General features: G+C 72.5%; 47 protein-coding genes and 3 tRNA genes (1 of these 50 only partly in view). 35 read left to right on the forward strand and 15 right to left on the reverse strand.

Annotation, left to right across the window (positions count from 1 at the left end):
- Positions 1-236: 236 nt before the first annotated feature.
- Together ACIGW2_RS04140 and ACIGW2_RS04145 are read left to right on the forward strand one after the other, a co-directional pair.
- Entirely contained in the window at positions 237-989 is a 753-nt protein-coding gene (locus tag ACIGW2_RS04140) for a DUF4232 domain-containing protein (RefSeq protein ID WP_391656281.1), read from the forward strand.
- Positions 990-1,044: 55 nt separating this feature from the next.
- Positions 1,045-1,527, forward strand: a complete 483-nt coding sequence (locus ACIGW2_RS04145) for a cupin domain-containing protein (protein WP_356073859.1) — start codon at positions 1,045-1,047, stop codon at positions 1,525-1,527.
- Here ACIGW2_RS04145 and ACIGW2_RS04150 read toward each other — a convergent pair.
- On the reverse strand, positions 1,512-2,636 hold the full coding sequence (locus ACIGW2_RS04150) for a threonine synthase (RefSeq protein WP_399840965.1): 1,125 nt from the start codon (positions 2,634-2,636) through the stop codon (positions 1,512-1,514). The two genes, ACIGW2_RS04145 and ACIGW2_RS04150, sit on opposite strands and share 16 nt — an antisense overlap.
- A 243-nt stretch (positions 2,637-2,879) precedes the next feature.
- Between ACIGW2_RS04150 and ACIGW2_RS04155 the strand changes: the two genes are divergently transcribed.
- Positions 2,880-4,460: a S8 family peptidase gene (locus ACIGW2_RS04155; protein ID WP_361590115.1), complete on the forward strand. Its 1,581-nt coding sequence runs from the start codon at positions 2,880-2,882 to the stop codon at positions 4,458-4,460.
- Between the two features lie 81 nt (positions 4,461-4,541).
- On the opposite strand, the gene ACIGW2_RS04160 is transcribed toward ACIGW2_RS04155, so the two are convergent.
- Positions 4,542-5,783, reverse strand: coding sequence for a serpin family protein (locus ACIGW2_RS04160; protein WP_399840968.1), 1,242 nt, complete (start codon positions 5,781-5,783; stop codon positions 4,542-4,544).
- A 337-nt stretch (positions 5,784-6,120) separates the two neighbouring features.
- On the opposite strand from ACIGW2_RS04160, the gene ACIGW2_RS04165 reads away from it, so the two are divergent.
- On the forward strand, positions 6,121-7,155 hold the full coding sequence (locus ACIGW2_RS04165; protein WP_399840970.1) for a DUF4190 domain-containing protein: 1,035 nt from the start codon (positions 6,121-6,123) through the stop codon (positions 7,153-7,155).
- 100 nt (positions 7,156-7,255) lie between these two features.
- Here ACIGW2_RS04165 and ACIGW2_RS04170 read toward each other — a convergent pair whose 3' ends face one another.
- Entirely contained in the window at positions 7,256-8,641 is a 1,386-nt protein-coding gene (locus ACIGW2_RS04170; protein WP_399840972.1) for a glycoside hydrolase family 18 protein, read from the reverse strand.
- Between the two features lie 186 nt (positions 8,642-8,827).
- Here ACIGW2_RS04170 and ACIGW2_RS04175 point away from each other — a divergent pair, with 186 nt between their 5' ends.
- From ACIGW2_RS04175 to ACIGW2_RS04200, 6 genes are all read left to right on the forward strand, one after another.
- Complete coding sequence (locus ACIGW2_RS04175) at positions 8,828-9,580, forward strand: GntR family transcriptional regulator (RefSeq protein ID WP_361590104.1); 753 nt, start codon at positions 8,828-8,830, stop codon at positions 9,578-9,580.
- A gap of 250 nt (positions 9,581-9,830) precedes the next feature.
- A complete protein-coding gene (locus ACIGW2_RS04180) occupies positions 9,831-11,537 on the forward strand; it encodes a purine-cytosine permease family protein (RefSeq protein WP_399840974.1) in 1,707 nt (568 codons plus the stop codon).
- Positions 11,538-11,811: 274 nt separating this feature from the next.
- The gene (locus ACIGW2_RS04185; protein WP_361590099.1) at positions 11,812-11,991 is read left to right on the forward strand and encodes an SPOR domain-containing protein; all 180 of its coding nucleotides are present in this window, start codon (positions 11,812-11,814) and stop codon (positions 11,989-11,991) included.
- A gap of 80 nt (positions 11,992-12,071) precedes the next feature.
- Positions 12,072-12,500, forward strand: a complete 429-nt coding sequence (locus ACIGW2_RS04190) for a (deoxy)nucleoside triphosphate pyrophosphohydrolase (protein ID WP_391656273.1) — start codon at positions 12,072-12,074, stop codon at positions 12,498-12,500.
- Between the two features lie 216 nt (positions 12,501-12,716).
- The gene (locus ACIGW2_RS04195) at positions 12,717-13,139 is read left to right on the forward strand and encodes an ATP-binding protein (protein WP_361590093.1); all 423 of its coding nucleotides are present in this window, start codon (positions 12,717-12,719) and stop codon (positions 13,137-13,139) included.
- 144 nt (positions 13,140-13,283) lie between these two features.
- Entirely contained in the window at positions 13,284-15,965 is a 2,682-nt protein-coding gene (locus ACIGW2_RS04200; RefSeq protein ID WP_399840978.1) for a SpoIIE family protein phosphatase, read from the forward strand.
- A 42-nt stretch (positions 15,966-16,007) separates the two neighbouring features.
- On the opposite strand, the gene ACIGW2_RS04205 is transcribed toward ACIGW2_RS04200, so the two are convergent.
- Together ACIGW2_RS04205 and ACIGW2_RS04210 are read right to left on the reverse strand one after the other, a co-directional pair.
- The gene (locus tag ACIGW2_RS04205) at positions 16,008-16,715 is read right to left on the reverse strand and encodes a PspA/IM30 family protein (RefSeq protein ID WP_391656271.1); all 708 of its coding nucleotides are present in this window, start codon (positions 16,713-16,715) and stop codon (positions 16,008-16,010) included.
- Positions 16,716-16,769: 54 nt separating this feature from the next.
- The gene (locus tag ACIGW2_RS04210; protein ID WP_399840980.1) at positions 16,770-18,878 is read right to left on the reverse strand and encodes a TPM domain-containing protein; all 2,109 of its coding nucleotides are present in this window, start codon (positions 18,876-18,878) and stop codon (positions 16,770-16,772) included.
- A gap of 214 nt (positions 18,879-19,092) precedes the next feature.
- On the opposite strand from ACIGW2_RS04210, the gene ACIGW2_RS04215 reads away from it, so the two are divergent.
- Entirely contained in the window at positions 19,093-20,118 is a 1,026-nt protein-coding gene (locus tag ACIGW2_RS04215) for a hypothetical protein (protein ID WP_391656269.1), read from the forward strand.
- A gap of 10 nt (positions 20,119-20,128) precedes the next feature.
- On the opposite strand, the gene ACIGW2_RS04220 is transcribed toward ACIGW2_RS04215, so the two are convergent.
- From ACIGW2_RS04220 to ACIGW2_RS04235, 4 genes are read right to left on the reverse strand one after another with little or no spacing between them, the layout of a single operon-like run.
- Positions 20,129-20,902: a succinate dehydrogenase/fumarate reductase iron-sulfur subunit gene (locus tag ACIGW2_RS04220; RefSeq protein WP_391656268.1), complete on the reverse strand. Its 774-nt coding sequence runs from the start codon at positions 20,900-20,902 to the stop codon at positions 20,129-20,131.
- The gene (locus ACIGW2_RS04225) at positions 20,899-22,824 is read right to left on the reverse strand and encodes a fumarate reductase/succinate dehydrogenase flavoprotein subunit (RefSeq protein WP_399840983.1); all 1,926 of its coding nucleotides are present in this window, start codon (positions 22,822-22,824) and stop codon (positions 20,899-20,901) included. Before ACIGW2_RS04225 ends, ACIGW2_RS04220 begins: the two co-directional genes overlap by 4 nt.
- Position 22,825: 1 nt before the next feature.
- A complete protein-coding gene (locus ACIGW2_RS04230; protein WP_399840984.1) occupies positions 22,826-23,647 on the reverse strand; it encodes a hypothetical protein in 822 nt (273 codons plus the stop codon).
- Positions 23,648-23,663: 16 nt separating this feature from the next.
- On the reverse strand, positions 23,664-23,891 hold the full coding sequence (locus ACIGW2_RS04235; RefSeq protein ID WP_361590070.1) for a hypothetical protein: 228 nt from the start codon (positions 23,889-23,891) through the stop codon (positions 23,664-23,666).
- A 249-nt stretch (positions 23,892-24,140) separates the two neighbouring features.
- Between ACIGW2_RS04235 and ACIGW2_RS04240 the strand changes: the two genes are divergently transcribed.
- The 13 genes from ACIGW2_RS04240 (at position 24,141) to ACIGW2_RS04300 (ending at position 42,353) form a co-directional block, all read left to right on the forward strand.
- On the forward strand, positions 24,141-26,564 hold the full coding sequence (locus ACIGW2_RS04240) for an ABC transporter substrate-binding protein (protein WP_399840986.1): 2,424 nt from the start codon (positions 24,141-24,143) through the stop codon (positions 26,562-26,564).
- A gap of 478 nt (positions 26,565-27,042) precedes the next feature.
- On the forward strand, positions 27,043-28,944 hold the full coding sequence (gene typA, locus ACIGW2_RS04245; protein WP_356073900.1) for a translational GTPase TypA: 1,902 nt from the start codon (positions 27,043-27,045) through the stop codon (positions 28,942-28,944).
- Positions 28,945-29,403: 459 nt separating this feature from the next.
- Entirely contained in the window at positions 29,404-31,044 is a 1,641-nt protein-coding gene (locus ACIGW2_RS04250; RefSeq protein ID WP_399840988.1) for an ABC transporter substrate-binding protein, read from the forward strand.
- A 178-nt stretch (positions 31,045-31,222) separates the two neighbouring features.
- The gene (locus ACIGW2_RS04255) at positions 31,223-32,155 is read left to right on the forward strand and encodes an ABC transporter permease (RefSeq protein ID WP_361590126.1); all 933 of its coding nucleotides are present in this window, start codon (positions 31,223-31,225) and stop codon (positions 32,153-32,155) included.
- Positions 32,148-33,104, forward strand: a complete 957-nt coding sequence (locus ACIGW2_RS04260; protein ID WP_391656262.1) for an ABC transporter permease — start codon at positions 32,148-32,150, stop codon at positions 33,102-33,104. Before ACIGW2_RS04255 ends, ACIGW2_RS04260 begins: the two co-directional genes overlap by 8 nt.
- Positions 33,105-33,117: 13 nt before the next feature.
- Entirely contained in the window at positions 33,118-34,176 is a 1,059-nt protein-coding gene (locus ACIGW2_RS04265) for an ABC transporter ATP-binding protein (protein WP_356077215.1), read from the forward strand.
- Positions 34,169-35,278 carry an ABC transporter ATP-binding protein gene (locus tag ACIGW2_RS04270; RefSeq protein WP_391656260.1) on the forward strand — a complete coding sequence of 370 codons (1,110 nt, stop codon included), beginning with the start codon at positions 34,169-34,171 and terminating at the stop codon, positions 35,276-35,278. The genes ACIGW2_RS04265 and ACIGW2_RS04270 overlap by 8 nt, the downstream gene beginning before the upstream one ends.
- A 222-nt stretch (positions 35,279-35,500) precedes the next feature.
- On the forward strand, positions 35,501-37,135 hold the full coding sequence (locus ACIGW2_RS04275) for an ABC transporter substrate-binding protein (RefSeq protein WP_399840991.1): 1,635 nt from the start codon (positions 35,501-35,503) through the stop codon (positions 37,133-37,135).
- A gap of 86 nt (positions 37,136-37,221) precedes the next feature.
- A complete protein-coding gene (locus ACIGW2_RS04280; protein ID WP_356076059.1) occupies positions 37,222-38,145 on the forward strand; it encodes an ABC transporter permease in 924 nt (307 codons plus the stop codon).
- Positions 38,138-39,127, forward strand: a complete 990-nt coding sequence (locus ACIGW2_RS04285; RefSeq protein WP_361590054.1) for an ABC transporter permease — start codon at positions 38,138-38,140, stop codon at positions 39,125-39,127. The genes ACIGW2_RS04280 and ACIGW2_RS04285 overlap by 8 nt, the downstream gene beginning before the upstream one ends.
- A gap of 5 nt (positions 39,128-39,132) precedes the next feature.
- Complete coding sequence (locus ACIGW2_RS04290) at positions 39,133-40,116, forward strand: ABC transporter ATP-binding protein (protein ID WP_361590051.1); 984 nt, start codon at positions 39,133-39,135, stop codon at positions 40,114-40,116.
- Positions 40,109-41,197, forward strand: coding sequence for an ABC transporter ATP-binding protein (locus ACIGW2_RS04295; protein ID WP_391656258.1), 1,089 nt, complete (start codon positions 40,109-40,111; stop codon positions 41,195-41,197). The genes ACIGW2_RS04290 and ACIGW2_RS04295 overlap by 8 nt, the downstream gene beginning before the upstream one ends.
- Positions 41,198-41,417: 220 nt before the next feature.
- On the forward strand, positions 41,418-42,353 hold the full coding sequence (locus tag ACIGW2_RS04300) for a hypothetical protein (protein WP_399840993.1): 936 nt from the start codon (positions 41,418-41,420) through the stop codon (positions 42,351-42,353).
- A gap of 31 nt (positions 42,354-42,384) precedes the next feature.
- Here the strand turns inward: ACIGW2_RS04300 and ACIGW2_RS04305 are convergent, their stop codons facing one another.
- The gene (locus tag ACIGW2_RS04305; protein ID WP_399840994.1) at positions 42,385-44,523 is read right to left on the reverse strand and encodes an alpha/beta fold hydrolase; all 2,139 of its coding nucleotides are present in this window, start codon (positions 44,521-44,523) and stop codon (positions 42,385-42,387) included.
- 156 nt (positions 44,524-44,679) lie between these two features.
- Between ACIGW2_RS04305 and ACIGW2_RS04310 the strand changes: the two genes are divergently transcribed.
- The 7 genes from ACIGW2_RS04310 to ACIGW2_RS04340 all read left to right on the forward strand — a co-directional run bounded on the left by ACIGW2_RS04310 (position 44,680) and on the right by ACIGW2_RS04340 (position 48,980).
- A complete protein-coding gene (locus tag ACIGW2_RS04310) occupies positions 44,680-44,874 on the forward strand; it encodes a hypothetical protein (RefSeq protein WP_345485825.1) in 195 nt (64 codons plus the stop codon).
- 41 nt (positions 44,875-44,915) lie between these two features.
- A complete protein-coding gene (gene mshB, locus ACIGW2_RS04315) occupies positions 44,916-45,875 on the forward strand; it encodes an N-acetyl-1-D-myo-inositol-2-amino-2-deoxy-alpha-D-glucopyranoside deacetylase (protein ID WP_399840996.1) in 960 nt (319 codons plus the stop codon).
- Positions 45,872-46,312, forward strand: a complete 441-nt coding sequence (locus ACIGW2_RS04320) for a DUF6113 family protein (protein WP_391656254.1) — start codon at positions 45,872-45,874, stop codon at positions 46,310-46,312. Before mshB ends, ACIGW2_RS04320 begins: the two co-directional genes overlap by 4 nt.
- Positions 46,313-47,062: 750 nt before the next feature.
- The gene (locus ACIGW2_RS04325) at positions 47,063-48,598 is read left to right on the forward strand and encodes a hypothetical protein (RefSeq protein ID WP_399841676.1); all 1,536 of its coding nucleotides are present in this window, start codon (positions 47,063-47,065) and stop codon (positions 48,596-48,598) included.
- Between the two features lie 99 nt (positions 48,599-48,697).
- A tRNA-Arg gene (locus ACIGW2_RS04330) sits at positions 48,698-48,771 on the forward strand.
- A gap of 29 nt (positions 48,772-48,800) precedes the next feature.
- Positions 48,801-48,875, forward strand: a tRNA-Arg gene (locus tag ACIGW2_RS04335).
- A 27-nt stretch (positions 48,876-48,902) separates the two neighbouring features.
- Positions 48,903-48,980: transfer RNA gene (locus ACIGW2_RS04340), tRNA-Arg, on the forward strand.
- Between the two features lie 435 nt (positions 48,981-49,415).
- On the opposite strand, the gene ACIGW2_RS04345 is transcribed toward ACIGW2_RS04340, so the two are convergent.
- Positions 49,416-50,264, reverse strand: a complete 849-nt coding sequence (locus ACIGW2_RS04345; protein ID WP_356076858.1) for a transglutaminase-like domain-containing protein — start codon at positions 50,262-50,264, stop codon at positions 49,416-49,418.
- Positions 50,249-51,250 (reverse strand): GNAT family N-acetyltransferase, encoded by a 1,002-nt coding sequence (locus ACIGW2_RS04350; RefSeq protein WP_399840998.1) that lies wholly within the window; start codon positions 51,248-51,250, stop codon positions 50,249-50,251. The genes ACIGW2_RS04345 and ACIGW2_RS04350 overlap by 16 nt, the downstream gene beginning before the upstream one ends.
- Positions 51,251-51,362: 112 nt before the next feature.
- Between ACIGW2_RS04350 and fdxA the strand changes: the two genes are divergently transcribed.
- Both fdxA and ACIGW2_RS04360 read left to right on the forward strand, forming a co-directional pair.
- On the forward strand, positions 51,363-51,683 hold the full coding sequence (gene fdxA, locus ACIGW2_RS04355; protein WP_010474859.1) for a ferredoxin: 321 nt from the start codon (positions 51,363-51,365) through the stop codon (positions 51,681-51,683).
- Between the two features lie 84 nt (positions 51,684-51,767).
- On the forward strand, positions 51,768-52,862 hold the full coding sequence (locus ACIGW2_RS04360) for a bifunctional succinyldiaminopimelate transaminase/glutamate-prephenate aminotransferase (RefSeq protein ID WP_399841000.1): 1,095 nt from the start codon (positions 51,768-51,770) through the stop codon (positions 52,860-52,862).
- Between the two features lie 74 nt (positions 52,863-52,936).
- Here the strand turns inward: ACIGW2_RS04360 and ACIGW2_RS04365 are convergent, their stop codons facing one another.
- Together ACIGW2_RS04365 and ACIGW2_RS04370 are read right to left on the reverse strand one after the other, a co-directional pair.
- Positions 52,937-53,308 (reverse strand): ATP-binding protein, encoded by a 372-nt coding sequence (locus ACIGW2_RS04365; protein WP_391656251.1) that lies wholly within the window; start codon positions 53,306-53,308, stop codon positions 52,937-52,939.
- Positions 53,309-53,611: 303 nt separating this feature from the next.
- Positions 53,612-54,547: a hypothetical protein gene (locus ACIGW2_RS04370; protein WP_399841002.1), complete on the reverse strand. Its 936-nt coding sequence runs from the start codon at positions 54,545-54,547 to the stop codon at positions 53,612-53,614.
- A 38-nt stretch (positions 54,548-54,585) separates the two neighbouring features.
- On the opposite strand from ACIGW2_RS04370, the gene dapE reads away from it, so the two are divergent.
- Positions 54,586-55,692 carry a succinyl-diaminopimelate desuccinylase gene (gene dapE / locus ACIGW2_RS04375; protein WP_399841004.1) on the forward strand — a complete coding sequence of 369 codons (1,107 nt, stop codon included), beginning with the start codon at positions 54,586-54,588 and terminating at the stop codon, positions 55,690-55,692.
- A gap of 98 nt (positions 55,693-55,790) precedes the next feature.
- Positions 55,791-56,540: a TIGR00730 family Rossman fold protein gene (locus ACIGW2_RS04380; protein ID WP_361590019.1), complete on the forward strand. Its 750-nt coding sequence runs from the start codon at positions 55,791-55,793 to the stop codon at positions 56,538-56,540.
- Between the two features lie 45 nt (positions 56,541-56,585).
- Here the strand turns inward: ACIGW2_RS04380 and folP are convergent, their stop codons facing one another.
- On the reverse strand, positions 56,586-57,135 hold the 3' portion of the coding sequence (gene folP, locus ACIGW2_RS04385) for a dihydropteroate synthase (RefSeq protein ID WP_356074849.1). Its footprint extends 311 nt past the window's final position; 550 of the gene's 861 nt are visible here — the last part of the coding sequence; the start codon falls outside the window, past its right edge — the gene reads right to left on this strand; the stop codon is at positions 56,586-56,588.

Below are 57,135 nucleotides of genomic sequence, written 5' to 3' on the forward strand. Positions count from 1 at the left end.
GGTACTGCAGGGGGGACCCTGTGGGAGAGTAGGACGCCGCCGAACAATCTTTGTGGGAAAGCCCCGCACCGTATGGTGCGGGGCTTTTCTGCGTTCACGGCCCGGCTCACGACCCCGGCTTGCGACAGCGGGGCGTTAGCGGGGCGACAGCAGGACGGCAGGGGTGGCGGGGAGAGTGGTGGTGTGGCGCCGAGTCCGGGCGCCGACCGACCACTTGCACGGGGGAGAAGACCACCATGCGCAACACGCGTACGCACCGTAGGAACACCGCCCTGGCCGTCGCGGCCGTCGCCGCCCTTTCGCTGGGGCTGACCGCCTGCGGCGGGGACGACAAGGGGACCAGGGACGAGGGCGCCGCCACGCACGCGTCGGCGCCGGCGGAGGCGGGCGCCTCGAGCGGGTCGGGCACGGGGGGTTCGACCACCGCGGGCGGCGACGCCTCCGCCGCGCCGGGCAAGGCGGGCGGCACCAGCGGCTCCGGCGGCGGCTCCGCCGGCGGTTCCGCGGGTGGCGGCACCGGCACCGGGGCCAAGACCGCCGCCGCGGGCGGTGGGAAGACGCCGTCCTGCACCTTCCAGGACGTGCGGGTCACCGCGGCCAAGGCCGACGAGACGCCCACCGAGCACATCGTGCTGACGGCCGTGAACAAGTCCTCCCGCGCCTGCCGGCTCGACGGCTACCCGCTGATCGCCTTCGGCCAGATCCAGACCGCCAAGGACATCCCGGCCGTCGCCAAGAGCAAGCCCGCCGCCCCGGTCGTGCTCCAGCCCGGCGCTCCGGCGTACGCCAACGTGCGGGTGGTCCTCGGTGGCGTCCACGAGGACAACAAGGTCGTCGACTCCTTCAACGTGAACCTCTTCACCGGCACCGCGCCCACCGAGGGCAGCATCGTGGTCAAGGCACCGGCCGGAGGGATCGCCGTCGACGAGGCGGTCGCCAAGACCGGTTACTGGACGCCGGAACTCCGCAACGGCGCCGACGAGTTCTAGCCGACGTAACGGCCGGCCCGGACCCGCCGGCCGCGCCTGACGATCGGAGCAGCCCATGTCGTACCCCGAAGTCCGCTACCGCGGCGAGACGGGCGAGGTCAGTGCTTCCTACCGGCCTGCCGACACGCCTCCGGAGCTGGTCTCCCCGGGCGGCACCCGCACCCACTATCTGGCCACCACGGCCTCCACGGGCGGGGAGTTCGGGCTCTACCGGGTCGACATGCCGGCCAAGGCGGGCGGGCCGTCGACGCACTTCCACCGGACGATCTCGGAGACCTTCTTCGTCCTCGACGGAACCGTGCGGCTGTACGACGGGGAGCGGTGGGTCGACGCCGAGAAGGGCGACTTCCTGTACGTGCCGACGGGCGGCCTGCACGCCTTCCGGAACGACTCCGACGACCCCGCCTCCATGCTCCTGCTGTTCGCGCCCGGGGCGCCCCGCGAGGAGTACTTCGAGAAGGTGTCCACGGTGGCCGGCATGACCGAGGAGGAGCGGGCCGAGTTCTTCCTCAAGCACGACACCTACTGGACGGACTGAGCGGCCGGTGCGGCCGGGCCGGTCTTCGCGCCGGCGCCGCAGAGCGGGACCACCGTGGTGCCCGGTGTCCGCGGCGCCGCCCGTACGGCGGCCCAACAGGCCACTCCCGTCGGCTCCACGAACAGGCCGCGGCGGGCCAGGTCGAGCTGGGCGGCGCGGATCTGGTCCTCCGTCACGGTGCGGAAGGTGCCGCCGGAGGCGCGTACGGCACGCAGGACCTGCGCGGCGCGGGGCGGGGCCGGGATCGCGATGCCCTCGGCGAGAGTGGGGCGGGCGGCGACCGGCGGGCCGGTGAGCTCGTCGGCGCCCGCGTGGAAGGCGGCGGCGAGCGGGGCGACCGCCTCGGCCTGGACGGCGACGAGCACGGGGCGGCGGTCGATCAGCCCGTGGCCGTACAGCTCCTCGACGGCGAGGGCCGTGCCGAGCAGCAGGGTGCCGTTGCCGACGGGCAGGACGAGGGTGTCGGGCAGCCGGCCGCCGAGGTCCTCCCAGAGTTCGTACGCGTAGGTCTTCGTGCCGTGCAGGAAGTGCGGGTTGTGGACGTGCGAGGCGTAGAAGACGCCGGGTCCGTCGGCCGCGGCGCGGGCGGCTCGCGCGGTGTCCTCGCGGTCGCCGGGGACGACGACGGTGCGGGCGCCGTGGGCGCGGATCTGCTCCAGCTTCTTGGCGGAGGTGCCCTCGGGCACGTAGACGTCGCAGGCGAGTCCGGCCCGCGCGCAGTAGGCGGCGATCGCGGTGCCGGCGTTGCCGCTGCTGTCGGCGAGCACCGAGCGGGGGCGGAGCCGGCGGGCGAGTTCGGCGAGCATCACGGCGCCCCGGTCCTTGAAGGACAGGGTGGGGGTGAGGAAGTCGAGTTTGGCCGAAACGGTGTCGGTGAGCGGGACGAGTGGGGTGCGGCCCTCGCCGAGCGTGATGTGGGGGTGTTCGGTGGCCAGCGGCAGTGCCTCGGCGTAACGCCACAATGAATTCACACGGGACGGGAGGGAGTCCCGGGGCACCGGAGCGCTCGTGAAATCGAGGTCCCAGGGGCCGCGGCAGCGGGGACAACACCAGGTGAGGGTGGATGCGGGGGAGCGGACGTCGCAGCGCTCGCACACGTAGGTGGTCATGATCCCCAGGATGGCAGTGGTGTGACGCGAGCGTGTCAAGGCGCTCGGGGCTCTTGTGGGATTCCTATGGATCGGTCAATCTTTCGCCTGGCAGCCCGAGATGACGAGCGGCGCGGAACCCCCGTGTCTTACTTGTCATGTCCCTGTCGTATTGGTCGTGTGTGCGTCAGCGCGCCGGCCACGCCAGGAGCCCGGCGCCACGACCCCCACAGCAACGCACCACCTATGAGGAGGACCCCTCACATGTCCGTGATGCGTGACTCGCGGCGCAGAATCGCCGCGGCCGGTGCCATAGCCGTTGCGGCCCTCGCGCTCGGCTCCCTCTCCGCCCTCCCGGCCCAGGCCGCCGGGACCAGCGCCGAAGGCGTCATCCTGAACGCCGGCGCGGAGGGGACCGTCGCCAACAGCTACATCGTCACCCTGCGCGAGTCCGTCGCCCAGGCGGAGACCGCCAAGGGCCGGGCGGTGGCGACGAAGTTCGGCGCGAAGATCAAGCGGACCTACACGGCCGCGCTCAACGGCTACTCGATCGAGCTCTCCGAGGCGCAGGCCAAGAAGCTGGCCGCCGACCCGGCCGTCGAGAAGGTCAGCCAGAACCGGGTCTTCCACGTCGACGGCACGCAGCCCTCCCCGCCGTCCTGGGGCCTCGACCGGCTGGACCAGAAGGCCCTGCCGCTCAACCAGAGCTACACGTACCCGGACAGTGCGGGCCAGGGCGTCACCGCGTACATCATCGACACCGGCGTCCGCATCACCCACAGCGACTTCGGCGGCCGGGCCTCGTACGGTTACGACGCGATCGACAACGACAACACCGCGCAGGACGGGCACGGCCACGGCACCCACGTCGCCGGCACCGTCGCGGGCAACGCGTACGGCGTCGCCAAGAAGGCGAAGATCGTCGGCGTCCGCGTGCTCGACAACTCCGGCTCCGGCACCACCGAGCAGGTCGTCGCCGGCATCGACTGGGTGACCCAGAACGCGGTCAAGCCGGCCGTCGCCAACATGAGCCTCGGCGGCGGGGCCGACTCCGTCCTCGACGACGCCGTGCGCCGCTCGATCGCCTCCGGCGTCACCTACGGCGTCGCCGCGGGCAACGACGGGGCCAACGCCTCCAACTACTCGCCGGCCCGGGTCGCCGAGGCCATCACCGTCGGCGCCACGACGTCCTCCGACGCCCGCGCCAGCTACTCGAACTACGGCAGCATCCTGGACATCTTCGCTCCGGGCTCCTCCATCACCTCGTCCTGGAACACCAGCGACACGGCGACGAACACCATCTCCGGCACGTCGATGGCCACCCCGCACGTGGTCGGCGCCGCCGCCCTCTACCTGGGCGCCAACCCGACGGCCACCCCGTCGCAGGTCTCCTCGGCGCTCACCACCGCCGCCACGCCGAACGTGGTGACCAGCCCCGGCACCGGCTCGCCGAACAAGCTGCTGTACGTCGGCGACGGCGGCACCACCCCGCCGCCCACCGGCTCGCGCTTCGAGAACACCACGGACTACGCGATCAACGACAACGCGACCGTGGAGTCCCCGATCACCGTCACCGGGGTCTCGGGCAACGCCCCCTCCGGCCTTCAGGTGCCGGTGAACATCGTCCACACCTACATCGGTGACCTCCAGGTCCAGCTGATCGCGCCCGACGGGACGGCGTACACGCTGAAGGCCTTCGGCACCGGCGGCAGCGCGGACAACATCAACACCACCTACACCGTCAACGCCTCCTCGGAGGTCGCCAACGGCACGTGGAAGCTGCGGGTCACGGACAACGCCAACTGGGACACCGGGCGGATCGACTCCTGGGCGCTGCAGTTCTGACGCCCCCTGAGCGCGGATTCACCCGGTGACGAGGGAGCGGCCGCCCACGCGGCCGCTCCCTTCTCCGTCCCCTCACCACCCCTACGGCGTCGGCTCGGCCACCCAGCCAGCCGACAGGACCAGCCGCGAGGAGCGGTGCACGGCCAGGAAGCCGAAGGGCCGGTCGAGGGCCAGGTCCACCGCCCGCACCCGGTACGTCAGACGCGGGCGGCCCGCGCCGGCGCGCGTGGCCACCGCCGCCACCGAGGCCGCCTCGAAGCCCTGCGCGCCGAACCGGGCGGCGGCCGCCTGGCGGGCCTGCTGGACGGCGAGCGGCGGGCGGTCGGCGATCCCCGGGAAGTGCCCGCGGCCGGCGTCCCGGGCCGTCGTGAGGCCGAACACCCCGTGCAGGTCGAGGAGATCGTGCTCGGCGGCCAACGAGAAGGGCGGGGTGCACACGCGCAGCCGGGGATCCGACGTGACGCTCGACTCCTGGGCGATCCGGAGCCCGGGGCCCGGTTCGCCGAGCGGCAGCACGTCTGCCGGTACGGCGGTGACGGCGCCGGCCAGCACGTCGAGACCGCCCCGCAGCACCGCCCCGGCGGACGCGTCCTCCGTCCCGAGCAGCAGGTGGACGTCGACACCGGTGTCCCCGAGCACCCGCAGGACCGTGAGCGGACCGGCGGCGGTCCCGGCCACCCCGACCCGGTCGAGCAGCGCGGTCGAGCGCCGCAGGGCGGTGAGCCGGCGTCCGGCCCAGGGGCCGCGTTCCGGGGTCGTCACGCTCTCCCAGAACGGGCGCAGCCACGTCGTGCGCACCGCCTGCGCGGCGGCCAGCACCAGAAGCGTGTCCTCGTCCACGGTGACCGGCAGCTCGCGGACCAGGCCGTCCGTGTGCTCCGCCGCCCAGGCGTCGAGCAGCTTCCGGCTGTCGTCGGTGCCGCTGCCGCCGGCCCCGAGCCGACCGAGGGAGCCGCCCGGCAGGCCCGTCGCCCAGGCCTCGCGCAGCGCCACCTCGGGCCGGACCCACAGGCCGATCGCCGCGCCTGCCCCCGGGATCCGGGCGAGGGCGGCGAGGAGTTCGCGGGCCGTCTCCGCCGCCGCCGAGGCCGGGACGCCGAGCGCGTCCGCCAGCTCCTCGCGGGCCGGACCGGCCGCGCCGTCCGCCAGGAAGGCGAGCAGCGGCCAGACGCCGCAGGCCGAGAAGACCGTGCCGGGGGCCGCATCCGCAGGGATGCCGGGTGCGGGTGCGGGCGAGGGCGCGGAGGAGGGCGCGGGGGTCGGGAGGGCGGCCGCCCAGCGGGCCGCGAGCCCGTTGACCGCCCGTACCGTCGAACCCCGCATGTCGCCCCCGTCCCCGGACCGCGTACGATGCGCGCGCCCGTTCGATTCCTTGAAGTCGAAGCCGTGAATCCGGTTCCCTGGAGCCCCGCCCTCGGTGTCCCGCGAGGATCGCCGCCGCCGAGAGCCCCGTCCCTTCCAGGAATCCCGCCCCAACAGGAGCACCGTACTCGTGGACCCCTTCCAGCCGCCTCAGGATTCGCCCTCCCCGGAGCAGCCCCCGACGCCGCCCGGTCAGGGGTTCGGCCCGCAGGCGCCGGGGCCCGTGCCCGGGCCGTACGCCGCGCCCGGGCCGTACACCTCGCCGCCCGTCGGACCGTACGGACCGTACGGACCCGGCATGCCCGGCCCGTACGGGATGCCGCGGCAGTCCACCAGTGGTCTGGCGGTGGCCTCGATGGTCTCCGGCATCGTCTGCTGTCTGCCGCCGCTCGGCCTGGTCCTCGGCCTCATAGCCCTGCCGCGGATCAGGAAGCAGCAGCAGAAGGGCACGGGCATGGCCGTCGCCGGCATCGTGCTCTCCTCGCTCGCCACCCTCCTCGTGGTCATCGGCCTGGTGACGGGTGGGGTCGGCGACTTCTGGCGGGACTTCAAGAAGGGCATGGACGAGGCCGCGGCGGAGCAGTCGACGCTCTCGCTGCACAAGGGCGACTGCTTCCGCATCAAGGGCAAGCTGGAGACGTACACCTCGGACGTCGACACCGTGCCCTGCACCACCCCGCACGAGGGCGAGGTCACCGGCAGCTTCAAGGTCGCCGGCTTCACCGAGTGGCCCGGCGAGGACGCCATCGACAAGCTCGCCGAGGGCCGCTGCGACCGCATGAACACCGCCTACGCGCTCGACACCTGGGCCGTGCCGGAGGAGGCGCTGGTCTACTACTACATCCCCAGCCGGCAGAGCTGGCGGATCGGCGACCGCACGGTGACCTGCGCCTTCGCGACCGAGGACGCGCCCTTCACGCGCTCCCTGCGCAGTGACGCCAGCACCCTCGACGCCCATCAGCTGCACTTCCTGCGCACCATGAACGCGATCGACGACGTCATCGCCGAGGAGCCCGACGAGGACGCGGACGCCGACCTCGCGGCCAACAAGGCCTGGGCCGCCAAGATGCACAAGGCGGTCACGTCGGCCGGTACCGGCCTGCGCGGCCACACCTGGTCCGGCGACTCCGCCGCGCCGGTCGCGAAGCTGGCCGACCAGCTCGACAAGGCCGCGAAGAAGTGGCAGCGGCTGGCCACGGCCGCCGACTCGGACGCCTACTGGACGGACTACGAGGACGCCTTCGACGCCCTGTCCACCGACTTCGAGTCGGAGTCGCGCTCCTCGCTCGGCCTGACCGGGACCCTGGAGGACAGCGGCGGCGAGAACGTCTGACGGGCGTCTCCGTACGCATCGGGGCCGGGTCTCACGAAGAGACCCGGCCCCGTGCCGTACGCGCGCGTGCGCCCGGCGGATCGGCCGGTCGGGCCGTGGCTCAGCGGCGGCCGCCGAGGACGCCGTGCACGGCCGTGATCAGCCGGCCGTCGGGGGTGTCCCCGTCGAGCGACCAGAACATCGCGCCGCCGAGGCCGCGGGCCCGGACGTACGCCGCCTTGGTGCGCAGCACCTGCGGGTCGTCGTAGGTCCACAGGGTGGTGCCGTCGAAGAGCCAGGCGTGGCCGCCCCGGCGGTCCCGGTGCACGGTGTACGCGCCGGAGTCGGCGAGCTTCCGCAGCGCCTCGTAGTCCTCCGAGCCCGCGGCCCAGGTGCCGGGCGCCGGGCCGGTGGCGGGCCGGCCGAGGCCCGTGCCGCCGCCGCTGACGCCGGTCCAGCCCTGTCCGTAGAAGGGCATGCCGACGACGAGCTTGCGGGCGGGCGCGCCGCGCCGCAGCCAGTCGTTCACCGTCTGGTCGACGCTGAAGTCGCCCTCGGGGGCGAAGAGCGCGGACTGCTGGGCGGTGGTGGACTCCCAGCTGCCGTGGAAGTCGTAGCCCTGGAGGTTGACGAAGTCGAAGTCGCGCATGATCTGCGCGACCTCGAAGCCGGCGTCGATCTTGGCGGGTGCGGTGGGCACGAACGCCGAGAGCTCGTAGTGCTTGCGCGGCTGCCCCTCGGGGGCCTGCTGCGTGCGCGCGTGGGCGTCGAGCTGGGTGCGGAACTCCCGTACCAGGGCGGTGAAGTTCTGCTTGTCCTCCGGGCGGAAGACGGTGTCCGCGTCGCCCGCCGAGCCCGGCCACTCCCAGTCGATGTCGATGCCGTCGAAGAGGCCCGCCGCCGCTCCGGCGCCACCCCGGGCGCCGTCCACGGGGAGGTTGCCCTTGATGTAGAGGTCGATGCAGGAGGAGACCAGGGCCTTGCGGGAGGCCGGGGTGCGGGCGGCGTCCGAGAAGTGGGTGGACCAGCTCCAGCCGCCCAGCGAGATCATCACCTTCAGGCCGGGGTGGCGGGCCTTGAGCTCGCGCAGCTGGTTGAAGTTGCCGGCCAGCGGCTGGTCGGCGGTGTCGGCGACGCCGTCGACGGATCCGGCGGCGTCGAGCGGGCGGACGTAGTCGGCCCAGGCGTCGGCCTCGCCGGGGACGTTTCCGGTGAAGCACCGACCGTCCGGACCCACGTTGCCGAAGGCGTAGTTGATGTGGGTCAGCTTGGCGGCGGTGCCGCTCGTCTCCAGGTCCTTGACCTGGAAGTTCCGTCCGTAGACGCCCCATTGGGTGAAGTAGCCGACGCGCTTGTGGGCGGGCTTGGCGGCGGACTGCGGGGCGTGCGCGGGAGCGGTGTCGTGGGCGGGCGCCGCGCCGGCGGCGGGCGCGAGGGTGCCGAGGAGGCCGAGCAGGCCGAGGGGGAGGGCGGCGAGGGACAGCCGGGAAAGGGTTCTTCGACGCATGAGCGCGAACGTATTGGTCTGGACCATTAACGTCAAGGATTCCGACGGGAGTTCGGTGGCTATACCTGCGAAAAGGGGCCGCGTAAAGGTAAGTCATCACATCGGGTGAAACTCTGGCCCATGCTTGCGGGCGTACACCCTCGGTTGTCAATCTGTAGCTGACAGTCAAGCTGAGGGGAGTGTCCAGTGACGTTCGGTGAGCAGCCCGCCTATCTGCGGGTGGCGAGCGATCTCCGCGAGAAGATCGCCAACGGCTCGCTTCCCCCGCACACCCGGCTCCCCTCGCAGGCGCGGATCCGGGAGGAGTACGGGGTCTCGGACACCGTCGCACTGGAGGCGCGCAAGGTCCTCATGGCCGAGGGACTGGTCGAGGGCCGCTCCGGCTCCGGGACCTATGTGCGCGAGCGCCCCGTGCCGCGCCGGATCGCCCGCTCCGGATACCGGCCGGCCGGCGGCGCCAGCCCCTTCCGCCAGGAGCACGCGGGCGAGGGAGTGCGCGGCACCTGGGAGTCGACGAGCGAGCAGGAGCCGGCGAGCGCCGAGGTCGCCGCGCGGCTCGGCATCGAGCCCGGCGAGCGCGTGATGCGCACCCGGTACGTGTTCCGGGACGGCGGCGAGCCGATGATGCTGTCCACCTCGTGGGAGCCGCTCGCGGTCACCGGCCGGAGCCCCGTGATGCTGCCCGAGGAGGGGCCGCTGGGCGGCTGCGGCGTCGTGGAGCGGATGGCCGCGATCGACGTGGTCGTGGACAACGTGGTGGAGGAGGTCGGCGCCCGGCCCGGGCTCGCGGAGGAACTGATGACCCTGGGCGGGGTGCCCGGCCACGTGGTGATGGTGATCGAGCGCACCTACTACGCCTCGGGGCGTGCCGTGGAGACCGCCGACGTGGTCGTCCCGGCCGACCGCTACAAGGTGGCGTACCACCTGCCGGTGCGCTGAGCCGGTGCGCTGAGCGCAGGGAGGGGCGGGGGCTCCGGCGAGGGGCCCCGGTCCATCGGGGGGCGGGGGAGGGGGCCCTCCCCTTCCGTCCGACCGCTGGGCGGTGCCCGCCGTCCGGGAGGGTTCACGCGGAGTTGACGCGGTGTCCGGTCCCGTAACCGCCGGGCAACGCCGTGCCGCGACGGTTCGTCACGCGCCGCTCCTACCTTCCCCGTCCGTACCCGCATCCCGGCCGGACGAGAGGGACCCCATGACGGACACGGTCGCCCGTGACACCTCGGCGGCGCAGGCGGCGCCACCGCCCCGCCGCCGCTACGCGAAGCTCGCCGCCGACGAGAGCCGCGAGGACTACTCGCTGCGCTACGCGCCGCACTCCTTCCGGCGCTGGTCGCCGGGCACCGTCGCGGGCACCGCGCTCGGCGGCATCGCCTACCTCGCCGACTTCGCCATCGGCGCGTCGATCGTCTTCACCTACGGCTTCACCAGCGGACTCGCCTCGATCCTGACCGCGGCCGTGATCATCTTCCTCACCGGCATCCCGATCGCCCGCGCCTGCGCCCGCCACGGCCTCGACATGGACCTCATCACCCGGGGCGCCGGCTTCGGCTACTTCGGCTCGACCCTCACCTCGCTCATCTACGCCTCCTTCACCTTCATCTTCTTCGCGCTCGAGGGCTCGATCATGGCCCAGGCCATGCACCAGGCCGTCGGGCTGCCGCTCCCGGCCGGATACCTGCTCACCACGCTGGTCGTGATCCCGATCGTCTTCCGCGGCATGGGCGCGCTCGCCAAGGTGCAGGCCTGGACCCAGCCGCTGTGGCTGATCGGCCTGGTGCTGCCCTTCCTCGTCCTCGCCTTCGAGGCGCCGGGGGCCTGGGGCGCCTTCACCTCCTTCGGCGGCACCGAGGGCGCGGGCGCCGGCTTCTCCTGGATCGGCTTCGGTCTCGGCACCGGCGTCGCCCTCTCGCTCATCGCCCAGATCGGCGAACAGGCCGACTACCTGCGCTTCATGCCGGCCAAGACGCCGGAGAACGCGCGCCGCTGGAACCTCGCGGTGCTCGCCGCCGGCCCCGGCTGGGTGGTGATCGGCGCGGCCAAGCAGCTCGGCGGCGCGTTCCTCGCCTTCGTCGCCCTGGAGGCCGTCGGCACGACCCACGCCCTGGAGCCGATCGCCCCGCAGATCGAGGCGCTGAAGCCCTGGCTCGGCTCCTTCGCGCTGCCCGCAGCCGCGCTCTTCGTGATCGTCTCCCAGATCAAGATCAACGTCACCAACGCCTACAGCGGCTCGCTGTCCTGGTCGAACTTCTTCTCCCGCGTCACCCACCGCCACCCGGGCCGGGTCTGGTACATCTTCCTCAACCTCGCCATCGCGCTGACGCTGATGGAGATGAACATGTTCGCCGCCCTGGGCAAGCTGCTCGGCTTCTACTCCAACGTCGGCATCGCCTGGATCGCGGCCGTCGCCGCCGACCTCGTCATCAACAAGCGGGCCGGGTGGAGCCCGCCGTACATCGAGTTCAAGCGGGCCTACCTGTACGCGGTGAACCCGGCCGGATTCGGCGCCATGGCCGTCGCCTCCGTGGTCTCGATCCTCGCCTTCTTCGGGGTCTTCGGCCGCTACGCGGAGGCCTTCTCCACCTTCCTCGCCGCCGGTCTCGCGCTGGTGCTCTGCCCGCTCATCGCCTGGGCGACGGAGGGGAGGTACTACCTGGCCCGGCCCAACCCGGTGGTGGGGCCCTCCGCCACGGGCGACGCCGACGAGACGGCCACCCTGGAGTGCGCGGTGTGCGAGACCGCGTACGAGCTGCCCGACATCGCCGACTGCCCCGCCCACTCCGGGCCGATCTGCTCGCTCTGCTGCTCGCTCGACGCCGGGTGCGGCGACCTCTGCCGCAAGGACCCGGCCGCCGCCGGACCGGTCCTGCTGCCGCTGCCCACCGTGCCCAAGGCCGGCTGAGCGCCCTCCCGCGACCGCTGAACCGCCGTCACCGGCGGGCCGGGCGCGGGGCGGGCGCGGGCCGGGTGCGGGGCGGGCGCGGCGTGGGCGTCGGGTCGCGAGCCCCGTGCCGTACCGGAGAACCTCCCTCCGCCGGTTGTTACTGGCCAGATACGTATCTCTTTGTGAAAACCCGTATCCGCTGCGTAAAGGTCAGGCGTAAGGTCAGGCATATGCGCATTGCGGTTTCCAGGAGATCGTGGGACATGGCCGGACCGGCGGAGGGAGCAGCGCGATGACCGACAGCGGTCCCGACCTTGCCTGGCTCGTCATACGGCAGGACGACAACGGCAACCGCTACCGCGTCGGCCGGTACGCGACCGAGGACGAGGCCCGGAAGGTCGCCGACAGCCTCGACGACCGCGGGCACAAGCAGCTCTACTGGGTCGAGCGCGTCGGACAGCCGGCGCTCTGAGCGACGGCCCCGGGGCGATCCGGGGTGATCCGGGGGTGACCCGGACGGCGCTTTCGGCCGCCCGGGTTACGCTCCGGCCCATGACCGAACACCGCACCACCGACCCCGTCGTGGTCGTCGCCGGCGCCCTGTACGACGGCGGCCGGCTGCTCGCCGCGCGCCGCAGCGCGCCCGCGGAGCTGGCCGGCCGCTGGGAGCTGCCCGGCGGCAAGCTGGAGCCGGGGGAGAGCCCCGAGGAGGCCCTGGTCAGGGAGTTGCGCGAGGAGCTCGGGGTGGAGACCGAGGCCGTCGAGCGGATTCCCGGCGAGTGGCCGCTCAAGCCCGGTTACGTCCTGCGGGTGTGGACCGCCCGGCTGCTCTCCGGCGCGCCCGAGCCGCTGGAGGACCACGACGAGCTGCGCTGGCTCGCGCGCCACGAACTCGACACCGTCGACTGGCTCGACCAGGACCGCCCCGCCGTCGCCGAGGCCGCCCTCCGGCTCCCGGCCGCGCCGCCCGAGGTCCCGTAGCCGAAGCGGGCGGGCGGCCCGCGGGCGCGGTGCGGGCCCGGGCGCCGGGGACGAAGCGGACGGTTCCGGGGAGGGGCGCGGGCCCGCGGAGGGCGCGCGGGGCGGGGGACCTACGCCGTTCGTGCCTCCGTGCGCCGACGGCTCCGTCCGGCGGGATATCCCGCTCAATATTTCGGGTATGTCGTGATTAACCCCCCGAAATAGGACGTGGGCCTCGTGATCGACACCGAAGGCGACTGCGCCGAGTGGCACTTTCCCGCGGAGGCCAACGCCGTGCGCACGGCCCGCCACGCGGTCCGTGACACCCTTCGGGCCTGGCGGCTCGACCACGTGATCGGCGACGTCACCGTCCTGCTCGTCAGCGAGCTCGTCACCAACTCGCTCCGTTACGCCTCCGGCCCCATCGGGGTCCGGCTGGTCCGCCTCGGCCCGGACGGGACCGGCCCCGGGCACGGTCCCGCGCTGCTCGTGGAAGTCTCCGATCCGCTTCCGGACAAGCCCACCGAACGCCCCGCCGGACCCGACGACGAGGGCGGCCGCGGACTCCAGCTCGTGGCCTGTTCCGCGCGCCGCTGGGGCACCCGCGCGGGGCACGACGGGAAAACCGTGTGGTTCGAGCTGGCCCTCCCTGGTGAGTAAAGAGGGTGGGACGACGATCAGCGGGACTCGGCCGGAAACGAACGAGACCACCCTGTGATCGTGAACGTCGTGCCGTCGGGGGCCGTGGTGCTTAATACTTCGGTCATGGCCGGTCCGGTGCGGTGAGCTGGAGGGGACGGTCGCGTGAGCGAGATACCTGAGACGCCGAGTGGTGTCCTGTGGCAGAGCAGCCCGCCCGGGTCGATCTACGACTACATCCGGGTCGCCTCCTTCTCGATCGGCCCCGACGGGCTGGTCGACCAGTGGAGCAGGCGTGCGGTCGAGCTGTTCGGCGTGACCGCCGAGGACGCCAGGGGCAAGGACCCGGTCGAGGCCTTCATGCCCGCCGACCTGCGCGATCGCGGCCACCGCAAGGTCCGGGAGATCCTCGACGGCAGGGAGTGGACGGGCCTCGTCCCGTTCCGGATCCCCGGGGACGGCCCGCGCGGCGCGCACGGGACGCCGGGGCCGCAGGGGACACCCGGGACGCACGGCATCGCCGAGATGTACGTGATGCCCAGCGAGACCCAGAGCGGTGAGCGGGCCGCCCTTTGCATCGTCGTGGACGTCCGGGCGCTGCGCCGGATCGAGACCGACCTCGCCGCCTCGCAGGCCATTTTCGGCCAATCCCCCTTCGGCTTTCTGCTCTTCGGCACCGACCTCACCGTCAAGCGCGCCAACCGCCGCTTCGCCACCGTCTTCGGGGGCAACGCCGACGACCACCGCGGCCGCACCGTCCACGACTACCTGCCCCGCCCCGAGGCCGACCGGATGACCGCCGCCCTCCGCAAGGTCCTGGACACCGGGGAGTCCGTCACCGACCTGGAGATCGTCGGCGCCGCCCCCGGTGCCAAGGACCGCCGCCACTGGTCCATCAACCTCTACCGGGTGCACAGCGGCTCCGGCCGCCCGATCGGCGTCGCCGGCCTCGGCATCGACGTCACCCGCCGCCACAACGCGGCCCGCGAGGCCGCCAGCGCCCGCCGCAACCTCGCCCTCCTCAACGAGGCCGGCGCCCGCATCGGCAACACGCTCGACCTGGAGGCCACCGCCCGCGAGCTGCTCGACGTCACCGTCCCCGGCTTCTGCGACCTCGCCGCCGTCGACCTCTACCAGGGCCTGCTGACCGGCGACGAGGCCCCGCCGGGCCGCTGGGGCAGCCCGCAGGACGTCGGTTACGGCTCCGGGAGCGCCGAACTGCGCCGGGTCGCCGTCGCCAGCACCGTACCCGACCACCCCGTACGCGTCGGCAAGCCCCGCACCAGCGGCGACGACGCCCCCGCCGGTCCGGGCACGCCGGCCGCCGGCCCGGCCGGCCCCGCCCCGCACACCGGCGGCGAGCTGTGCTGCGACGAACAGCCCATCCAGGTCGGCGCCGTCCACCGCTACCCCTTCAACTCGCCCTGCGCGGGCGCCCTGCGGACGGGCCGGGTGCGCACCGTCCCGGGCGCCGAGGGCAGCCTCGTGCAGTCCACCCTGGTCGTGCCGATGGTCGCGCACGACACCGTCGTCGGCCTGGTCCAGTTCTCCCGGGTCAAGGGCAGCGAGTCCTTCGGCGAGCGCGACCGCGCCCTGGCCGTCGAACTCGCCGCGCGCGCCGCCGTCTGCATCGACAACGCCCGCCTCTACCGGCGCGAGCACGAACGCGCCCTCATCCTCCAGCGCAGCCTGCTGCCGCCCGGCGACCCCGAGGCCGCCGGACTCGACATCGCCTGCCGCTATCTGCCCGGCACCGTCGGCTCCGAGGTCGGCGGCGACTGGTTCGACGTCATCGAACTCCCCGGCCACCGCACCGCCCTGGTCATCGGCGACGTCATGGGCCGCGGCCTGCGCGCCGCCGTCGCCATGGGCGAACTCCGCACCGCCGTGCGCACCCTCGCCCAGCTCGACCTCGAACCCGCCGAGGTGCTCTCCCACCTCGACGAGATCGCCCGCGGCCTCGGCGCCCCGGCCGGCGCCCAGCAGTCCGGCCGCGCCCACAAGGCCCGCGGACCCGAGCTCTCCGAGGTCTACCTCGCCACCTGCGTCTACGCCGTCTACGACCCGGTCACCCGGCGCTGCGCCTTCGCCAACGCCGGCCACCTGCCGCCGGTCCTCGTCGAACCCGACGGCCGGGCCCTGCTCCTCGACGTACCGCCGGGGATGCCGCTCGGCGTCGGCGGCGAGCCCTTCGAGGAGGTGCAGGTCGAGCTGCCCGAGGGCGCGCTGCTCGCGCTCTACACCGACGGGCTCGTGGAGTCCCGCGACCATCCGCTCGACGAGGGACTGAGCGCCTTCCGCAGCGCCCTCACCAACCGGGGCCGGCCGCTGGAGGACGTCTGCGACCACGTCCTGAACACCCTCGACACCCGGCACGGCGAGGACGACATCGCCCTGCTGATGGCCCGTATCCAGGGACTGCCCAGCGAGGCGGTCGGCGACTGGCGGCTGCCCAGGGAACCGCGCTCGGTCGGCCGGGCCCGCGAACTGGCCCGCGCGCAGCTCACCGCCTGGGAGCTCGAACCCCTGGTGGACACCGTCGAACTCCTCGTCAGCGAGCTGGTCACCAACGCCCTGCGCTACGGCGAGGGCGAGATCCGGCTGCGGCTGCTGCGCGACCGCACCCTGGTCTGCGAGGTGTGGGACGCGGGCCTGGTCCAGCCCCGGCGGCGCCGGGCCAAGGACACCGACGAGGGCGGGCGCGGACTCCAGCTCGTCGGTCTGCTCAGCGCCGCGTGGGGCTCGCGCCGCACGCCGCGGGGCAAGACCGTCTGGTTCGAGCTCCAGCTGCCGGACGGCGACGGCACCGCGGAGCCGACGGTCGACCAGCTGCTCAGCATGTTCTGAACGCCCCGCCGGCAGGCCGGGGCCCGGGCCCAGGGCCCCGGCTCAGCCCTTGAGGGCGGCGAGCCGGGCCTCGATCTCGGCCTGGTCGCCGAGCGCGTCCAGCTGCTCGAACTGCGCGTCCAGGGAGGAGGCGGCGAGCTCCTGCTTGCCCAGGGCCTTCGCCTCCTCGCGGCGCACCTTGTCCTCGAAGCGGCTCAGCTCGCTGGTCGGGTCGAGCACGTCGATGTTCTCGACCGCGTCCATCATCGTGTTCTGCGCCTGCGCGGACCTGGCCCGGGCGACCAGCTCGTCCCGCTTGGCCTGGAGCTCGCCGAGCTTCGCCTTCATCTGGTCGAGGCCGGCCTTGAGCCGGGCCACGACCTCCGTCTGGGCGGCGATGGTCGGCTCGGCGGTCCTCGCCTCCTTCTCCGACTGGAGCTGGCGGCCGAGCGCGACCTTGGCGAGGTTGTCGAAGCGGTCCGCCTCGGCCGTTTGCCCGCCGGCCCGCAGCTCGTCGCCCTTGCGGCTCGCGGCCAGCGCCTTCTCGCCCCACTCCTTCGCCGCGGCCACGTCCTCGGCGTGGTCCTGCTCCATCAGGCGCAGATTGCCGATGGTCGCGGCCACGGCCTCCTCCGCCTCCGCGATGTTGTTCGCGTAGTCGCGGATCAGCTGGTCCAGCATCTTCTGCGGGTCCTCGGCCTGGTCGAGGAGGGCGTTGATGTTGGCCTTCGCGAGCTGGGTGACCCTGCCGAGGATGGTCTGCTTGCTCATGTCGTTCATCTCCTTGCGGGGTGCGGGGTGCGGGGGAGGGGTGGGGGTACGGGGTCAGAAGCGGCCGCCACCGCCCAGCCGGCCGCGGGTGCCCCCGCCGCCGAAACTGCCGGGGCCGCCGCCGAAACCGCCCCCGATGCCGCCCGAGCCTCCGGAGCCGCCGCGGTACGGGCCTCCGCCGCCTCCGCCGCCGAACAGGCCGCCCAGGATGATGCCGCCGAGCACCGCGCCGCCGAGGCCGCCGCTCCCGGAGCCCGCGACGCCGCCGGTGGCACCGCCGAGGCCGTTGGGGTTGCCGTACCGGCGCACGTCCTGCTCGGCGAGGTCCTGGGCGCGCCGGGCGAGGGCGTCGGCCTGCTGGGCCTCGGTCAGGGCGACGGCCGGGTCCCGCGGGGCCAGCTCCTCGGCGCGGGCGAGGCGGCGCTGTGCCTCGGCCAGTCGGGTGCGGGCCTCGGCGCCGACCGCGCCGCGGTGCGTGGTCACGTAGTCGGCGGCGGCGCCGATCGCCGAACGGGCCGTCAGCAGGGTCTGGTCGAGCAGAGCGCGGGCCCGCCGGTCGCCCGACTCGCGCTCCCGGGCGCCGGCCAGGGCCTCGTCGAGCGCGGTGTCGGCCTCCTCGACCCGGCGCAGCGCGTCGATCGGGTCGTAGCGGCCGGACTCCATCGCCGTGCGCACCGCGGTGAGGACCGACTCCGCGCGCCCGATCCGGCCGCGGAGGTCCGCCGTCGGCACGCCTTCCGCGGTGCCCTCCAGGAGGCCGCGGGCGTCGGCGAGGTCGGCCTCGGTCTCGGTGAGGGCGCCGGAGAGCCTGCCCACCGCCTCGGCGAGTTCCTGGGCGCGCCGGTCGACCGCCTCGATCAGCCGGGCCGCCTGGTCGACGGCGCCCTCGGCGGCCCGGATCTGCACGGCGGCGCCGCCGTTGTCGCCGCCGTCGAGCAGCTGCCGGGCCCGGTTGACGGTGGTGGTGGCGAAGACCAGGCGGTCCTTGGCCTGTTCGACGTCGTCGGAGACGGGGGCGGCGGCGGAGTCGGTGTAGCGCTCGCGCATCGCGGTCAGCGCCGCCTCCGCGCTGCCCACCCGGCCGGTCTGCTCGCGGAACGCGGCCTCCACGGCGGCGAGCGCCTCGGGGGCGGTGCGCTCCAGGTCGCGCAGCCGGTCGAAGGCGGCCGACTCGGTGTCGAGGCGCTCGTTGGCGTCGGCGCAGCGCCGCAGGATCTCGTCCAGCATGGCGCGGCGGGTCGCGTCGTCCTCGGGGAAGGCGTCGTCGAGCTGCTGGCGCAGCCGGAACGCGGCCGTCAGCTCGTCCTGCGCGAAGGCCACCGCCGCCGTGAAGGGCTGGACGGCCTCGTCGCCGAACTGGGCGGTCGCGAAGCCGAGTTCCTCCTGGCTGGTGCGGACGGCGTCGTCGGTGGCGACCAGTTCGGTGCGGGCCCGGCGGTCCAGCTCGTCGAGGGAGGGCTGCCCGGGGGCCGGGGCCGGGCCCCAGCCCTGGGTGGCGGCGGGGGTGGTGCGGGTCCGGGCGCGGCGGCGGCGCTTGGTGTACGCGTAGGCGGCGACGGCTCCCGCGCCGCCGACCAGGACCACGGGCAGGACGAGGTCGGAGGCGGAGGTGGAGTCGTCGGAGGAGCCGCCGCCGGGGTCGGCCGGGCCGGGGGTGAGGGCGGGGGTGGGCACGGGCCGGCCGGCGAGCACGGCGGTGTAGCCGTGGGCGGCGCCGATGGCCGCACCGGCCCAGTCGTTCCGCCGCAGGGCGGGCTCGATCGCGGTGCGGGCGACCTCGTCCAGCTGGGCCTGTGTGAAGCGGGAGCCGGGGTCGGCCGAGTAGCCGTACTGGCGGTCGTGGGTGGCGACCGCGAGCAGGACGTCGTCCTGGCCGAGGCCGTTGCGTTCGGCGGTGGCGTCGGCCCAGTCCTGGGCGGCGCGGCCGGAGAAGCCGCGTACGTAGACGACGAAGAGCTGGACGCGGCGGGCGTCGTAGAGGCCGTCGAGGGCCCGGACCACCTCGGGACGCCGGTCGCCGAGCGCGTCGACCCGGTCGGTGATCTGGCCCTCGCGGGACAGCACGACGGGGTCGTCGGCGTGGGCGCCGGGCAGGGCGGGCACGACCAGCCACCACGTCGCCACCAGGATCGAGAGCAGGGCTCGGGCGGCTCTTCGCGTCACATGAGGGAGGTTATGTCCCGCTTTGCGGGGCCGCGACCGGGGGAGCGGTGGGGGAGCGACGAGGGGACGACGGGGTTGGGGCGGTGGGGTTGGGGCGGTGGGGCGGGGCTTGGGCGAAACCATTCTCCACAGGCTTGCGTCACTGTCAGTAATCGTCGCTACGGTGGTGGCAGTGAAGGAAAGAGGACGACGTGACGACTCTCGGGGGGACCGGGTGACCGGACGGTGGAAGCGGGTGTGGCGGCGGGGCCGCTGGTGGGTCCTCGGACTCGTCCTGGTGCTCGTCGTGCCGGTGCTCGTGGCGGGCACGGCGCTGCGCCTCACCTACGCGGGCGAGCCGCGCCAGGACGCGAAGAGCCGCGGCAAGGACGCGATATGGCTCGGGCACGCCTGGGTGGACGGGCGCAAGAAGGACGCCGACCTGGCCGCCTTCGCCGCCCGGATCAAGGGCACCGGCATCCGCGACCTGTACGTGCACGCCGGACCGCTCGAACACGACGGCACGCTCCCGGCCGCCCGCCACCCGCGGGCCCGCTGGCTGGTCGACGGGGTGCACCGCACCATGCCCGGCATACGGGTGCACGCCTGGCTCGGGGACGTCCTCGCCACCGAGGGCCCCGACGGGCTGCGCCTTGAGGACGCCCGCACCCGGGCGGCCGTGGTGACCTCGGCCCGGCAGGTCCTCGACGCCGGCTTCGAGGGCGTGCACTTCGACCTGGAGCCGCTGCACTCCGACGACGCCGACTACCTCTCCCTGCTCGACGACCTGCGCGGGCTCACCCGCCCGCGCAAGGCACCGCTGTCGGTCGCCGCGCACCAGATAGACCCGCTGCCCGCCGCGCACGCGGTGCTCGGCGCGCTCTCACCGGACGGCAGCGAGAAGTGGTGGTCGCAGGAGTTCTTCGGGCAGGTCGCCCGCCGGGTGGACCAGATAGCGGTGATGTCCTACGACACCTGGATGCCGCTGGAGGGGCTGTACGGCGGCTATGTCGCCCAGCAGACCGCGCTCGCCCTGGAGGTCACCCCGGAGGACACCGATCTGCTCATGGGGCTGCCCTTCTTCCACGAGGACGACCTCGGGCACCACGAGTCGGCCGAGACCGTCGCCGCGGCGGTGCGCGGCGCGCGGCTCGGCCTGGGGCGCACCGACCCGGACCGGGAGCGCTTCGGCCTCGCGCTGTACGTGGACTTCGCCGCGGAGGAGGGGGACTGGCGGGCCTACCGGGAGGGCTGGCACTGACCGGCGGCGGTCAGGAGCCGCCCCGGCGCCGGATGCGGTCGCCCAGCCACACGACCGGGTCGTACCTGCGGTCGACCACCCGCTCCTTCATCGGGATCAGGGCGTTGTCCGTGATCCTGATGCCCTCGGGGCAGACCTCGGTGCAGCACTTGGTGATGTTGCAGTAGCCGAGGCCGTGTTCCTCCTGGGCGGTGCGGCGGCGGTCGAGGCCGGACTCCGCGGCGGCGTCGAGGGGGTGCATGTCGAGTTCGGCGATGCGCATCAGGAAGCGGGGGCCGGCGAAGACGGCCTTGTTCTCCTCGTGGTCGCGGACCACGTGACAGGTGTCCTGGCACAGGAAGCACTCGATGCACTTCCGGAACTCCTGCGAGCGGTCCACGTCCTGCTGCGCCATCCGGTACTCGCCCGGGGCGAGTCCGGCCGGCGGCACGAAGGCCGGGATCTCCCGCGCCTTGGCGTAGTTGAAGGAGACGTCCGTGACCAGGTCGCGGACGACCGGGAAGGCCCGCAGGGGGGTGAGGGTGACGGTCTCGTCCCGGTCGAAGACCGACATCCGGGTCATGCACATCAGGCGCGGACGCCCGTTGATCTCGGCCGAGCAGGAGCCGCACTTGCCGGCCTTGCAGTTCCAGCGGACGGCCAGGTCGGGGGCCTGGGTGGCCTGGAGGCGGTGGACGATGTCGAGGACCACCTCGCCGTCGTGCACCTCCACCGTGTAGTCGGTCAGCTCGCCGGAGCCGGCGTCGCCGCGCCAGATCCGGAACCTCGCGTCGTACGTCGTCATGACCCCAGCTCCTCCTCGGCGAGGTACTTGGCCAGCTCCTCCTTGTCGAACAGGGCGAGCAGGTCGGGCCGGATGGGCTCCGTCCGGACCCGTTCCAGGGCGATGCCCTCGCCCTCGGTGCGGCAGAGCAGGTTGACCGGGCGCCAGGAGCGGTCCATGCCCGGGCGGTCCTCGCGGGTGTGGCCGCCGCGGGACTCGGTGCGCTCCAGGGCGGCACGGGCCACGCACTCGCCGACCAGCAGCATGTTGCGCAGGTCGAGGGCGAGGTGCCAGCCCGGGTTGAACTGCCGGTGGCCCTCCACGGAGACCCGCCGGGCCCGCTCGCGCAGGGCGGCGATCCGTTCGAGGGCCTCGGTCATCTCGGACTCCCGGCGGATGATGCCGACCAGGTCGTTCATGGTCTGCTGGAGCTCCTGGTGCAGGGTGTACGGGTTCTCCCGGGGCTCCCCGCCGGCGGTGCCGTCCCCGTCCCCGCCCCCGCTCCCGTCGCGGAACGGGGCCAGCGCCTCCGCGCGGGCCGCCGCCACCGCCTCCTCGGCGGCCTCGGGGGCGCCGGACTCCGCCGTGCACCGGGCCGCGTACTCGGCCGCGTGCAGCCCGGCCCGGCGGCCGAAGACCAGCAGGTCGGAGAGGGAGTTGCCGCCGAGCCGGTTGGAGCCGTGCATGCCGCCGGCGACCTCGCCGGCCGCGAAGAGACCGGGCACGCCGACCGCGGCGGCGGACTCCGAGTCGACGGCGACGCCGCCCATGACGTAGTGGCAGGTCGGCCCGACCTCCATCGCCTCGGCGGTGATGTCGACGTCCGCGAGCTCCTTGAACTGGTGGTACATCGAGGGCAGCCGGCGCCGGATCACCTCGGCGGGCATCCGGGTCGACACGTCCAGGAACACCCCGCCGTGCGGGGAGCCGCGGCCCGCCTTCACCTCGGCGTTGATCGCCCGGGCCACCTCGTCGCGGGGCAGCAGCTCGGGCGGCCGGCGGTTGTGGTCCGGGTCCTCGTACCAGCGGTCGCCCTCCTCCTCCGACTGCGCGTACTTCTCCTTGAAGACCTCGGGCACGTAGTCGAACATGAACCGCCGGCCCTCGGAGTTGCGCAGCACCCCGCCGTCGCCGCGCACCGACTCCGTGACGAGGATCCCCTTCACCGACGGCGGCCAGACCATCCCGGTCGGGTGGAACTGCACGAACTCCATGTTCACCAGCGGCGCCCCGGCGAGCAGGGCGAGGGCGTGCCCGTCGCCGGTGTACTCCCAGGAGTTGGAGGTCACCTTGAAGGACTTGCCGATGCCGCCGGTCGCGAGGACGACCGCGGGCGCCTGGAGGACGAAGAAGCGGCCGGTCTCCCGCTCGTAGCAGAAGACCCCGGCGACCCGGCCCGTGGCGTCCTGGAGGATCCGGGTGACCGTGCACTCCTGGAAGACCTTCAGCCGGCCCTCGTGGTCGCCGGTCTCCCGGAAGTCCTCCTGCTGGAGGGCGACGGTCTTCTGCTGGAGGGTGCGGATCAGCTCCAGGCCGGTGCGGTCGCCGACGTGCGCGAGCCGCGGGTACTCGTGGCCGCCGAAGTTGCGCTGGGAGATCCGCCCGTCCGCCGTGCGGTCGAAGAGCGCGCCCCAGGTCTCCAGCTCCCAGACCCGGTCGGGGGCCTCCTGGGCGTGCAGCTCGGCCATCCGCCACTGGTTGAGGAACTTCCCGCCGCGCATGGTGTCGCGGAAGTGGGTCTGCCAGGAGTCGTGCGGATGGGCGTTGGCCATGGCGGCGGCGATGCCGCCCTCCGCCATCACCGTGTGGGCCTTGCCGAAGAGGGACTTGCAGATCACGGCCGTCCGGGCGCCCCGCTGCCGGGCCTCGATCGCCGCGCGGAGGCCGGCGCCGCCGGCGCCGACCACGATCACGTCCCACCGCTGGCGTTCCACAGGAGTCATGTCAGAAGAACCTCGGGTCGTCGAAGGCGCCGGTGGCGAGCAGGTACACGTACAGGTCGCACAGGGCGACGCTGAGGAGCGAGGCCCAGGCGAGCCGCATGTGATGGCGGTTCAGCCGGCCGACCCAGGTCCAGAGCCGGTAGCGGACGGGATGCTTCGAGAAGTGCCTGAGCCGGCCGCCGACGACGTGCCGGCAGGAGTGGCAGGACAGGGTGTACGCCCAGATGAGGACGATGTTGACGAGGAAGACCAGGGTGCCGAGGCCGGCGTGGCCCCAGGCGTAGTGCTCGTCGCGGAAGGTCAGCACGGTGTCGTAGGTGAGGATCCCGGCGACCGGCAGGGCGAGGTAGAAGAAGTAGCGGTGGAGGTTCTGCAGGATCAGCGGGAAGCGGGTCTCGCCGCTGTACGTGCGGTGCGGTTCGGCCACCGCGCAGGCCGGGGGAGAGGCCCAGAAGCCCCGGTAGTAGGCCTTCCGGTAGTAGTAGCAGGTCAGCCGGAAGCCGAGCGGGAAGACCAGGATCAGCAGCGCGGGCGACAGGCCCCACCAGCTGCCGAAGAGCTCCCAGTTGGGCCCGCCGCGCATCGGGACGCAGTTCTCGGCGAGGCAGGGCGAGTAGAAGGGGGAGACGTAGGGGGCGGCGTAGTAGTGGTCTCCGGCGAAGGCCCGCCAGGTCGAGTACGCGACGAAGGCGAGCAGTCCGGCGACGGTGGCGGCGGGCGCCAGCCACCAGCGGTCGGTGCGCAGATGGCGGGCGGAGAGGGAGGCGCGCCCGGGCGAGCGCACCCCCGTCGCCGCCGCGGGGGGTTCGGTACCTGTGGCCAACAGGGCCTCCTCGGCTCTACGGCGCGTGGCGGTCGCGTGCTCCCAGGCCCTCGTCGTCGGTGTCCGTCCACTTCTGGGAGTCGTACGGGGCGTCGGGGATCGTCACCATGCTCTGGGCGCGGCTCCCGGTCGGCGCGCTGCGCGAGGTCCGCTCGGTCCCGACGCGGCGTTCCAGTTCCTCGACCGTGTGTTCCAGGTCCTGCAGGCGGCGCTTGACGGCCGCCAGGTCGTCCTGAACGGACATGGTTGCCCTCACTTCCGCGAGCGCGGGTACGTGCGAGTGTCGCGCGGCACATCCCGCTTGTGAAGCCGTGTGCACCTGATTCCACTCGTCCGGAGCGCCCCGGCGGGCGGGCGATTGGGCCGCACGGGTGGGGTTTCCCGGCCGTGCCGCCGTGTCGTCGGCGCCGGATCCGCTCCGTCCTTTTCAGTGTATGAGCAATAGGTGTGATCATCGCCAAATGGCATGAAACTGGACGAAGGGGTACAAGTCATGTCCCAGGTCGGCGCCCCTCGCGGAAGGACATGCTCCAGGAGCCCCCGCTCCCGCACGCTCCGCTCCGTCGCCTCCTTTGGCAGCGCGGTCCTCGCCCTGGCCGTGCTCGCCGGATGCAGCTCCGGTGACGGCGGCGACGAGCCGCCCGCAGCCGCCCAGGACAACGCGCCGGCCGCGCGCGACAAGGTCGCGGACGGCGGGACCGTCCGCTGGGCCGTGGACGCGCTGCCCACCACCCTCAACGCCTTCCAGGCCGACGCCGACGCCGCCACCGCGCGCATCGCCGGCGCCGTGCTGCCCGCCCTGCACACCCTCGACGAGCGCGGCCGGCCGCAGCTCAACCCCGACTTCCTGGAGTCCGCGCAGGTCGTCGAGACCGAGCCCAAGCAGGTCGTCCTCTACAAGCTCAACCAGCAGGCCGAGTGGAGCAACGGGCGCGAGATCGGCGCCCCCGACTTCGTCGCCCAGTGGCGCGCGCTGAGCGGCCGCGACACCGCCTACTGGACCGCGCGCAACGCCGGCTACGAGCGGATCGAGAAGATCGAGCGCGGCAAGAACGACCTGGAGGTGCGGGTCACCTTCGCCAAGCCCTACGCCGACTGGCGGGCGCTGTTCACCCCGCTCTACCCCAAGGAGGTGATGGGCACCCCGAACACCTTCAACGACGGCGCCCGCACCGCCCTGAAGGCCACCGCAGGACCGTTCCTGCTCAAGAACGTCGACCGCAAGGCCGGCAGCGTCACCCTCACCCGCAACCCCCGCTGGTGGGGCCAGGCCGCCAAGCTGGACAGCCTCGTCCTCACCGCCGTGCCCCGCGCCGACCGGGCCGCCGCGCTCGCCGCCGGCAAGCTGGACCTCGCCGAGATCGACCGGTCCGTCGCCGAGCGGATCGCCCTCGCGGTACGGGACGCCCGGGCCGGGCAGAGCGGCGCCCGGGCCGCGCTCGCCCACGGCCCCGGCGCCGGCATCACCCCGGCCGCCGCCCTCCGCTCCTGGGCGCTCGCGCACGGCTCCGACGAGGAGAAGGCCGAAGAGGTGCGGGCCGCCCGCGAGCAGAACCGCAAGGCGGTCGCCGCCTACGCCGCCGAGCAGAACGGCCTCGCGCGCTTCGTGGTCCGCAAGTCCCTGGAGCCCGCCTACACCCAGCTCTCCCTCAACGGGGAGTCCGGCCCGCTCGCCGACGAGCGGGTGCGCCGCGCGGTGGCCCGGGCGATCGACCGGCAGGAGCTCGCCGAGACCGTCCTCAAGCCGCTCGGCCTGCCGGCCCGCCCGCCGGGCAGCCACCTGGCGCTCGCCGGCCAGCCCGCCTACGCCGACAGCAGCGACGCGCTCGGCGACCAGGACACCAAGGAGGCGGCCGCGCTGCTCGCCGACGCCGGCTGGGTGCCGGGCGGCGCCCTGAAGAAGCCCGCGACGGCGGCCGGCACCAAGGCCGACGCCGAGAAGAAGACGGGCGCCGAGAAGAAGGCGGACCCCGACAAGAAGACGGATCGGGCCGCCGAGGAGGCGTCCGGGGAGAAGACCGCGGACGAGCGGAAGGCCGAGGAGAAGAAGGCCGCCGACGAGAAGGCCCGGGCCAAGGACCCCGACGCCGCCTCCGACGACGGGCTCTACATCGTCGGCGACGACAAGCCGGGCGAGCGCCGCACCAGCCCGCTGATCGGCGCCGCCGGCCCCGAGAACGGCACCAACGTCCTGGCGCCCGCCCCCGTCGCCGCCTTCCAGGGCGCCGCCCTGCTCCGCCAGGCCGAGTCGCTCGACACCGGCAGCAAGCCGGTGGCCGGCGCCTACGCCCCGCGCGGTACCGCCGCCCCGGCGGCCCCGGCCGCCGCCGACGCGGCCGCCGCCAAGGCCCTCGGCAAGGACGGCAAGGCGCTCAGCCTCCGCTTCGTCCTGCCCTCCGGGCCCGGCTCGGAGTCGCTGCGCGCGGTCGGCGACCGCATCGTGCGCATGCTCGACGCGGTCGGCATCCGCACCGAGGTGACCAAGGTCCCCGACGAGAGCTTCTTCAAGGACCACATCGCCTCCGGCGACTACGACCTGGCGCTCTACTCCTGGCCCGCCACCGCCTTCCCGGCCACCGACGCCCGGCCGATCTACGCCAAGCCGGAGCCGGCCTCCGACGGCTCGCTGCTCGTCGAGCAGAACTACGCCCGGGTCGGCACCGACCGCATCGACCAGCTCTTCGACCAGGCGGCGGCCACCCTCGACGAGGAGGAGTCCCGCGACCTGGTCCGCCAGGCCGACGCCCGGATCTGGGCCGCAGCCGGCTCCATCCCGCTCTACCAGCGCCCCCAGCTGGTCGCGGTCAAGCCGGAGCTGCTGAACGCCGGCGCCTGGGGCTTCGCCGCCCCGCGCTACCAGGACATCGGCTACAAGAAGCCGCACTCCGCCCAGGGCGCGGAGCGCAACAAGCGCTGAGCCGCCGCGAACGGCACGACACCCCGAGGGCCCGGCCGGGCAGCCGCACCGGCCGGGCCCTCGCCGTACCCGGGCCCTCGCGCCGCCCGTACCCGGGCCTCGCGCCGTACCCCGCGCCGGCCCCGTACGCCGCCCGTACCCGGGCCTCGCGCCGTATCCCGTGCCGGCCCCGTACGCCGCCTCCGCAAACCGCCCCATTACCCGAAAGCGGCCGAAAGTCCAAGTCGCAAGCTCAGAAGCAGCTCAATTTCCTTGCCCGCCGGCGGCCCGGGCGGGCACGATCGGCTCGGCCCCTTGACCCGGCCCGCGTGACCCTCCCCACACCCTGAAACCTCCCAGTAGACCCTCTCGGATCGATCCGGGGAAGCCCCTTGCACGGCGGCCCCGTACCATAGGACATAGCCGTGGCGCGTCCGCCCGGCGGGCGTAAGAGGAACTGACGCCGATTCCCACGATCCGAGAGAAGCGCAAGCCACCCATGCCCACGCGCCACGACATCCGTAACGTCGCCATCGTCGCCCACGTCGACCACGGCAAGACGACCATCGTCGACGCCATGCTCAAGCAGGCCGGTGCCTTCGCCGCCCACCAGCAGGTCGACGACCGAGTCATGGACTCGAACGACCTGGAGCGTGAGAAGGGCATCACGATCCTCGCCAAGAACACGGCGGTGAAGTACCACCCCAAGGACGGCGGGGCCCCGATCACGATCAACATCATCGACACCCCCGGCCACGCCGACTTCGGTGGCGAGGTCGAGCGCGGTCTGTCGATGGTCGACGCCGTCGTCCTCCTGGTCGACGCCTCCGAGGGCCCGCTCCCGCAGACCCGCTTCGTGCTGCGCAAGGCCCTCCAGGCCCGGATGCCCGTCATCCTCTGCATCAACAAGACGGACCGCCCGGACTCCCGGATCGACGAGGTCGTCAACGAGACCTACGACCTGTTCCTCGACCTGGACGCCGACGAGGACCAGATCGAGTTCCCGATCGTCTACGCCTGCGGCCGCGACGGCATCGCCTCGCTGACCAAGCCGGAGGACGGCACCGTCCCGGCGGACTCCACCAACCTGGAGCCCTTCTTCTCCACGATCCTGGAGCACGTCCCGGCCCCGACGTACGAGGAGGACGCGCCGCTCCAGGCCCACGTCACCAACCTCGACGCCGACAACTTCCTCGGCCGCATCGCGCTGCTCCGCGTCGAGCAGGGCGAGCTGCGCAAGGGCCAGACGGTCGCGTGGATCAAGCGTGACGGCTCGATCCAGAACGTGCGCATCACCGAGCTGATGATGACCGAGGCGCTCACCCGCAAGCCGGCCGAGGTGGCCGGCCCCGGTGACATCTGCGCCGTCGCCGGCATCCCCGACATCATGATCGGCGAGACCCTGGCCGACCCGGAGAACCCGGTCGCGCTGCCGCTGATCACGGTCGACGAGCCCGCCATCTCCATGGTCATCGGCACCAACACCTCCCCGCTGGTCGGCCGCGGCGGCACCGGCAAGGGCGCCGACGCCAAGGCCGCGGTGAAGGACCGCAAGGTCACCGCCCGCCAGGTGAAGGACCGCCTGGACCGCGAGCTCATCGGCAACGTCTCGCTCCGCGTCCTCGACACCGAGCGCCCGGACGCCTGGGAGGTGCAGGGCCGCGGTGAGCTGGCGCTCGCCATCCTGGTCGAGCAGATGCGCCGCGAGGGCTTCGAGCTCACCATCGGCAAGCCGCAGGTCGTCACCAAGGAGGTCGACGGCAAGGTCCACGAGCCGGTCGAGCGCATGACGATCGACGTGCCCGAGGAGCACATGGGCGCCGTCACCCAGCTCATGGGCGTCCGCAAGGGCCGCATGGACAACATGTCGAACCACGGCTCCGGCTGGGTGCGCATGGAGTTCGTCGTCCCGTCCCGCGGCCTCATCGGCTTCCGTACGGAGTTCCTGACCCAGACCCGCGGCACCGGCATCGCGCACTCGATCCACGAGGGCCACGAGCCGTGGTTCGGCCCGCTGCAGACCCGTAACAACGGCTCCCTGGTCGCCGACCGCGCCGGTTCGGTCACCGCCTTCGCCATGACCAACCTCCAGGAGCGCGGCGTCCTCTTCGTGGACCCGGGCACCGAGGTCTACGAGGGCATGATCGTCGGTGAGAACTCGCGCTCCGACGACATGGACGTGAACATCACCAAGGAGAAGAAGCTCACCAACATGCGCTCCTCCTCGGCCGACTCCTTCGAGGCGATCGTCCCGCCGCGCAAGCTCTCCCTGGAGCAGTCCCTGGAGTTCTGCCGCGACGACGAGTGCGTCGAGGTCACCCCGGAGGCCGTGCGCATCCGCAAGGTGAACCTGGACCAGCGCGAGCGCGCCCGCGCCGCCTCGCGCGCCAAGAACGGCTGACGGAGCCAAGAACGGCTGACGCCGTCCGCTCCTGAGCGGAAGATCACATTCAGGGCCCGGCCCCCCGTATCACATGCGGGGGGCCGGGCCCTTCGTCGCAGGATCCTCAACGTTTCGTCAACCTCATTTCGGAAGTGCGACGTCCGGATATCGGTCGTCGCTCTCCGGAACGTGTGTTAACGGTCCGTTTCGTCGGTGTCTGTCTGTGCTCGCTTTGTCCGGATTTCGGTCTTCCTGGCGGCGGTGATGTTGTCAAACCGAGACCGCTTAAGTGTGGTTTACAGCCCGGACGTACTTAATAGTTGGCTCCATTGAGCTCGGGTCAATGGGTCACGCACTGTGGGGAGTGCCGACTCACGAGCACACTCGGGGTACCGGGGTGAAACGCCGTCAGGGGTGTCGGCATCACCCGAAGTGCCCCTCTTGTAGTGACAAGTGGACTCATGAGGAGGAACTCCCATGCGCGGTGCCAAGAGCGCCAAGTGGGTAGCGGGCGCGATCGTTGTCGCCCTGGCAGCGACCGCCTGTGGCGGGGGCAAGAGCGACGAGGGCAAGGCCGGCGCTGGCGCCGTCGACCCCAACGGCATCTTCTCGATGGACCTCGGTGAGCCGGAGAAGCCGCTGCTCACCGGTGACACGATGGAGTCCAACGGCGCGTCCGTCATGGCCGGCCTGTTCTCCACGCTGGTGGACTACAAGTCCGACGGCTCGCTCGAGATGATCAACGCCGAGTCGGTCACCACGACGGACTCGAAGACCTGGACCGTCAAGCTCAAGCCGGGCTGGACCTTCCACGACGGCACCCCGGTGACCGCCAAGTCCTACGTGGACGCGTGGAACTGGAACGCCAACATCGCCAACGCCCAGGGCCTCGCGTCCTGGTTCGCGGACATCAAGGGCTTCGACAAGGTCCACCCCGAGGCCGAGGGCGCCAAGGCGACCGCGGACAAGCTCGAGGGCCTGAAGGTCGTCGACGACAACACCCTCACCATCGAGCTGACGAAGTCGGTCCCGTACTTCGCCCACAAGCTCGCCTACATCGTCTTCGCGCCGCTGCCGGAGTCCTTCTTCAAGGACCCGAAGGCCGCGGGCCAGGCTCCGGTCGGCAACGGTCCCTACAAGTTCAAGAGCTGGGACCACAAGAAGCAGATCGAGATCACCCGCTTCGACGGCTACAAGGGCCCGAACAAGGCGAAGAACGGCGGTGTGCTCTTCAAGAACTACACCACCGTCGAGGCCGCGTACGAGGACCTGAAGTCCGGCAACCTGGACGTCATCCGTCAGGTCGGCCCGAAGGACCTGCCGGTGTACCGCCAGGACCTCGGCGACCGCGCCGTGGACCAGCCGTACTCCGCGATCCAGACGATCGCCGTCGCGTTCTACGCCGACCAGTGGAGCAAGCCGAAGCCGGTCGACCCGAAGGTCATCCAGGGTCTGTCCATGGCGATCGACCGCGCCACCATCACCAAGACGGTGCTGAACGGCACCCGTGAGCCCGCGACGGGCTGGGTGGCCAAGGGCGTCCTGGGCTTCCAGGAGAACGCCGCGGGCGACGTCACCAAGTTCGACCCGGCCAAGGCCAAGGAGCTCATCAAGGCCGGCGGCGGCGTCCCGGGCAACAAGATCTTCATCCAGTACAACGCCGACTCCGGTCACAAGGAGTGGGTGGAGGCCGTCTGCAACTCCATCCAGCAGGCGACCAGCGTCCAGTGCGTGGGCGACGGCAAGCCCGACTTCCAGGCCGACCTGACCGCTCGTAAGAACAAGCAGGTCAAGTCGTTCTACCGGTCCGGCTGGGTGCTCGACTACCCGGTGAACGCCAACTTCATCTCGGACCTGTTCCGTACGGGTGCGGGCGGCAACCAGGGTGGCTTCTCGAACAAGGAGCTGGACGCCAAGATCGCGGCGGCCGACTCGGCCAAGACGCTCGACGAGTCCATCAAGGCCTACCAGGGCATCGAGAAGGAGCTCGTCAACTACATGCCGTCGATCCCGCTCTGGTACTACAAGGTCAACGCGGGCTACTCGGAGAAGGTGACCGGCGTGCAGTTCGGCCAGGACGGTGACCCGATCCTGACCGGCGTCGAGGTCCACAAGTAAACCCAGACGTAGTCCGCATGCCGTGAAGGGAGCCGGCCGTCCATCGGCGGCCCGGCTCCCCCCGGCGCCTTGAGCAGTGGCTGGGGGGCCCTTCCGCGACATCGTCGTGCCCGGATCCGGGTGCGCACGTCGAGGAGGGGCCCGTCCGCTGCTGCTGTGACATCTCAACGGAGGCATGATGGGGCGTTATGTCGCACGACGACTGCTCCAGATGATCCCGGTTTTCTTCGGGACAACCCTGCTGATCTTCCTGATGGTCTACAGCCTGCCCGGCGACCCCGTGGCGGGTCTGTTCGGCGACAAGGGCGTGGACCCCGCGACCCTCGCGAGGATCAAGCACGAACTCGGGCTCGACAAGCCGATTCTCCAGCAGTACTGGGACTACATGTCGGGCATCATTCTCCACTTCGACTTCGGCACCCAGATCCGCAACGGGCGCCCGGTCACCGAAGTGCTGGGTGACGCCTTCCCGGTGACGCTCCAGCTGGCCGCCCTGGCCTTCGCCTTCGAGTTGGTCTTCGGCGTCACGCTCGGCATCATCGCCGGCCTCAAGGCCGGCCGTCTCGCCGACAACGCCATCCTGATCTTCACGCTGCTGATCATCTCGGTGCCGGTCTTCGTCCTCGGCTTCATCATCAAGCTGGTCTTCGCCTTCCAGCTCGGCTGGATCGAACCGAACGTCAGCAACGACCAGTTGTTCTCCGAGCTGATCGCCCCGGCGATCGTCCTCGGCGGACTCTCCCTCGCGTACGTGGCGCGACTGACCCGTACGTCCATGGCCGAGAACCTGCGCGCCGACTACATGCGCACCGCGGTCGCCAAGGGCCTGCCCAAGAGCCGGGTCATCGGCGTCCACCTGATGCGCAACTCGATGATCCCGGTCGTCACGTTCCTCGGCACCGACATCGGTTCGCTCATGGGTGGTGCGGTCGTCACCGAGGGCATCTTCAACATCAAGGGTGTCGGTGGCCTCATCTACGAGTCCATCTCCCGTCGTGAGGGCAGCACCCTCGTCGGACTCGTCACCATCCTGGTGATCGTCTACCTCGTCACCAGCCTGCTCATCGACCTGCTGTACGCGGTCCTGGACCCGAGGATCCGTTATGCCTGACGTGACCAAGACCGCCGCTCCGGCAGACGACTCCGTCGACACCCCCTCCGTCGTCCAGGACGCCGCCTCCGCGCCGAAGCAGGACAAGGCCCGCTCCCTGTGGGGCGACGCCTGGCGGGACCTGCGCCGCAACCCGTACTTCATCGTGTCGTCGGTGCTGATCTTCTTCCTGCTGCTGATCGCCGCGTTCCCGACGCTGTTCACCAGCGCCTCGCCGACCGCCGGTGACCTCGTCAAGCACTACGTGGGCAAGCCGGAGCTCGGCAACATCGGCTCCGAGGGCTGGCTGGGATACGACATCCAGGGCCGCTCCGTCTACGCCCGCCTGATCCACGGCACCCGCGCCTCGATCATCGTCGGCATCGCGGTCACCGCGATCGTCACCGTCGTCGGCAGCATCATGGGCATGATCGCCGGCTACTTCGGCGGCATCATCGACGCCGTGCTGTCCCGGATCACCGACATCTTCTTCGGCATCCCGTTCCTGCTCGGCGCCATGGTCGTCCTGCAGTCCTTCACCGACCGCACCATCTGGGTCGTCGTCTTCGCCCTGGCCTTCCTCGGCTGGACGCAGATCACCCGCGTCATGCGCGGTGCCGTGATCACGGTGAAGCAGGCCGACTACGTGCACGCCGCCAAGGCGCTCGGCGCCGGCACGACCCGGATCCTGTTCCGGCACATCCTGCCGAACGCCATGGCTCCGGTGATCGTCGTCGCGACCATCGCGCTCGGCGGCTACATCTCTGCCGAGGCCACCCTGTCGTACCTCGGCCTGGGCCTCGCGGCCCCGACCGTCTCGTGGGGTGTCGACATCTCCGCGGGTGTTCAGGCGATCCGTACCTCGCCGCACATCCTGCTGTACCCGTCGATCATGGTGAGCCTCACCGTCCTGGCGTTCATCATGCTCGGCGAAGCCGTCCGCAACGCCCTCGACCCCAAGCTGCGCTGAGGAGGGCGTACACGTGAGCACCATCGACAAGACGACGACCGTCCCCGCGCCGCGCGACGGCGACGACTACAACGGTCCCCTGCTCGAAGTCCGCGACCTGCACGTCGAGTTCCACACCCGTGACGGTGTGGCCAAGGCGGTCAACGGCGTCAACTACTCGGTCAGCGCCGGCGAGACGCTCGCCGTGCTCGGCGAGTCCGGTTCCGGCAAGTCCGTGACCGCGCAGGCCATCATGGGCATCCTCGACATGCCGCCCGGCAAGATCCCGCAGGGCGAGATCCTGTTCCGCGGCCAGGACATGCTGAAGATGTCCAACGAGGAGCGCCGGAAGATCCGCGGTCGCCGCATCGCGATGATCTTCCAGGACGCGCTGTCCTCGCTGAACCCGGTCCTCACCGTCGGCTACCAGCTCGGCGAGATGTTCCGGGTCCACCACGGCCTGTCCAAGAAGGACGCCAAGGTCAAGGCCATCGAGCTGATGGACAAGGTCAAGATCCCGGCCGCCAAGGCCCGGGTCGGCGACTACCCCCACCAGTTCTCCGGCGGTATGCGCCAGCGCATCATGATCGCCATGGCGCTGGCCCTGGAGCCGGACCTGATCATCGCCGACGAGCCGACCACGGCCCTCGACGTGACGGTCCAGGCCCAGGTCATGGACCTGCTCGCGGAGCTCCAGCGCGAGTACAACATGGGCCTGATCCTGATCACCCACGACCTCGGCGTCGTCGCCGACGTCGCGGACAAGATCGCGGTCATGTACGCCGGCCGGATCGTCGAGCAGGCGCCGGTGCACGAGCTGTACAAGCGCCCGGCCCACCCGTACACCCGGGGTCTGCTGGACTCCATCCCGCGCCTGGACCAGAAGGGCCAGGAGCTCTACGCGATCAAGGGCCTGCCGCCCAACCTGCTGGCGATCCCGTCGGGCTGCGCCTTCAACCCGCGCTGCCCCAAGGCGAGCGACCTCTGCCACACCGAGGTGCCGGCCCTGGTGCCGGTCACCGAGCAGGACGGCGTCGAGATGCCGGGCCGCAAGAGCGCCTGCCACTTCTGGAAGGAGACGATCCATGGCTGAGCTCAGCAAGAACGACAAGGCCGAGGGCGTGTCCGAGGCGGAGGCCGTAGCCGCCATCGAGGCTCCGATCGAGCGCGGTGAGCCGATCCTCCAGGTGCGCAACCTGGAGAAGCACTTCCCGCTCACCCAGGGCATCCTCTTCAAGAAGAAGATCGGTGCCGTCAAGGCCGTGGACGGGGTCTCCTTCGACCTCTTCCAGGGCGAGACGCTGGGCATCGTCGGCGAGTCCGGCTGTGGCAAGTCCACCGTCGCCAAGCTCCTGATGAACCTGGAGCGGGCCACCGCGGGCGAGATCTTCTACAAGGGCCAGGACATCACCAAGCTGTCCGGCCGCGCGCTGAAGGCCGTGCGCCGGAACATCCAGATGGTGTTCCAGGACCCGTACACCTCGCTCAACCCGCGCATGACGGTCGGCGACATCATCGGCGAGCCCTTCGACATCCACCCCGAGGTGGCCCCGAAGGGCGACCGGCGCCGCAAGGTGCAGGAGCTGCTCGACGTCGTCGGTCTGAACCCCGAGTACATCAACCGCTACCCGCACCAGTTCTCCGGCGGTCAGCGCCAGCGCATCGGCATCGCCCGCGGCCTCGCGCTCAACCCGGAGATCATCATCTGCGACGAGCCGGTCTCGGCCCTGGACGTCTCCGTCCAGGCCCAGGTCGTCAACCTGATGGAGAAGCTCCAGGACGAGTTCAACCTGTCCTACATCTTCATCGCGCACGACCTGTCGATCGTCCGGCACATCTCGGACCGCGTCGGCGTCATGTACCTGGGCAAGATGGCCGAGATCGGCACGGACGTGCAGATCTACGACCACCCGACCCACCCGTACACCCAGGCGCTGCTCTCCGCGGTGCCGGTGCCGGACCCGGAGGCCCGCGCGCACCGCGAGCGGATCATCCTCACCGGTGACGTGCCCTCGCCGGCGAACCCGCCGTCGGGCTGCCGCTTCCGCACCCGCTGCTGGAAGGCGCAGGACAAGTGCGCCACCGAGGTGCCGCTCCTCGCGGTCCCGGAGCGCTTCCGCGGCCAGGACACCCCGGCGGCACACGAGTCCGCGTGCCACTTCGCCGAGGAGAAGGACGTCGTCGGCGCGAGCTGACGGCGTGCGGTGACCTCGAAGGCCCCCGGCACCTCCCCTTCGTGGGGGTGCCGGGGGCCTTCGCGTGCCCGGGACCTCCCGCCCTCTCCTTCCGCCCGTTCCTCCCGCCCGTTCCTCCCGCCCTTTCCGGTGGCGTTCATACGGACGCCGTAGAAATGCACTCTTCGGACGAAGGGGTGATATTGGGGCCTAAGTAACACCGAGGACATCGGGAGGCACTCCATGCGCGGAGCCACGCACGCCAAGTGGGCCGCTCTGGCCACCGCCGTCGCCCTTGCGGCGACCGCCTGTGGCGGTGGTGACGACGGCGGTGGCGGCGGCGGTGGCGCCGAAGGGATCGTCAGCTCCTCCTGGGGCGACCCGCAGAACCCGCTGGAGCCGGCCAACACCAACGAGGTGCAGGGCGGCAAGGTGCTGTCCATGATCTTCCGCGGGCTCAAGCAGTACGACCCGAAGACCGGCGAGGCCAAGGACATGCTCGCCGAGAAGATCGAGACCACCGACTCGACCAACTTCACCATCACCATCAAGGACGGCTGGACCTTCTCCAACGGCGAGAAGGTGACCGCCAAGTCCTTCGTGGACGCCTGGAACTACGGCGCCAACCTCAAGAACAACCAGCGCAACGCCTTCTTCTTCGGCCAGATCCAGGGCTACGACGAGGTGCACCCCGAGTCCGGCGAACCCAAGGCCCAGACGATGTCCGGCCTCAAGGTCGTCGACGACAAGACCTTCACGGTCAAGCTGACCCAGAAGTTCTCCACCTGGCCCTCCACCCTCGGCTACGCGGCCTTCTCGCCGCTGCCCCAGGCCTTCTTCACGGACCACGCCGCCTGGGTCTCCAAGCCGGTCGGCAACGGCCCGTACACCATCCAGTCGTACGCCAAGGGCTCCCAGATGGAGCTGCGGAAGTGGGCCGACTACCCGGGCCCGGACAAGGCGCAGAACGGCGGCGTCACCCTCAAGGTGTACACCGACAACAACACCGCCTACACCGACCTGACGGCCGGCAACCTCGACCTCGTCGACGACGTGCCCGCCTCGCAGCTGAAGAACGTCAAGGCCGACCTCGGCGACCGCTACATCAACCAGCCCGCCGGCATCATCCAGACCCTCGCCTTCCCGTTCTACGACCCGGCCTGGAACAAGCCGGGCCAGGAGAAGCTGCGCACCGGCCTGTCGATGGCGATCGACCGCAAGCAGATCACCGAGACGATCTTCCAGAACACCCGCACCCCGGCCACCGACTGGACCTCCCCGGTCCTCGGCGAGGCCGGCGGCTTCAGCTCCTCGCTGTGCGGCGACGCCTGCATGTACGACGCGGCCCAGGCGAAGAAGCTGGTCGCCGAGGGCGGCGGCATCCCCGGCGGCACCATGAAGATCTCGTACAACGCCGACACCGGCTCCCACAAGGAGTGGGTGGACGCGGTGTGCAACTCCATCAACCGGGCCCTCGGCAACACCAAGGCCTGCGTCGGCAACCCCATCGGCACCTTCGCCGACTTCCGCAACCAGATCACCCAGTCCAAGATGCCGGGGCCGTTCCGGGCCGGCTGGCAGATGGACTACCCGCTGATCCAGAACTTCCTCCAGCCGCTGTACTACACCGGCGCCTCGTCGAACGACGGCAAGTGGAGCAACCCCCAGTTCGACAAGCTGATCGACCAGGCCAACGCGGAGACCGACCAGGCCAAGGCCGTGAAGACCTTCCAGCAGGCCGAGGAGGTGCTGCGGGACCAGATGGGCGCCATCCCGCTCTGGTACCAGAACGGCAGCGCCGGCTACTCGGAGCGGGTCTCCAACGTGACCCTTAACCCGTTCAGCGTGCCCGTCTACGAGCAGATCAAGGTCAGCTGACGCCGTAGCAGGTCGGCGGAGTACGGCCCGGCCGGCGGACCTCCCGCGCCGGGCCGTACGCCTTCCCTCAACCCCCGGAGCCCCCCATGGGTCGTTATGTGATCCGGCGTCTGCTGCAGATGATCCCGGTCTTCTTCGGCGCCACGCTGCTGATCTTCCTGATGGTGAACGTGATGGGCGACCCCATCGCCGGCCTGTGCGGCGACCGGGCCTGCGACCCGTCCACCGCCGCCCAGCTGCGCAAGGAGTTCGGCCTCGACAAGCCGGTCTGGCAGCAATACCTGACCTACATGGGCAACGTCTTCACCGGCGACTTCGGCACCGCCTTCAACGGGCAGCCGGTCACCGAGCTGATGTCCACGGCCTTCCCCGTCACCATCCGGCTCACCATCGTCGCCATCCTCTTCGAGATCGTCATCGGCATCACCCTCGGCGTCCTCACCGGCCTCAAGCGCGGTCACCCCGTCGACACCTCGGTGCTGCTGCTCACCCTGGTCGTGCTCTCCGTCCCGACCTTCGTCACCGGCCTGCTGATCCAGCTGCTGCTCGGCGTCGAATGGGGCTGGATCAAGCCGGCCGTCTCGCCCGAGGCCCCCTTCTCCGAGCTGATCGTCCCGGGTCTCGTGCTCGCCTCCGTGTCGCTGGCCTACGTCACCCGGCTCACCCGCACCTCGATCGCCGAGAACAAGCGCGCCGACTACGTGCGCACCGCGGTCGCCAAGGGCCTGCCGCGCCGCCGGGTCATCACCCGGCACCTGCTCCGCAACAGCCTCATCCCCGTGGTGACCTTCATCGGCGCCGACGTCGGCGCCCTGATGGGCGGCGCCATCGTCACCGAACGGATCTTCAACATCCACGGCGTCGGCTACCAGCTCTACCAGGGCATCGTGCGCCAGAACACCCAGACCGTGGTCGGCTTCGTGACCGTCCTCGTCCTGGTGTTCCTGATCGCCAACCTCCTGGTCGACCTCCTGTACGCCGTCCTTGACCCGAGGATTCGCTATGCCTGAGCCGATCGACCCGTTCCACGACGACGATGCCGCCATCGCCGCCACCGGCGCCGGCGGAGCGACCGACCTCGCGCTGGACGAGGGCGAGACGCTGGAGCGGACCCCCGGCGGGCCGCAGGGCACCGGCCCCGACAAGAAGCCCCGCTCCCTGTGGTCCGACGCCTGGCACGACCTGCGCCGCAACCCGGTCTTCATCGTCTCCGCCCTCGTCATCCTCTTCCTGGTCGTCATCTCCATCTGGCCGTCCCTGATCGCCTCCGGAGACCCCCTCGACTGCGACCTGTCCAAGGCCCAGGAAGGCTCCCAGCCCGGCCACCCCTTCGGCTTCAACGGCCAGGGCTGCGACGTCTACACCCGCACCGTCTACGGCGCCCGCACCTCCGTCACCGTCGGCGTCCTCGCCACCCTCGGCGTGGCCGTCCTCGGCAGCATCCTCGGCGGCCTCGCCGGCTTCTTCGGCGGCGCCTGGGACGGCTTCCTGTCCCGGATCACCGACATCTTCTTCGCCATCCCCGTCGTCCTCGGCGGCCTCGTCCTGCTGTCCGTGGTGACCAGCTCCACCGTCTGGCCCGTCATCGGCTTCATGGTGCTGCTCGGCTGGCCGCAGATCTCCCGGATCGCCCGCGGCTCCGTGATCACCGCCAAGCAGAACGACTACGTGCAGGCCGCCCGGGCCCTCGGCGCCTCCAACTCCCGCATGCTGCTGCGCCACATCGCGCCCAACGCGGTCGCCCCCGTGATCGTCGTCGCGACCATCGCGCTCGGCACCTACATCGCCCTGGAGGCGACCCTGTCGTACCTCGGCGTCGGCCTGAAGCCGCCCACCGTCTCCTGGGGCATCGACATCTCCTCGGCCTCGCAGTACATCCGCAACGCCCCCCACATGCTGCTCTGGCCGGCCGGCGCGCTCGCCATCACGGTGCTCGCCTTCATCATGCTCGGCGACGCGGTGCGCGACGCCCTCGACCCCAAGCTGAGGTAGGGCCCATGCTGCTCGAAGTGCGCGACCTGCACGTGGAGTTCCACACCCGCGACGGGATCGCCAAGGCCGTCAACGGCGTCAACTACTCGGTGGACGCGGGGGAGACCCTGGCCGTGCTCGGCGAGTCCGGCTCCGGCAAGTCCGTCACCGCCCAGGCCGTCATGGGCATCCTCGACATGCCCCCCGGGAAGATCACCGGCGGCGAGATCCGCTTCCAGGGCCAGGACCTGCTGAAGCTCAAGGAGGACGAACGCCGCAAGGTCCGCGGGGCCAAGATGGCGATGATCTTCCAGGACGCGCTGTCCTCCCTCAACCCCGTCCTCAGCGTCGGCGAACAGCTCGGCGAGATGTTCGTGGTCCACCGGGGCCTGTCGAAGAAGGACGCCCGCGCCCGGGCCGTCGAACTGATGGACCGGGTCCGCATCCCCGCCGCCAAGGAACGCGTCGGCCAGTACCCGCACCAGTTCTCCGGCGGCATGCGCCAGCGCATCATGATCGCCATGGCGCTGGCCCTCGAACCCGAGCTGATCATCGCCGACGAGCCCACCACCGCCCTCGACGTCACCGTCCAGGCCCAGGTCATGGACCTGCTCGCCGAGCTCCAGCGCGAGCTCAACATGGGCCTCATCCTCATCACCCACGACCTCGGCGTCGTCGCCGACGTCGCCGACAAGATCGCGGTCATGTACGCCGGCCGGATCGTCGAACAGGCCCCCGTCCACGAGATCTACAAGGCGCCCGCCCACCCCTACACCCGCGGCCTGCTCGACTCCATCCCGCGCCTGGACCAGAAGGGCCAGGAGCTCTACGCGATCAAGGGCCTGCCGCCCAACCTGCTCGCCATCCCGCCCGGCTGCGCCTTCAACCCGCGCTGCCCGCTCGCCCAGGACGTGTGCCGGACCGACGAGCCGCCGCTGTACGACGTCACCGAATCGCCCGTGCCGCGCACCAGCGCCTGCCACTTCTGGAAGGAGTGCCTCCATGGCTGAGGCGATTCTCCAGGTCCGCGACCTGCACAAGCACTACCCGCTGACCCGGGGCATCCTCTTCAAGAAGCAGATCGGCGCCGTCCGGGCGGTCGACGGCGTGGACTTCGAGCTGACCGCGGGCGAGACCCTCGGCATCGTCGGCGAGTCCGGCTGCGGCAAGTCCACCGTCGCCAAGATGCTGGTCAACCTGGAGCGCCCGACCTCCGGCACCATCCTCTACAAGGGCGAGGACATCACCAAGCTCTCCCCTCGCGCCCTCAAGTCGGTCCGCCGCAACATCCAGATGGTGTTCCAGGACCCGTACACCTCGCTCAACCCGCGCATGACGGTCGGCGACATCATCGGCGAGCCGTACGAGATCCACCCCGAGGTCGCGCCCAAGGGGGACCGGCGCCGCAAGGTGCAGGAGCTGCTCGACGTCGTCGGCCTCAACCCCGAGTACATCAACCGCTACCCGCACCAGTTCTCCGGCGGTCAGCGCCAGCGCATCGGCATCGCCCGCGGCCTCGCCCTCCAGCCCGAGATCATCGTCGCCGACGAGCCCGTCTCCGCCCTCGACGTCTCCGTCCAGGCCCAGGTCGTCAACCTGCTCGAACGCCTGCAGGACGAGTTCGACCTCAGCTACGTCTTCATCGCGCACGACCTCTCCATCGTCCGGCACATCTCGGACCGGGTCGGCGTCATGTACCTGGGCCGGATCGTCGAGATCGGCACCGACGCCGAGATCTACGACCACCCCACCCACCCCTACACCCAGGCGCTGCTCTCCGCCGTGCCCGTGCCGGACCCCGAGGCGCGCGAGCACCGCGAACGCATCCTGCTCGCCGGCGACGTGCCCTCCCCGGCCAACATCCCCTCCGGCTGCCGCTTCCGCACCCGCTGCTGGAAGGCCCAGAAGCGCTGCGAAATGGAGGTCCCGCTGCTCGCCGTCCCGGCCGTCTTCCGCGACACCGACACCCCGGCCCGGCACGACTCGGCCTGCCACTTCGCCGAGGAGAAGCAGGTGGTGCCGCCGGAGGACGTCACCCAGGGCCCACCCGGGGGACCGCCCGGCGAACCCCCCGCCCCCAAGAGCCTCTGACCGCACCGCACGATCCTTAACAGCCCCGCAACACCCGTGAATCCGCTCCGATATACGGACGCGGCACGCTGCTGAACGTACGGCCGTGCGGGTGCCGTAGGCCGGCCGGGGAGCGTCACGCCCCCCGGCCGGCCGCACCGGCGACCGGACTTGACGCACCCGCCCCGCGCATATGCGGAAGCGCTTGTTTCGGCCGCTGACGACCGTGAGTATCGGCCCCGTGACAGTGACACGAACGGCACGTCTCACCGGCGCCGCCCTGTGCGCCGCGCTCGCCCTCGTCACCCTCGTCTGGCTGCTGCGCGACCTCGCGACCTTCGGGCCCACCGCCGAGCTGCTCTGGTACTGGGCCGGCGACCACGGCTTCCGGCTCCGCCCCGCCGCGGCCACCACCCTCGTCGACCCGCTGCTGCTCACCGCCTACGCGGTCACCGCGGGCGTCGCCCTGCGCTCCCCGCTCGCCGCCCCCGCGATGGCCGCCACCGGACTGACCACCGTCGCCCTGCGCCTGCCCGGACTGTGGTCCTCCGGCGTCGACGCCCTGGTCAGCACCCTCCTCGTGCTCGGCCTCGCCGCCGCCCTCGTGGTCACCGCCGCCGCCGGCCGGGCGACCGGCCCCGGCACCCCGGACGAGCCGGCCGCCCCCGCCCGGCCCCGTACCGGACCGGCCGTCGCCGCCGGCGTCCTGTGCGTGCTCGCCGCGCTGATGTGGGCCGCCTGGGAGATCCGCTGGGCCACCCTGCTGCCCGTCGAGTACACCGTCGGCCGCTACACCGGCGGGCCCTCGCTCCTCCTGCCCGCCCTCGCCGTCCCGCCCGGCTGGCTGAACGCCGTCCTCGTCCTGCTCCTCCTCGCCGCCGCCCTCAGCGCCTTCGCCCGCGCCCCGCACGCCCGCCCCTTCGGCCTCCTCGCGGGCCTGCTGCTCGCGGGCGTCGGCGCGGCCGGCACGGCCGCCGCCCTGCGCCAGAACTGGCACACCTCCGTGCCCGAGCTGGAGCTCTACTCCGTGGCGTACGACCTCGGCTGCGGCTTCGCCCTGCTGGCCGGCCTCGCCGTGCTGCTGCTCCTCGCCCGCCCCGGTCGCCGCCGCACCCCGTACCGCCCGGCCGCCGCCCTCCCCCCGGCCCCGCCGGCGCACCGCCCGCCCGGCTGGTGACCGGACGGGGGCCGCGGCACCGGACGGCGCGTCAGGACAGGCCGAGGGACCGGCGCAGGAAGTCCACCTGGAGCAGCAGCAGGTTCTCGGCCACCTGCTCCTGCGGGGTCATGTGCGTGACGCCCGACAGCGGCAGCACCTCGTGCGGCCGGCCCGCCGCGAGCAGCGCCGAGGACAGCCGCAGGGTGTGCCCCATCACCACGTTGTCGTCGGCCAGGCCGTGCACGATCATCATCGGCCGGGCCGGCTCCCGCGGCTCCGTCAGACCGAGGTCGCCGAGCAGCGAGTTCTCCGTGTAGACGGCCGGCTCCTTCTCCGGCAGACCGAGATAGCGCTCGGTGTAGTGGGTGTCGTACAGCCGCCAGTCCGTCACCGGCGCGCCCACCACGGCCGCGTGGAAGACGTCGGGGCGGCGCAGCGCCGCGAGCGCCGCCAGATAGCCGCCGAAGGACCAGCCGCGGATCGCCACCCGCCCGAGGTCCAGCGGGAAGCGCCCGGCGAGCGCGTGCAGCGCCTCGACCTGGTCCTCCAGGGCCAGCGTGAAGTCCCGGCTGATCGCCTTCTCCCAGGCGGGGGAGCGCCCCGGGGCGCCCCGCCCGTCCGCCACGACCACCGCGAAGCCCTGCTCCGCGAACCAGCGGGACGTCAGGTGCGGGTTGTGGGCGGCGACCACGCGCTGCCCGTGCGGGCCGCCGTACGGGTCCAGCAGGACCGGCAGCGGCCCGTCGCCCTCCCGCCAGGACGAGGGCAGCAGCACGGCGCACGGGACGCGCCGCTCGCCCGCCTCGACGAGCGCCACGTCCGCGGCGAGCACCGGCCGCTGGGCGTACGAGACGACCTCGGCGACCGGCTCGCCGTCCCGCAGCACCCGCACGGTCGCGCCCGGCGCGTCCGGCCGGGCCGAGGACAGCACGGTGACCGCCCCCGAGCGCACCGCCGCGTGCACGCCCGGCGCCTGCGAGACGCGCTCCACGCCCCGCTCGCCCACCCGGTACACATGGATCTCGCCCGTCTCCGGCGCGCCGGCCGCCTCACCGGCGGCCGCCGAGACCAGGACGTCCTCCGCGCCGACGTCCAGCACCGCCCGCACCTGGAGCGAGGCGTCCGTCAGGGCCCGGTCGCCGACCACGAGCACCCGCGCGCCGTCCCGGTCCACGATCCGCACCAGCCGCCCGTCCGGGGTCCAGGCCGGCACCCCGCCGAAGAGTTCCAGCCAGACCGGATCCTCGTCCACGAGCAGCGTCGTCGTCGCCCCGGTCTCCGGATCCACCGTCAGACACGCCTGGCTCAGCTGGTCCCGTGCCTGCACCAGAAGCAGCGGCGCACCGGCCGAGGACCAGTGCACCCGGGCCAGATACGGGAAGGAGGCCCGGTCCCACAAGACCTCGGTGCGATTTCCGGACAGATCCACGACGAAGAGCCGGACCTCCGCGTTCGGCGTCCCCGCCGCCGGGTACGCGATCGGCTGCGGCTCCCGCTCCGGGTGCGCCGGATCGGCGATCCACCAGCGCCGCACGGGCGTCTCGTCGACCCGCGCGACCAGCAGCCGGTCCGAGTCCGGCGCCCACCAGAAGCCCCGGGAGCGGCCCATCTCCTCCGAGGCCACGAACTCCGCGAGCCCGTAGCCCACCCCGTCCGCCTCCGGCTCGGCCAGCGCCCGGTCACCCGTGCCGTCCGCCCCGGTCACCCGCAGCGCGCCGCCGGCCGCGTACGCCACCAGGCGCCCGTCCGGCGAGGGCCGCGGGTCCACCACCGGCCCCGGCACCGGCAGTTCGCGGGCCGTGCCGGCCCGCAGCTCCGCCGCGAACAGGCGCCCCGACAGCGCGAACGCGGCCAGCTCCGCCGCCTCGTCCAGCGCGTAGCCCACGATCCCCGCCGAGCCCTCCCGGCTGCGCTCCCGCCGGGCCAGCTCCTCCGCCGACAACTCCTCGGCGGCGCCCCCGAGCAGCACCTCCGGGTCCGCCGCGAGCCGCTCCACCGGCCCGTCCGGCCCGTCCAGGTCGAGCACCCACAGCCGGTGCGAGCGGTCCGTCCCCGAGCCGGAGCGCAGGAACACCACCCGCCGGCCGTCCGGCGCGATGCCGAAACCACGGGGCGCGCCGAGGGTGAAGCGCTGCGTCCGCGCGTACTGCCGGGGGAAGGACAACGATGCGTCACGTGGCGAAGTCATGTGACCGAAACTAGCGTCCGTGCGCCCCCTCATGCCTCCGTACACCGATCGATGCGATGGCACGGATAGTTATGATCCGTAGCGCTAGGTGGGTAAGCATCCATCGGGCACATGCCAACCGAACGTCCGACCGAAGAAGTGTGGAGGTGAACCGCCGTGGCACTCTCGATCTCGGTGGTGGTGCTGCTGGCGATCGTCGTCTTCCTGCTGATCCGGAAATCCGGACTCAAGGCCGGTCACGCGGCGGTCTGCGCGCTGCTCGGCTTCTACCTCGCCAGCTCGTCCATCGCCCCGTCCATCAGCACCCTCACCACCAACGTGGCGAGCATGATCGGCGGCCTCAAGTTCTGACCTGCCGGTCCCTCACCGGCCCCGCCTCGTAGGGTGGGGCCATGACGGTTCTCCCAGCCCGTCGTCTGCTCCTGGTGCACGCGCACCCCGACGACGAGTCGATCAACAACGGCGCCACCATGGCCAGGTACGCGGCCGAGGGCGCCCTCGTGACCCTGGTGACCTGCACCCTGGGCGAGGAGGGCGAGGTCATCCCGCCCGGGCTCGCCCATCTCGCGCCCGACCGGGAGGACCGGCTCGGCCCGTTCCGCGTCGGCGAACTCGCCGCCGCGATGAAGGAGCTGGGCGTCACCGACCACCGCTTCCTCGGCGGCCCCGGCCGCTTCCGCGACTCCGGGATGATGGGCGCCGAGCAGAACCGGCGCCCCGGCGCCTTCTGGAGCACCCCGGTCGACGAGGCCGCCCCGTACCTGGTCGAGGTGATCCGCGAGACCCGCCCGCAGGTCCTCGTCACCTACGACCCCGACGGCGGCTACGGCCACCCCGACCACATCCAGGCCCACCGGGTCGCGATGCGCGCCGCCGAACTGGCCGCCGAACCCGGCTACCGGCCGGACCTCGGCGCCGCCCACGCCGTCGCCAAGATCTACTGGAACCGGGTGCCCCGCCCGGTCGCCGAGGCCGGCTTCGCCCGCCTCGCCGCCGAGGGCTCCGTCTTCCCCGCCGACGCCGTCATCGGCGACGTGCCCGGCGTGGTCGAGGAGGACCGCATCACCGCCGAGATCGCGGGCGGGGAGCTGGACGGGGCCACGGACGAGGGCGCGGCCGGGACCTCGTACGCCGGCCGCAAGCGCGCCGCCATGGCCGCGCACGCCACCCAAGTCGCCGTGGACGGGCCCTTCTTCGCGCTCTCCAACAACCTCGCCCAGCCGATCTTCACCACCGAGTACTACGAGCTGGTGCACGGCACCCCGGGCGCGCCCGCGGGCACCCGCGAGACCGACCTCTTCGCGGGCGTCACGGACCCGGCGGAGAACAACGGCGAGGGGGCGGGCGCATGACCGGCCCGCGCAGCCGCGCCTCCGCCTCCGGGCCGGCCCCCCGGCCCGCGCCCCGGCCCGCCACCGCGGAGCCGTCCGCCGACGGGCTCGCCGCGGGTGCCCGTTACGCCTGGTACGCGCTGCTCCTGGTGCTCGGCGCGCTCGTCGGCACCGCCGGCTCCCTGGTCCAAGCCGCCTGGTTCCCCGGCGGCTTGCTGCTCGCCCTGCTCGGTTCGGCCGCCGTCTTCTACGCCGGCCGGCGCGCCACCGGCAACCAGCTCGGCGTGGCCGCGGCCGGCGCCGGCTGGCTCGTCGCCATCGTCCTGCTGAGCTTCGGACGCCCCGAGGGGGACGGCCTGTTCGGCGGCGGCATCGGCGAGATGGTCTTCCTGCTCGGCGGCATGGCGGTCGCTGTGATGTGCGCCACGATGAGCCGACTGGCCCGACCGGGCATGTGAACAGGCCGACTTGACGCGAGAGTGTCTTGACTTCGGCCGTATTGCCCTTGGCGGATCCACGCCGGGTCGGGTGCGGACCGGCGGTGGCCAGTATGGTGGTGCGCGCCGCCGACCGCCCGGATCACCACGAGCATCAGCAAGAGCGGGCGGCGGAGCCAACCGGGAGATCCTGCTTTGAGTCGTGAAACTGGTCGAGAGACTGACAGTTCGCCCTCCGGCGCCCAGGGGCGCGGCGGGGCCGCGTACCCCTCGGGCACGCCGCCGTACGGTCTGCGCGGCGGACAGGAGGCGACCGCGGAGAACGGCGCCGCCGTGCCGCCCGAGGAGCCCAAGACCGAGACCACGCTGACCACGCGCATCCGGATCAACATCCCGGGTTCGCGTCCGATCCCGCCCGTGGTGGTCCGCAAGCCGGTCGGCGAGGGCGGCGGCGGGGACGGGACCCCGGCCGAGGAGCCGCGGGCGGCCGAGCCGTCGCTGCCCACCCGGCCCGCCCCGGCCCGCCCGGCGCCCGCCCCGGCCGCCGAGCCGGAGCCCGCGGCCGAGCCGGCCGCCGCCGAGGAGCGGCCGACCAGCAGCTGGTTCGCGCCGCGCAAGCCCTCCGCGGCCAAGCCGGCCGCCGAGCCCGCCCCGCAGCCGCCGGCGCCCGCCGCGCCGCAGGCCGCGGCCCCGTCGGCCCCCGCCCCGGCCGCCCCCGGCTTCGCGGGCTCCGCCGGCGACGGCGTCCCGTCCGCGAGCACCACCCAGAGCATGCCGGTCGTCACCCCGCTCACCGGCGGCCCGGCGCCGACGCCCGCGGGCGGTACCCCGCGCTTCGACGGCCCGGCGTCCACCCCGGCCGGTGGCACTCCGCGCTTCGACGGCCCCGCCACCGGCGGGCCCGTGCCCGGCGGGCCCGTGCCCGGGAACCCGCTCTACGACAGCGGCAACCCGCTCTACGACAACGGCCCCGGGCACACCCCGGCCGCCGGCACCCCCGTCGTCGGCGCCGCCGGGGCCCCCGCCGGGCCCACCACCGGCCCCGTCACCGGCAGCAGTCCGGTCGTCGGCCCGGACCAGCGCCGCGGCCCCGGGCCGCGCCGGCCCATGGCCCCGCGGATGTCCGACGACACCGCGATCCTCACCCCGCAGGCCCCCGCGCCCGTGCCGCCCGGCGGCCCCGCGGGCGGCGAGCCCGGCCACGTCTCCGGCTCGACGCTCACCAGCGGCATGCCGGTCGTCCCGCCCGCCGGGCCCGACCTGACCCCGCGCATCCCCGAGCGCAACGAGCGCGGCGACCAGGCCGCCGCCGCGCCCCGGCCGGCGCCGAAGCCCGCGCCCCAGCCCGCCCCGGCGAAGAAGGGCCGCTCCAAGCTGGTCCTCGCCTGCGTCGGCGTGGTCGGCCTGGCCGGCGTCGCCTACGGCGCGGGCCTGCTCCTCAACCACTCCGAGGTCCCCAAGGGCACCACCGTCCTCGGCGTCGACATCGGCGGCGGCACGAAGGAGGAGGGCGTCGCCAAGCTGGAGGCGGCCCTCGGCAAGCGCGCCCACACCCCGCTGCAGCTCTCCGTGGGCGGCAAGAAGGCCGAACTGGCCCCGGAGAAGGCCGGTCTCGCCCTGGACGCCCAGGAGACCGTCCGCGCCGCCGCGGGCAGCGACTACAACCCGGTCTCCGTCATCGGCTCGCTCTTCGGCGGTACGCGCGAGGCGAAGCCGGTCTTCCCGGTCGACGACGAGAAGCTGGGCGTCGCCCTCACGGACCTGGCCGGCACCTCCGGCTCGGTCACCGAGGGCACCATCCTCTTCGCCCCGAACAAGGTCACCGCGGTCGAGGGCAAGGAGGGCAAGGGCCTGGACGTCCAGCGCTCGATGATCGCGGTCAAGGACGCCTTCCGCGCCCAGGTCGAGACCGGCCGCCCCAACACGGTCGAGCTCCCGGTCGTCACCCGCCGGCCCACCGTGACCAAGGACGAGCTGGAACGGGCCATGGAGGAGTTCGCCCGGCCGGCGATGTCCGACAAGATCACCATCAAGGCGGGCGCCAAGTCGATCGACTTCGGCCCGGCCCGGTCCCTGCCGAAGATCCTCTCCATGAAGGCCGTAGACGGCCGTCTGGTCGAGGTCTACAACAAGCAGGCGATCACCGAGCTGCTCGACGGCGTCTTCGACGGCGTCATGATCACCAAGGCCGACGGCACCAAGCACCAGGTGAGCGCCGACGACGTGGCCTTCGTGATGCGCGACGCGCTGCGCGGCAAGACCAAGGCCGAGCGCACGAAGACGATCGACCTCAGCGGCGAGGGCTGACCGCCCCACCACCCCGCGCCCACCCCCGCCCCCTCCGGAGGCGGGGGTGGCGCCGTTTCCGGAGGGGCGAGACACCCCCTAGGCTGCGACGCGCGGGGCGGGGTCGTAGCGCAGAGGTCGACGCGCGCGGTTTGCGAAACCCGAGGACGCCGGTTCGATTCCGGCCGGCCTGCCCCGCACCCTTAAGCTGCCCGCGGCGGGCGGGGTCGTAGCGCAGAGGTCGACGCGCGCGGTCTCCGAAACCGCGAGGACGCCGGTTCGATTCCGGCCGGCCTGCCCCGCACCCTTAAGCTGCCCGCGGCGGGCGGGGTCGTAGCGCAGAGGTCGACGCGCGCGGTCTCCGAAACCGCGAGGACGCCGGTTCGATTCCGGCCGCCCCGCCCGCACCCTTCCCGCGCCCGCCGGACAGGCGGCCGTTTCTTTCGGATCGGGCGGCTGGATCTGGGGGCACCTTCCGTGCCCGGAGGGCTACGGGGGAGAGCGGCGTCCGGTGCATGGGGTCTCCCCAGGCCCGTCAGGGCCGAGGGTCGGGGTCTCCCCAGGCCGTCAGGGCCCAGGGGAAGGATCGCAAGGCGGAGGTGGGGGCACCTCCCCGGCCGCCGGGCCGAGGGGGCGGAAGCGATGCGGTGGGGGGGCACTTCCCCTGGGCTTCGCCCGGGGGCACCTCCCGGGCGAAGCCCAGGGGGCCATCGGCGACCGACGACGACGCGGCGAGGCGCGGTGCCCGGGGCACTCCCCCCAGGCTCCGCCGGGGGCGCGCCCACCCGGGCGAAGCTCTGGGGGAGTCGAGAGCCCGGCAAGATCCGGAAGAGACGGCCTAGTTCAGCAGCGCCCGGGCCGCCTTCGCGCGGCGGCGGATGGTCTCCGCGGCGCTCGGTTCGACCGCGTCCATGATCGTCGCGTACGCCTCCATCTCCGCCGCTCCCGTGAGGAAGTCGCCGCGCTGGACGAGCAGCTCCGCGCGCTCGTAGCGCAGGCGGGCCGGGTGGGAGGGGAGCAGCAGGGACAGTTCGACGGCCCACAGGGCGACGTCGGAGCGCTCGGGGCGGGCCTGGGCCCAGGCGCGGATGTTGTTGAGGACGCGCAGCACGATCGCCGCCGGGGTCGCGGGGCGCAGCATCGACGGGTCGAGGGCCTCGCCGGTGGCGCCCGCGACCAGGAGCTCCGCGTCCGTGCCGGTCATCGCGCGGCCGCCCGCGAAGGGGTCGGCCAGGTGCAGCTCGGCCGGGTCGCCGAAGCCGACGACGAAGTGGCCGGGCAGTCCGAGCCCGTACACCGGGGCGCCGGCCCGGCGGGCCACCTCCATCCACACCACCGACAGCAGGATGGGCAGCCCGCGCCGGGTCCGCAGCACCTCGTGCAGCAGCGAGGACTCCAGCCGCTGGTAGTCCGCGGGCACGCCCTGGAAGCCCTCGCGGCGGCCGAGCAGCTCGGCGAGCGCCGCGACCCAGGCGTCGGGGCCGCGCGTCCCGTAGGGGACGAGTCCGGCGAGCCGGTCCAGCTCGATCTCGGCCTCGTCCAGGTCGGCCCCGGTGACGGACGGATCGGCGACGGCGCACAGCAGCAGGCACAGGCGCGCGAGGTCGGGCCGCTCCGACCTGGCCTCCTCGGCGAACTCCCGCCGCCAGTCGGTCACGTCGTCTCCGTCCGTCACGCGCCCGTCCATCGGTAGTGGTGGTAGTGGTGATGGGTGGTGAAGCCCATCCCGTCGTAGAGCGCCCGGGCGCCGTGGTTGTCCGCCTCGACCTGGAGCCAGGCGGCCGAGGCGCCCTCGTCGAGGGCGCGCCGGGCGAGCGCCGTCATCACGGCCGTGGCGAGGCCCCGGCGCCGCTGCTCCGGGTCCACCTCGACCGCCATGAAACCGGCCCAGCGCCCGTCCACGACGAGCCGGCCGATCGCCGCGGCTGCCTCTTCCGTGCCCGGTACGGACGCGAACCACACACTCGGGCCGCCGGCGAGCACCTTGGTGACGTGCGGGCCCGGCTCGCCGAAGCGCTGGTAGCGGCGCAGCCAGCTCTCGTCGAAGCCGCGCTCGATCCGTACCGCCGAGGTGTCGGCGGCGAGGTCGCCGATCGGCGCGAGCGCGGCGGTCCGCAGCTCGGCGCTGACCTCCCGGGTCCAGCCGCGCCGCTCCAGCTCGGCGCTCAGCAGCTCCTGGGTGTCCGCGGCGCCGGTCGCGGTCTGGACGTACGGGGGCAGGTCCCGGGCCGCGTACCAGTCCCGCGCCCGGTCGAGCGCGGCGTCGAGCGGCAGGCCCGGATCGCCCAGCGGCAGCACGGAGTTGGCCCGGCGGGTGAACCCGCCGGAGGCCCGCAGGGTCCACTCGCCGAGCGGTTCGGCCTCCAGCGGCGGCCAGGCGCGGGCGGCGGCCCGGGCGAGCTCGGCGAAGGTCGCGGAGGGGCCGCGGCGGCGGGCCGGGGCGGCGGGGACCGTCTTGCCGGCGACGAGGGCGGATTCCGCGATCCGGACGGCCTCACCGGTCCTGCGTGTGATCAGCAGCACACCCGAGTCCCATGATGTGAGAACCCCGACCGCGTCGGTGAACTTCTCGCCCGGGACCGCCGAGTCCGTCACGTACCGAACAGAGACGCGTTTTCCCACGTCAGCCGCCGTGATACGGACCTCAAGCCGTGCTCCGCCGGTGAATTCCACAGCTTCTGAGCCCCTCCTGTTCGGATCGTCCCCAAGAACGGAGATACTAGGGGCGGGCATCGACGACACCGCGCTCCCGCGCAGACCAGCCCTACTGAGGAGGAACGACAGCGTGACCTACGTCATCGCGCAGCCTTGTGTCGACGTCAAGGACAAGGCGTGCATCGAGGAGTGCCCCGTCGACTGCATCTACGAGGGCCAGCGGTCTTTGTACATCCACCCGGACGAATGCGTCGACTGTGGAGCCTGTGAGCCGGTCTGCCCGGTCGAGGCGATCTTCTACGAGGACGACACCCCGGAGGAGTGGAAGGACTACTACAAGGCGAACGTCGAGTTCTTCGACGAGCTCGGCTCGCCCGGTGGTGCTTCCAAGCTCGGCCTGATCGAGCGCGACCACCCCTTCATCGCCGCCCTGCCGCCGCAGAACGGCTGATCGACCGATCATCCCCGCTCGGTCCCGTACGGCCTCGCCGCTGTACGGGACCGATGTGTATCCGTACGTACGAGGAGCACAACCGTGAGCGCAGTCTCTTCGCGCCTGCCCGTCTTCCCCTGGGACAAGCTGGAGCCGTACAAGGCGACGGCCTCGGCCCACCCGGACGGCATCGTGGACCTGTCCGTGGGCACCCCGGTCGACCCCGTGCCGGCGGTGATCCAGGAGGCCCTGGTGGCGGCTGCGGACTCGCCCGGCTATCCCACGGTGTGGGGCACCCAGGCGCTGCGGGACGCGCTCACCGGCTGGTGCGGGCGGCGTCTGGGCGCGGTCGGCCTGACGGACCGGAACGTGCTGCCGGTGGTCGGCTCCAAGGAGCTGGTGGCCTGGCTGCCGACCCAGCTGGGGCTCGGCGCGGGGGACGTCGTCGCCTACCCGCGGCTCGCCTACCCGACGTACGAGGTCGGGGCGCGGCTGTGCGGCGCGACGCCGGTCGTCTACGACGACCCGACCGAGCTGGACCCGGCCGGGCTGAAGCTGCTGTGGCTCAACTCCCCGTCCAATCCGACCGGGAAGGTGCTCGGGAAGGACGAGCTGACCCGGATCGTGGCCTGGGCCCGCGAGCACGGCGTGCTGGTCTTCTCCGACGAGTGCTACCTGGAGCTCGGCTGGGAGGCCGACCCGGTCTCGGTGCTGCACCCGGACGTCTGCGGCGGCTCGTACGAGGGGATCGTCGCCGTCCACTCGCTGTCCAAGCGCTCCAACCTGGCGGGCTACCGCGCGGCCTTCGTCGCCGGTGACCCGGCGGTCCTCGGCGAGCTGCTGCTGATCCGCAAGCACGGCGGCATGATGACGGCCGCGCCGGTGCAGGCGGCGACGGTCGCCGCGCTCGGCGACGACGCGCACGTGGCGGAGCAGCGCGAGCGGTACGCGGCCCGGCGCACGGCGCTGCGGACGGCCCTGGAGGCGCACGGCTTCCGCATCGAGCACAGCGAGGCCAGCCTCTACCTGTGGGCGACCCGGGACGAGCCGTGCTGGGACACGGTGGCGTACCTCGCCGAGAAGGGCGTCCTGGTGGCGCCCGGCGACTTCTACGGCGAGGCCGGCGGACGGTTCGTGCGGGTGGCGTTCACCGCGACCGACGAACGGGTCGAGGCGGCCGTCAAGCGGCTCGGCTGATCGGCCCGGGACGCGCGAGTGAGGGCCCCGGGGGGCGGTGCTCCCCGGGGCCCTCACGTGTGCGGAGGCGGTGGTCAGCCGCCGATCGGCAGGCCGCCGATGAGGCCCGCGCCGGGCACGGCGCCGGTGTTCGGGACGGCCTCGCCCAGCGGGCCCGCCACGGGGGCCTGGGCGGTCTCGGTGGCCGCGCCCGCGGTCTTGCCGAGGGTGTCGCCGGTGGCCTTGCCGCCGGCCTCGCCGACGACGCCGGTGGCGGTCTGCGAGGCGGTGTCGACGACACCGCCGGCGCTCGCGGGGTCCACGGCGGTCACGCCGGACAGCGCCTCGGTGGGGGCGAGCCCCTGGGGCAGGGCGCTCGCGGTTCCGGCCGCACCGACCACGGGGGCTGCGCCGGCCGCGACGAGCAGGGCGGCGCGGGCGATCCGGCGGGTCAGGGGGAGGGACATGGTGCTCCTTCGGCGGAGGGACGACGAGGTCGATTACGCGCTGACAACCGGGCGTGGGGCGGGAGAGGTTGCGGAGGCCGAAGGTAAAGACTGGGCAATGCGTACGATTGTCGGGTGGGGAGGAAAGCGGACGAACACGTCACGGGACACCCCGGTGCCGAACCGTCACTTCCCTTGCGGCACAAGCCCCGTGCCGTGAGATGCCGCCCCGCCCGCACACCTCCGGGAAGACCTCCCGCGCCCCGGCCCCCATGACACGTCCGGGTGACACCCCGCACGCCTGCCCGCCCCCGCGGACGCCGCCTAGCGCGCCAGCGTGATCCGGACCGTCGAGCCGTCCGTGCCCCGCGAGCCGGCCGGCTCCCAGTCGCCCGAGCCGTCGTCCGCGACCCACATCCGGTCCCCGTACACGACCCGCGCGATGCGCAGGTCGTCCGCCCGGGCCACCGCCCACTGGGTCAGCTCCCAGCCGCGCTGCTCGCGGGCCCCGCGGGTCTCGCGCACCGGCACCGACAGCTCCACCGCCGGCACCCCGGCCGTGTTCGCGCCCGCGCCCGCCGCGCCCGCGCCGCCCGTGACCGCCTTCGGGGCGGTCTCCTCGCCGAAGGCGCGCACCAGCTCCGTCCGCACCCGCGACGGGTCGCCGGGCCGGCCCTCCGCCACGTCCGCCGTGCAGGTCAGCGCGGCCGGCGCGCGGCCGGTGAGCGCCGCCGAGAGCAGCGTGGCGTCCGGCTCGTGCTTCGCGTACGCCTGCGGGAAACCGCTGCGCTGCACCTTCTGCGCCGCCACCGTCAGCGGCAGCCGCGAATAGCCCGGAACCTTCTCCAGGCCCTCGTAGAACTTCCCCGCCGAGTACACCGGGTCGAGGATCTGCTCCGGCGTGCCCCAGCCCATCGACGGGCGCTGCTGGAACAGGCCGAGCGAGTCGCGGTCGCCGTGCTCGATGTTCCGCAGCGCCGACTCCTGGAGCGCCGTCGCCAGGGCGATCGTCACCGCGCGCTCCGGCAGCCCGCGGCTGCTGCCCACGGCCGCGATCGTCGCCGCGTTCGACGCCTGCTCCGGAGTGAACTCGTACCGGTTCGACCCGCTTCCGACCGTGCAGCGTGGCGCACCCTTACTCCCCGTGACGTAGTGCACCGTCACGTACGCGACCAGGCCGAGGAGCACGGCGAGACCCGCGACGACACGGGCGGCGCGGCCGCGTCGGGCGGGACGGGAGAGGAGGGTGGGCTCGGACACGCGCCCCACCGTACTGGAGGCCGAGTTAGGGTCGACACATGGCTGACACCGCTCCTTCGGAACCCGCTCCGGCGCCCGCGCTGGACCTCTCGCTCGACGGCGCCGCGCTGACCGCCGCCCTGGTCGACATCCCCTCCGTCAGCGGAAGCGAGCAGCCGCTCGCCGACGCGATCGAGCGCGCCCTGCGCGGCCTGCCGCACCTCACCGTCGACCGGCACGGCAACAACGTGGTGGCCCGCACCCACCTCGGCCGCCCCGAGCGCGTGGTCCTGGCCGGCCACATCGACACCGTCCCGATCGCCGACAACGTGCCCTCGCGCCTCGACGCCGACGGCGTCCTGTGGGGCTGCGGCACCTCCGACATGAAGTCGGGCGTCGCCGTCCAGCTGCGGATCGCCGCCACCGTGCCCGCGCCCAACCGCGACCTCACCTTCGTCTTCTACGACAACGAGGAGGTCGCCGCCCACCTCAACGGCCTCGGGAAGATCGCCGAGGCGCACCCCGACTGGCTCGCCGGCGACTTCGCCGTCCTCCTGGAGCCCTCCTTCGGCCAGGTCGAGGGCGGCTGCCAGGGCACCCTGCGGGTCAAGCTGCACACCACCGGAGAGCGGGCCCACTCCGCGCGCTCCTGGATGGGCTCCAACGCCATCCACGCAGCCGCCCCGATCCTGGCCCGGCTCGCCGTGTACGAGCCGCGCAAGCCGGTCATCGACGGCCTGCAGTACCACGAGGGCCTGAACGCGGTCGGCATCGAGGGCGGCGTCGCCACCAACGTCATCCCCGACGCGTGCGTGGTCACCGTCAACTACCGCTTCGCGCCGGACCTCTCCGTGGAACAGGCCCTCGCGCACGTCCACGAGGTCTTCGCGGACTGCGGCGTCAGCTCGATCGAGGTCGACGACGAGAGCCCCGGCGCGCTGCCGGGCCTCTCCCACCCGGCCGCCGCGGCCTTCATGAAGGCGGTCGGCGGCAGCGCCATGCCCAAGTTCGGCTGGACCGACGTCGCCCGCTTCAGCGCGCTCGGCGTCCCCGCCGTCAACTACGGGCCGGGCGACCCGCTCTACGCGCACAAGCGCGACGAGCACGTCCACGTCGAGCGGATCCACCACTGCGAAGGGCGCCTCCGCGACTGGCTGACGGAATGATTCCCGCAATTTCGCCTTTCGTCACCTCGGTGGACCTACCCTGACCGGACCGGAAGATCAACGCCGGTCGATCAGTGGAACGGTGAGAGGAGCAGGCCATGGGCGTACCCGAAGAGCCTTCGAAGCTCGAGGAGCAGCGGCTGGGACCGGTGGTCAGACGCCGCGACCAGGTCCAGCCGGGCACCACGGACCAGCGGCTGCTCGACACCGAGGGTGATTCCGAGTGGGTGCACACCGACCCGTGGCGGGTCATGCGGATCCAGTCCGAGTTCGTCGAGGGCTTCGGCGCCCTCGCCGAACTGCCCAGCGCCATCAGCGTCTTCGGCTCGGCCCGCACCAAGCCGGACTCGCCCGAGTACGAGGCGGGCGTCCGGCTCGGCCGGGCGCTGGCGCAGGCGGGCTTCGCGGTGATCACGGGCGGCGGCCCCGGCGCCATGGAGGCGGCCAACCGGGGCGCCCGCGAGGCCAAGGGCATCTCGGTCGGCCTCGGCATCGAGCTGCCCTTCGAGCAGGGCCTCAACCCGCACGTCGACATCGGCGTGAACTTCCGCTACTTCTTCGTCCGCAAGACGATGTTCGTGAAGTACGCGCAGGGCTTCGTGGTGCTGCCCGGCGGCCTCGGCACCCTCGACGAGCTCTTCGAGGCGCTGACCCTCGTCCAGACCCGCAAGGTCACCCGCTTCCCGATCGTGCTCTTCGGCTCCGCGTACTGGAAGGGCCTGGTCGACTGGCTGCGCGACTCGGTCGTCGCGGGCGGCAAGGCCTCGGAGCACGACCTGCTGCTGTTCCACGTCACGGACGACGTGGACGAGGCGGTCGCACTGGTCTCCAAGGAGGTCGGGCGCTAGCGCCCGGGAACGAGGGGGGCCGGGCCCGTGGGCCCGGCCCGGCCGTCACGCCAGGCCGCGGCGGGCGACGGCCGGCTCGCGGTGGCCCGCGATCGTCGCCACCATGTCGAGCACCTGCTTCGTCTCGGCGACCTCGTGCACCCGGTACACCCGCGCCCCCAGCCAGGCCGAGACGGCGGTGGTCGCGAGCGTCCCGAGCACCCGCTCCTTCACCGGACGGTCCAGGGTCTCGCCGACGAAGTCCTTGTTGGACAGCGAGACCAGCACCGGCCAGCCGGTCTCCGTCATCTCGCCCAGCCGCCGGGTCGCCTCCAGGCTGTGCCGGGTGTTCTTCCCGAAGTCGTGGCCCGGGTCGATCATGATCCCGTCCCGCCGCACGCCCAGCGCCACCGCCCGCTCCGCGAGCCCGACCGTGACCCGCAGGATGTCGGCCATCACGTCCTCGTACGCGACCCGGTGCGGCCGGGTCCGCGGCTCCGCGCCGCCCGCGTGCGTGCACACCAGGCCCGCGCCGTACCGCGCCGCCACCTCCGCGAGCCGCGGGTCGACCCCGCCCCACGCGTCGTTCAGCAGGTCCGCGCCGGCCTCGCAGACC

Origin of the sequence: Streptomyces sp. NPDC053541 (assembly GCF_044544705.1) — a bacterium.
GTDB lineage: Bacteria > Actinomycetota > Actinomycetes > Streptomycetales > Streptomycetaceae > Streptomyces.

Coding starts and splice junctions, on each gene's coding strand:
- ACIGW2_RS04160 (WP_399840968.1), bottom strand. CDS start 5,783: ATGCGGGGTTCGACGGTACGGGCGGTCAACGGGCTCGCGGCCCGCTGG.
- ACIGW2_RS04325 (WP_399841676.1), top strand. CDS start 47,063: ATGCCGGTCGTCACCCCGCTCACCGGCGGCCCGGCGCCGACGCCCGCG.
- mshB (WP_399840996.1), top strand. CDS start 44,916: ATGACGGTTCTCCCAGCCCGTCGTCTGCTCCTGGTGCACGCGCACCCC.
- ACIGW2_RS04280 (WP_356076059.1), top strand. CDS start 37,222: ATGGGTCGTTATGTGATCCGGCGTCTGCTGCAGATGATCCCGGTCTTC.
- ACIGW2_RS04270 (WP_391656260.1), top strand. CDS start 34,169: ATGGCTGAGCTCAGCAAGAACGACAAGGCCGAGGGCGTGTCCGAGGCG.
- ACIGW2_RS04275 (WP_399840991.1), top strand. CDS start 35,501: ATGCGCGGAGCCACGCACGCCAAGTGGGCCGCTCTGGCCACCGCCGTC.
- ACIGW2_RS04170 (WP_399840972.1), bottom strand. CDS start 8,641: ATGCGTCGAAGAACCCTTTCCCGGCTGTCCCTCGCCGCCCTCCCCCTC.
- ACIGW2_RS04285 (WP_361590054.1), top strand. CDS start 38,138: ATGCCTGAGCCGATCGACCCGTTCCACGACGACGATGCCGCCATCGCC.
- ACIGW2_RS04165 (WP_399840970.1), top strand. CDS start 6,121: ATGCCCGGCCCGTACGGGATGCCGCGGCAGTCCACCAGTGGTCTGGCG.
- ACIGW2_RS04255 (WP_361590126.1), top strand. CDS start 31,223: ATGGGGCGTTATGTCGCACGACGACTGCTCCAGATGATCCCGGTTTTC.
- ACIGW2_RS04150 (WP_399840965.1), bottom strand. CDS start 2,636: ATGACCACCTACGTGTGCGAGCGCTGCGACGTCCGCTCCCCCGCATCC.
- ACIGW2_RS04185 (WP_361590099.1), top strand. CDS start 11,812: ATGACCGACAGCGGTCCCGACCTTGCCTGGCTCGTCATACGGCAGGAC.
- ACIGW2_RS04235 (WP_361590070.1), bottom strand. CDS start 23,891: ATGTCCGTTCAGGACGACCTGGCGGCCGTCAAGCGCCGCCTGCAGGAC.
- ACIGW2_RS04305 (WP_399840994.1), bottom strand. CDS start 44,523: ATGACTTCGCCACGTGACGCATCGTTGTCCTTCCCCCGGCAGTACGCG.
- ACIGW2_RS04180 (WP_399840974.1), top strand. CDS start 9,831: ATGACGGACACGGTCGCCCGTGACACCTCGGCGGCGCAGGCGGCGCCA.
- dapE (WP_399841004.1), top strand. CDS start 54,586: ATGGCTGACACCGCTCCTTCGGAACCCGCTCCGGCGCCCGCGCTGGAC.
- ACIGW2_RS04225 (WP_399840983.1), bottom strand. CDS start 22,824: ATGACTCCTGTGGAACGCCAGCGGTGGGACGTGATCGTGGTCGGCGCC.
- ACIGW2_RS04260 (WP_391656262.1), top strand. CDS start 32,148: ATGCCTGACGTGACCAAGACCGCCGCTCCGGCAGACGACTCCGTCGAC.
- ACIGW2_RS04320 (WP_391656254.1), top strand. CDS start 45,872: ATGACCGGCCCGCGCAGCCGCGCCTCCGCCTCCGGGCCGGCCCCCCGG.
- ACIGW2_RS04290 (WP_361590051.1), top strand. CDS start 39,133: ATGCTGCTCGAAGTGCGCGACCTGCACGTGGAGTTCCACACCCGCGAC.
- ACIGW2_RS04365 (WP_391656251.1), bottom strand. CDS start 53,308: ATGTCCCTCCCCCTGACCCGCCGGATCGCCCGCGCCGCCCTGCTCGTC.
- ACIGW2_RS04345 (WP_356076858.1), bottom strand. CDS start 50,264: ATGGACGGGCGCGTGACGGACGGAGACGACGTGACCGACTGGCGGCGG.
- ACIGW2_RS04240 (WP_399840986.1), top strand. CDS start 24,141: ATGTCCCAGGTCGGCGCCCCTCGCGGAAGGACATGCTCCAGGAGCCCC.
- ACIGW2_RS04205 (WP_391656271.1), bottom strand. CDS start 16,715: ATGAGCAAGCAGACCATCCTCGGCAGGGTCACCCAGCTCGCGAAGGCC.
- ACIGW2_RS04220 (WP_391656268.1), bottom strand. CDS start 20,902: ATGACGACGTACGACGCGAGGTTCCGGATCTGGCGCGGCGACGCCGGC.
- ACIGW2_RS04145 (WP_356073859.1), top strand. CDS start 1,045: ATGTCGTACCCCGAAGTCCGCTACCGCGGCGAGACGGGCGAGGTCAGT.
- ACIGW2_RS04295 (WP_391656258.1), top strand. CDS start 40,109: ATGGCTGAGGCGATTCTCCAGGTCCGCGACCTGCACAAGCACTACCCG.
- ACIGW2_RS04155 (WP_361590115.1), top strand. CDS start 2,880: ATGTCCGTGATGCGTGACTCGCGGCGCAGAATCGCCGCGGCCGGTGCC.
- ACIGW2_RS04380 (WP_361590019.1), top strand. CDS start 55,791: ATGGGCGTACCCGAAGAGCCTTCGAAGCTCGAGGAGCAGCGGCTGGGA.
- typA (WP_356073900.1), top strand. CDS start 27,043: ATGCCCACGCGCCACGACATCCGTAACGTCGCCATCGTCGCCCACGTC.
- ACIGW2_RS04140 (WP_391656281.1), top strand. CDS start 237: ATGCGCAACACGCGTACGCACCGTAGGAACACCGCCCTGGCCGTCGCG.
- ACIGW2_RS04190 (WP_391656273.1), top strand. CDS start 12,072: ATGACCGAACACCGCACCACCGACCCCGTCGTGGTCGTCGCCGGCGCC.
- ACIGW2_RS04250 (WP_399840988.1), top strand. CDS start 29,404: ATGCGCGGTGCCAAGAGCGCCAAGTGGGTAGCGGGCGCGATCGTTGTC.